The organism is Rhodococcoides kyotonense, from assembly GCF_900188125.1.
GTDB classification, from domain to species: domain Bacteria; phylum Actinomycetota; class Actinomycetes; order Mycobacteriales; family Mycobacteriaceae; genus Rhodococcoides; species Rhodococcoides kyotonense.
In genome coordinates this window covers 57,672-114,586 of record NZ_FZOW01000015.1, presented here as the reverse complement: position 1 = coordinate 114,586, position 56,915 = coordinate 57,672, and the positions used below count along the sequence as shown (strand labels likewise).

57 protein-coding genes and 1 pseudogene (2 of these 58 cut by a window edge) are annotated in these 56,915 nt (G+C 60.8%); 35 read left to right on the top strand and 23 right to left on the bottom strand.

The features are described from left to right. A protein-coding gene (locus CHB96_RS22435) for a TetR/AcrR family transcriptional regulator (protein WP_245866039.1) crosses the window boundary here: on the top strand, nt 1-150 show its 3' portion. The gene continues 462 nt to the left of window position 1, outside the view; the window shows 150 of its 612 coding nt (coding positions 463-612); the start codon falls outside the window, past its left edge; it ends in the stop codon at nt 148-150. Nucleotides 151-226: 76 nt separating this feature from the next. Here the strand turns inward: CHB96_RS22435 and CHB96_RS22430 are convergent, their stop codons facing one another. Both CHB96_RS22430 and CHB96_RS22425 read right to left on the bottom strand, forming a co-directional pair. Continuing rightward, on the bottom strand, nt 227-646 hold the full coding sequence (locus CHB96_RS22430; protein ID WP_089250435.1) for a hotdog family protein: 420 nt from the start codon (nt 644-646) through the stop codon (nt 227-229). 15 nt (nt 647-661) lie between these two features. Continuing rightward, nucleotides 662-1,177: an FAS1-like dehydratase domain-containing protein gene (locus tag CHB96_RS22425; protein ID WP_245866037.1), complete on the bottom strand. Its 516-nt coding sequence runs from the start codon at nt 1,175-1,177 to the stop codon at nt 662-664. A 163-nt stretch (nt 1,178-1,340) separates the two neighbouring features. Here CHB96_RS22425 and CHB96_RS22420 point away from each other — a divergent pair, with 163 nt between their 5' ends. Both CHB96_RS22420 and CHB96_RS22415 read left to right on the top strand, forming a co-directional pair. Beyond that, the gene (locus tag CHB96_RS22420; protein WP_089250434.1) at nt 1,341-2,255 is read left to right on the top strand and encodes an NAD(P)-dependent oxidoreductase; all 915 of its coding nucleotides are present in this window, start codon (nt 1,341-1,343) and stop codon (nt 2,253-2,255) included. After that, nucleotides 2,252-3,055 carry an NAD(P)-dependent oxidoreductase gene (locus tag CHB96_RS22415; protein WP_089250433.1) on the top strand — a complete coding sequence of 268 codons (804 nt, stop codon included), beginning with the start codon at nt 2,252-2,254 and terminating at the stop codon, nt 3,053-3,055. Before CHB96_RS22420 ends, CHB96_RS22415 begins: the two co-directional genes overlap by 4 nt. 120 nt (nt 3,056-3,175) lie before the next feature. Here CHB96_RS22415 and CHB96_RS30215 read toward each other — a convergent pair whose 3' ends face one another. Continuing rightward, a complete protein-coding gene (locus CHB96_RS30215; protein WP_245866031.1) occupies nt 3,176-3,454 on the bottom strand; it encodes a hypothetical protein in 279 nt (92 codons plus the stop codon). A 19-nt stretch (nt 3,455-3,473) separates the two neighbouring features. On the opposite strand from CHB96_RS30215, the gene CHB96_RS22410 reads away from it, so the two are divergent. Then, nucleotides 3,474-4,187: a TetR/AcrR family transcriptional regulator gene (locus CHB96_RS22410; protein WP_245866029.1), complete on the top strand. Its 714-nt coding sequence runs from the start codon at nt 3,474-3,476 to the stop codon at nt 4,185-4,187. 32 nt (nt 4,188-4,219) lie between these two features. On the opposite strand, the gene CHB96_RS22405 is transcribed toward CHB96_RS22410, so the two are convergent. Continuing rightward, nucleotides 4,220-5,125 carry a VOC family protein gene (locus CHB96_RS22405; RefSeq protein WP_089250512.1) on the bottom strand — a complete coding sequence of 302 codons (906 nt, stop codon included), beginning with the start codon at nt 5,123-5,125 and terminating at the stop codon, nt 4,220-4,222. 360 nt (nt 5,126-5,485) lie between these two features. On the opposite strand from CHB96_RS22405, the gene CHB96_RS22400 reads away from it, so the two are divergent. Both CHB96_RS22400 and CHB96_RS22395 read left to right on the top strand, forming a co-directional pair. After that, complete coding sequence (locus CHB96_RS22400; RefSeq protein ID WP_245866026.1) at nt 5,486-6,715, top strand: CaiB/BaiF CoA transferase family protein; 1,230 nt, start codon at nt 5,486-5,488, stop codon at nt 6,713-6,715. A 311-nt stretch (nt 6,716-7,026) separates the two neighbouring features. After that, a complete protein-coding gene (locus tag CHB96_RS22395) occupies nt 7,027-7,839 on the top strand; it encodes a mycofactocin-coupled SDR family oxidoreductase (RefSeq protein ID WP_089250428.1) in 813 nt (270 codons plus the stop codon). Between the two features lie 79 nt (nt 7,840-7,918). Here CHB96_RS22395 and CHB96_RS22390 read toward each other — a convergent pair whose 3' ends face one another. Beyond that, on the bottom strand, nt 7,919-8,668 hold the full coding sequence (locus CHB96_RS22390; RefSeq protein ID WP_089250426.1) for an SDR family NAD(P)-dependent oxidoreductase: 750 nt from the start codon (nt 8,666-8,668) through the stop codon (nt 7,919-7,921). Between the two features lie 315 nt (nt 8,669-8,983). Here CHB96_RS22390 and CHB96_RS22380 point away from each other — a divergent pair, with 315 nt between their 5' ends. From CHB96_RS22380 to CHB96_RS22360, 5 genes are all read left to right on the top strand, one after another. Continuing rightward, the gene (locus tag CHB96_RS22380; RefSeq protein WP_089250422.1) at nt 8,984-10,456 is read left to right on the top strand and encodes an NAD-dependent succinate-semialdehyde dehydrogenase; all 1,473 of its coding nucleotides are present in this window, start codon (nt 8,984-8,986) and stop codon (nt 10,454-10,456) included. Nucleotides 10,457-10,583: 127 nt separating this feature from the next. Next, on the top strand, nt 10,584-12,266 hold the full coding sequence (locus CHB96_RS22375) for an FAD-binding protein (RefSeq protein WP_089250420.1): 1,683 nt from the start codon (nt 10,584-10,586) through the stop codon (nt 12,264-12,266). Between the two features lie 272 nt (nt 12,267-12,538). Beyond that, nucleotides 12,539-13,102 (top strand): TetR/AcrR family transcriptional regulator, encoded by a 564-nt coding sequence (locus CHB96_RS22370; RefSeq protein ID WP_176444440.1) that lies wholly within the window; start codon nt 12,539-12,541, stop codon nt 13,100-13,102. Between the two features lie 73 nt (nt 13,103-13,175). Beyond that, nucleotides 13,176-14,135, top strand: coding sequence for an LLM class flavin-dependent oxidoreductase (locus tag CHB96_RS22365; protein WP_089250416.1), 960 nt, complete (start codon nt 13,176-13,178; stop codon nt 14,133-14,135). 11 nt (nt 14,136-14,146) lie between these two features. Continuing rightward, nucleotides 14,147-14,557, top strand: coding sequence for an organic hydroperoxide resistance protein (locus CHB96_RS22360; RefSeq protein ID WP_089250414.1), 411 nt, complete (start codon nt 14,147-14,149; stop codon nt 14,555-14,557). A gap of 22 nt (nt 14,558-14,579) precedes the next feature. Here the strand turns inward: CHB96_RS22360 and CHB96_RS22355 are convergent, their stop codons facing one another. The 8 genes from CHB96_RS22355 to CHB96_RS22320 form a co-directional block, all read right to left on the bottom strand. Beyond that, entirely contained in the window at nt 14,580-15,776 is a 1,197-nt protein-coding gene (locus tag CHB96_RS22355) for an NAD(P)/FAD-dependent oxidoreductase (protein WP_089250412.1), read from the bottom strand. Between the two features lie 30 nt (nt 15,777-15,806). Beyond that, a complete protein-coding gene (locus tag CHB96_RS22350) occupies nt 15,807-17,483 on the bottom strand; it encodes an FAD-dependent oxidoreductase (protein WP_089250410.1) in 1,677 nt (558 codons plus the stop codon). Further along, entirely contained in the window at nt 17,483-18,853 is a 1,371-nt protein-coding gene (locus CHB96_RS22345) for a cytochrome P450 (RefSeq protein ID WP_089250408.1), read from the bottom strand. Before CHB96_RS22345 ends, CHB96_RS22350 begins: the two co-directional genes overlap by 1 nt. Before the next feature lie 11 nt (nt 18,854-18,864). Beyond that, entirely contained in the window at nt 18,865-19,056 is a 192-nt protein-coding gene (locus CHB96_RS22340) for a ferredoxin (protein WP_089250406.1), read from the bottom strand. 21 nt (nt 19,057-19,077) lie between these two features. Next, nucleotides 19,078-19,944, bottom strand: coding sequence for a mycofactocin-coupled SDR family oxidoreductase (locus CHB96_RS22335; protein ID WP_089250404.1), 867 nt, complete (start codon nt 19,942-19,944; stop codon nt 19,078-19,080). A gap of 89 nt (nt 19,945-20,033) precedes the next feature. Further along, entirely contained in the window at nt 20,034-21,500 is a 1,467-nt protein-coding gene (locus CHB96_RS22330; protein WP_089250402.1) for an aldehyde dehydrogenase family protein, read from the bottom strand. Between the two features lie 702 nt (nt 21,501-22,202). Beyond that, entirely contained in the window at nt 22,203-23,606 is a 1,404-nt protein-coding gene (locus CHB96_RS22325; protein ID WP_089250400.1) for an amidohydrolase family protein, read from the bottom strand. Then, the gene (locus tag CHB96_RS22320; RefSeq protein ID WP_089250398.1) at nt 23,603-24,706 is read right to left on the bottom strand and encodes a CoA transferase; all 1,104 of its coding nucleotides are present in this window, start codon (nt 24,704-24,706) and stop codon (nt 23,603-23,605) included. The genes CHB96_RS22325 and CHB96_RS22320 overlap by 4 nt, the downstream gene beginning before the upstream one ends. A 399-nt stretch (nt 24,707-25,105) precedes the next feature. On the opposite strand from CHB96_RS22320, the gene CHB96_RS22315 reads away from it, so the two are divergent. Then, a complete protein-coding gene (locus tag CHB96_RS22315; protein ID WP_089250396.1) occupies nt 25,106-26,125 on the top strand; it encodes a zinc-dependent alcohol dehydrogenase in 1,020 nt (339 codons plus the stop codon). A 649-nt stretch (nt 26,126-26,774) separates the two neighbouring features. Here the strand turns inward: CHB96_RS22315 and CHB96_RS22310 are convergent. The 5 genes and pseudogenes from CHB96_RS22310 to CHB96_RS30420 form a co-directional block, all read right to left on the bottom strand. After that, nucleotides 26,775-27,512 (bottom strand): GntR family transcriptional regulator, encoded by a 738-nt coding sequence (locus tag CHB96_RS22310; RefSeq protein WP_141136535.1) that lies wholly within the window; start codon nt 27,510-27,512, stop codon nt 26,775-26,777. Nucleotides 27,513-27,535: 23 nt separating this feature from the next. Beyond that, entirely contained in the window at nt 27,536-28,807 is a 1,272-nt protein-coding gene (locus tag CHB96_RS22305; protein ID WP_089250392.1) for a CaiB/BaiF CoA transferase family protein, read from the bottom strand. Nucleotides 28,808-28,809: 2 nt separating this feature from the next. Further along, complete coding sequence (locus tag CHB96_RS22300) at nt 28,810-29,955, bottom strand: thiolase family protein (protein ID WP_089250390.1); 1,146 nt, start codon at nt 29,953-29,955, stop codon at nt 28,810-28,812. Next, nucleotides 29,952-30,191: a Zn-ribbon domain-containing OB-fold protein gene (locus tag CHB96_RS30210; RefSeq protein WP_245866024.1), complete on the bottom strand. Its 240-nt coding sequence runs from the start codon at nt 30,189-30,191 to the stop codon at nt 29,952-29,954. Before CHB96_RS30210 ends, CHB96_RS22300 begins: the two co-directional genes overlap by 4 nt. A gap of 6 nt (nt 30,192-30,197) precedes the next feature. Beyond that, nucleotides 30,198-30,368, bottom strand: a pseudogene (locus CHB96_RS30420) (zinc ribbon domain-containing protein); the annotation flags it as partial. A 347-nt stretch (nt 30,369-30,715) separates the two neighbouring features. Between CHB96_RS30420 and CHB96_RS22290 the strand changes: the two are divergent. From CHB96_RS22290 to CHB96_RS30415, 3 genes are read left to right on the top strand one after another with little or no spacing between them, the layout of a single operon-like run. Beyond that, the gene (locus tag CHB96_RS22290) at nt 30,716-31,255 is read left to right on the top strand and encodes a type II 3-dehydroquinate dehydratase (RefSeq protein ID WP_217899976.1); all 540 of its coding nucleotides are present in this window, start codon (nt 30,716-30,718) and stop codon (nt 31,253-31,255) included. A 25-nt stretch (nt 31,256-31,280) separates the two neighbouring features. Continuing rightward, nucleotides 31,281-32,603: an MFS transporter gene (locus tag CHB96_RS22285; protein WP_245866022.1), complete on the top strand. Its 1,323-nt coding sequence runs from the start codon at nt 31,281-31,283 to the stop codon at nt 32,601-32,603. Beyond that, nucleotides 32,600-33,436 carry an alpha/beta fold hydrolase gene (locus CHB96_RS30415; RefSeq protein WP_089250384.1) on the top strand — a complete coding sequence of 279 codons (837 nt, stop codon included), beginning with the start codon at nt 32,600-32,602 and terminating at the stop codon, nt 33,434-33,436. Before CHB96_RS22285 ends, CHB96_RS30415 begins: the two co-directional genes overlap by 4 nt. Nucleotides 33,437-33,901: 465 nt before the next feature. Here CHB96_RS30415 and CHB96_RS22275 read toward each other — a convergent pair whose 3' ends face one another. The 3 genes from CHB96_RS22275 to CHB96_RS30410 are packed head-to-tail and all read right to left on the bottom strand — an operon-like array spanning nt 33,902 to nt 34,714. Then, nucleotides 33,902-34,180, bottom strand: coding sequence for an aldehyde dehydrogenase family protein (locus CHB96_RS22275; protein ID WP_245866057.1), 279 nt, complete (start codon nt 34,178-34,180; stop codon nt 33,902-33,904). Further along, the gene (locus tag CHB96_RS30205) at nt 34,180-34,347 is read right to left on the bottom strand and encodes a hypothetical protein (RefSeq protein WP_245866059.1); all 168 of its coding nucleotides are present in this window, start codon (nt 34,345-34,347) and stop codon (nt 34,180-34,182) included. Before CHB96_RS30205 ends, CHB96_RS22275 begins: the two co-directional genes overlap by 1 nt. After that, on the bottom strand, nt 34,331-34,714 hold the full coding sequence (locus CHB96_RS30410) for an aldehyde dehydrogenase family protein (RefSeq protein WP_371829041.1): 384 nt from the start codon (nt 34,712-34,714) through the stop codon (nt 34,331-34,333). Before CHB96_RS30410 ends, CHB96_RS30205 begins: the two co-directional genes overlap by 17 nt. A gap of 273 nt (nt 34,715-34,987) precedes the next feature. Here CHB96_RS30410 and CHB96_RS22265 point away from each other — a divergent pair, with 273 nt between their 5' ends. The 3 genes from CHB96_RS22265 (at nt 34,988) to CHB96_RS22255 (ending at nt 37,693) form a co-directional block, all read left to right on the top strand. Then, nucleotides 34,988-35,509, top strand: coding sequence for a MaoC family dehydratase (locus CHB96_RS22265; protein ID WP_089250379.1), 522 nt, complete (start codon nt 34,988-34,990; stop codon nt 35,507-35,509). An 80-nt stretch (nt 35,510-35,589) separates the two neighbouring features. Beyond that, nucleotides 35,590-36,789: a CaiB/BaiF CoA transferase family protein gene (locus CHB96_RS22260; RefSeq protein WP_217899975.1), complete on the top strand. Its 1,200-nt coding sequence runs from the start codon at nt 35,590-35,592 to the stop codon at nt 36,787-36,789. A 34-nt stretch (nt 36,790-36,823) separates the two neighbouring features. Continuing rightward, nucleotides 36,824-37,693, top strand: a complete 870-nt coding sequence (locus tag CHB96_RS22255; protein WP_089250375.1) for an SDR family NAD(P)-dependent oxidoreductase — start codon at nt 36,824-36,826, stop codon at nt 37,691-37,693. Nucleotides 37,694-37,734: 41 nt separating this feature from the next. Here CHB96_RS22255 and CHB96_RS22250 read toward each other — a convergent pair whose 3' ends face one another. Continuing rightward, nucleotides 37,735-39,027 carry an acetyl-CoA hydrolase/transferase C-terminal domain-containing protein gene (locus CHB96_RS22250; protein WP_089250373.1) on the bottom strand — a complete coding sequence of 431 codons (1,293 nt, stop codon included), beginning with the start codon at nt 39,025-39,027 and terminating at the stop codon, nt 37,735-37,737. 133 nt (nt 39,028-39,160) lie between these two features. On the opposite strand from CHB96_RS22250, the gene CHB96_RS22245 reads away from it, so the two are divergent. The 6 genes from CHB96_RS22245 to CHB96_RS22220 are packed head-to-tail and all read left to right on the top strand — an operon-like array spanning nt 39,161 to nt 44,065. Further along, a complete protein-coding gene (locus CHB96_RS22245; protein ID WP_176444437.1) occupies nt 39,161-40,261 on the top strand; it encodes an amidohydrolase family protein in 1,101 nt (366 codons plus the stop codon). Between the two features lie 54 nt (nt 40,262-40,315). After that, the gene (locus tag CHB96_RS22240; protein WP_089250369.1) at nt 40,316-41,338 is read left to right on the top strand and encodes an amidohydrolase family protein; all 1,023 of its coding nucleotides are present in this window, start codon (nt 40,316-40,318) and stop codon (nt 41,336-41,338) included. Beyond that, nucleotides 41,339-41,773 (top strand): Rieske (2Fe-2S) protein, encoded by a 435-nt coding sequence (locus tag CHB96_RS22235; RefSeq protein ID WP_089250367.1) that lies wholly within the window; start codon nt 41,339-41,341, stop codon nt 41,771-41,773. Continuing rightward, nucleotides 41,770-42,006 (top strand): ferredoxin, encoded by a 237-nt coding sequence (locus CHB96_RS29795; RefSeq protein WP_176444436.1) that lies wholly within the window; start codon nt 41,770-41,772, stop codon nt 42,004-42,006. Before CHB96_RS22235 ends, CHB96_RS29795 begins: the two co-directional genes overlap by 4 nt. Nucleotides 42,007-42,008: 2 nt before the next feature. After that, entirely contained in the window at nt 42,009-42,875 is an 867-nt protein-coding gene (locus CHB96_RS22225; RefSeq protein WP_089250363.1) for an HpcH/HpaI aldolase/citrate lyase family protein, read from the top strand. 17 nt (nt 42,876-42,892) lie between these two features. Then, nucleotides 42,893-44,065 (top strand): acyl-CoA dehydrogenase family protein, encoded by a 1,173-nt coding sequence (locus CHB96_RS22220; RefSeq protein WP_089250361.1) that lies wholly within the window; start codon nt 42,893-42,895, stop codon nt 44,063-44,065. A 55-nt stretch (nt 44,066-44,120) separates the two neighbouring features. On the opposite strand, the gene CHB96_RS22215 is transcribed toward CHB96_RS22220, so the two are convergent. Further along, a complete protein-coding gene (locus CHB96_RS22215; RefSeq protein ID WP_141136534.1) occupies nt 44,121-44,882 on the bottom strand; it encodes an enoyl-CoA hydratase/isomerase family protein in 762 nt (253 codons plus the stop codon). 127 nt (nt 44,883-45,009) lie between these two features. Here CHB96_RS22215 and CHB96_RS22210 point away from each other — a divergent pair, with 127 nt between their 5' ends. From CHB96_RS22210 to CHB96_RS22160, 11 genes are all read left to right on the top strand, one after another. Further along, nucleotides 45,010-45,852, top strand: a complete 843-nt coding sequence (locus CHB96_RS22210; RefSeq protein WP_089250357.1) for an alpha/beta fold hydrolase — start codon at nt 45,010-45,012, stop codon at nt 45,850-45,852. A gap of 23 nt (nt 45,853-45,875) precedes the next feature. Then, nucleotides 45,876-46,778 (top strand): HpcH/HpaI aldolase/citrate lyase family protein, encoded by a 903-nt coding sequence (locus CHB96_RS22205; RefSeq protein ID WP_089250356.1) that lies wholly within the window; start codon nt 45,876-45,878, stop codon nt 46,776-46,778. Next, nucleotides 46,775-48,139: an MmgE/PrpD family protein gene (locus tag CHB96_RS22200; RefSeq protein WP_089250354.1), complete on the top strand. Its 1,365-nt coding sequence runs from the start codon at nt 46,775-46,777 to the stop codon at nt 48,137-48,139. Before CHB96_RS22205 ends, CHB96_RS22200 begins: the two co-directional genes overlap by 4 nt. A gap of 45 nt (nt 48,140-48,184) precedes the next feature. Beyond that, nucleotides 48,185-49,393 (top strand): NAD(P)/FAD-dependent oxidoreductase, encoded by a 1,209-nt coding sequence (locus CHB96_RS22195; protein WP_089250352.1) that lies wholly within the window; start codon nt 48,185-48,187, stop codon nt 49,391-49,393. A gap of 94 nt (nt 49,394-49,487) precedes the next feature. Continuing rightward, a complete protein-coding gene (locus tag CHB96_RS22190) occupies nt 49,488-50,279 on the top strand; it encodes a FadR/GntR family transcriptional regulator (RefSeq protein ID WP_089250350.1) in 792 nt (263 codons plus the stop codon). Nucleotides 50,280-50,615: 336 nt separating this feature from the next. Further along, a complete protein-coding gene (locus CHB96_RS22185; protein ID WP_176444435.1) occupies nt 50,616-51,920 on the top strand; it encodes an MFS transporter in 1,305 nt (434 codons plus the stop codon). A 158-nt stretch (nt 51,921-52,078) separates the two neighbouring features. Next, nucleotides 52,079-53,227 (top strand): cytochrome P450, encoded by a 1,149-nt coding sequence (locus CHB96_RS22180; protein ID WP_176444434.1) that lies wholly within the window; start codon nt 52,079-52,081, stop codon nt 53,225-53,227. Between the two features lie 22 nt (nt 53,228-53,249). Beyond that, nucleotides 53,250-53,459 carry a ferredoxin gene (locus CHB96_RS22175; RefSeq protein ID WP_089250344.1) on the top strand — a complete coding sequence of 70 codons (210 nt, stop codon included), beginning with the start codon at nt 53,250-53,252 and terminating at the stop codon, nt 53,457-53,459. A 70-nt stretch (nt 53,460-53,529) separates the two neighbouring features. Further along, nucleotides 53,530-54,264, top strand: coding sequence for an SDR family NAD(P)-dependent oxidoreductase (locus CHB96_RS22170; protein ID WP_217899974.1), 735 nt, complete (start codon nt 53,530-53,532; stop codon nt 54,262-54,264). A gap of 30 nt (nt 54,265-54,294) precedes the next feature. After that, entirely contained in the window at nt 54,295-55,470 is a 1,176-nt protein-coding gene (locus tag CHB96_RS22165; protein WP_089250340.1) for an MFS transporter, read from the top strand. An 81-nt stretch (nt 55,471-55,551) separates the two neighbouring features. Continuing rightward, on the top strand, nt 55,552-56,915 hold the 5' portion of the coding sequence (locus CHB96_RS22160) for an aldehyde dehydrogenase family protein (protein WP_245866020.1). The gene runs 115 nt beyond the window's last position; only the first 1,364 of its 1,479 coding nucleotides appear in the window; it begins with the start codon at nt 55,552-55,554; its stop codon lies off the right edge, out of view.

Sequence of the window (56,915 nt, the reverse complement as noted above, 5' to 3'; positions counted from 1 at the left end):
GTGCTGATGGCATTCGTACTAGTCACGTCGATGGGGCAACGGACCGAATCCGCCGACATGTGGTTGACCGATACCGAAAGCTTCCTGCAATTTTTGCACGATACGTTTTCTACTCGCCCCAGAGAAGAGAGCGCAATACTAACGGAGTAATGATGTCGGGAGACCGAAAGCCATGGGCAGCGAGTACATCTGCAGCCTATGGCTTCCCTCGTTCTTACTGGGCAGGTCAGTGGTTCAGAGCGACGGTGGCGTTCCCCGGAGTCAGCTTGTTTCCGTGCTGATCCTCGATCCACAGATCGAACGTGACCTCACGGTGGTCGTCCACTTCTCGGATCGAGGAGACGGATCCGCGGACAGTCAGCGTCATCCCTTTGGTGTTCGGACCGCGAAACTGGCAACTGACTGCGAGTATCCTTCCGCGGGATCCGAGCCACTGGCGTAGTGAACTGTGCATGTAGGACCACAGTAGATTGCCCATTCCGAACGCCGAGTCGTAGCCGGCGGCGCGCCCGGCGTCGTCGTCCATGTGGATGTCGATGAATTCGTTGTTGACGGCGGCGAATCGATTCCAGTTCGCAAGCCCGGTTTCGCGGATGAAGGGCGGGAGCTCGTCGTTGATCGATAGGGTGAAGACGGTGTCGGTCATGGCTGATCTCGGCTTTCAGTAGCTGATGATGGTCATTCGCTCGCGCTTGACCTCGGCGCCGTCCTGATTGGTCCACACGGCTTCGGTGGTCTTAAGGAGCATCAAGCCGAGTCTTCCGGTGCGTTCGCCGAGTTCGGCGATGGACAGCGACGCGGTGATCACATCACCGGACTTCATGGGCACTCCGTAGGTGACCGACATGCCACCGTTGACCTGAAATTTCAAGCCTGGCCCTTCGACGCCGAGAATCGTGAATTGATAGTCGGGATCGTCGGCACCCCCCGTGTCGTCCGCGCGCGCGGGCCCGTGGGAGGACATCCATGCAAAGGGATTGAATTCTGCGGGTGCAGTGAGCTCGGGGGAAGCTTCGTCGATGGTGTCGTCCCAGAAATACTGAGGAGGCGGATCGGGGTAGTACACCGCAACGGCCCACCGGCGGATATCGGATTTGGCTATGGGAAAGCTGGTCGAACTGGCAAATTCGACGCCGACGACCGACCGCATGGCGGTGGTGATGTGGGTTTCGGTCACGGACTGTCCTTCGGATAAGCGTGATGGTCTCGGCTGCGTGTGCGCACGAGCAGTTGTTCATAGTGATACCACAATTTTAGAACGCAGTTCACACAAATGAACTATCATTCATCTCGACCGTACTCATCGGCTGCGCCGCCACCGGGCCTATTTCGGGAGAATTATGAATGCACCTGTAACCGACTCTGCTGCGGAAGCATCGGGGGTGGACGCCGACGTTCGTGTCGGGTTTATCGGCCTCGGCAGCCAGGGAGGCCCCATGGCTCGTCGGATAGTCGAGAGCGGGTTCACCCTGACGCTGTGGGCGCGTAGCGCCTCCACGTTGGCGCAATACGCGGACACGTCGGCCGCTTACGCCCTCACTCCTACTGAACTGGGACGTGTCAGTGATCTGGTGTGCATCTGCGTCACCGATGATGCAGGTGTCGAAGAGGTCGTGACGGGAGAAGCGGGAGTGTTGGCAGGCATGGCTCCGGGAGGTGCGATTGCGATTCACAGCACCGTCCACCCGAAAACATGCAACCGGCTCGCTGCGGCGTGCGCGGAGGTGGGTGTCGATCTGATAGACGCGCCCGTGAGCGGCGGTGGCATTGCGGCGGCGGAGAAGCGGTTGCTGGTGATGACAGGTGGCGAGTACAAGGTTGTCGATCGTTTCAGGCCGATCTTGGAAACGTACGCGAATCCGATCGCCCATATGGGCTCTCTGGGTGCAGGCCAAGTGACGAAGTTGTTGAACAACACGGTGTTCGCGGCGCAGCTGAGCACGGCTGCAGGAATCCTCGCAATCGGAAGATCGCTTGGATTAGACCCACACCGGTTGGCCGACGTCATGGCCAACGGCACGGCAGGTAGCTTCGCCCTGAAGGTCGTGGGACCTAGCGGAGGCGATCTCGCGGGGATGTCGGAGTCGGTCGGCGTGCTTCTGCGCAAAGACGTCGGAATTCTCGCCGAGGTAGTGGCAGCGGGTGCAGATGAGTCTGCCGGCCACACAGTGTGGGCCGCGGCGGACGATGCGTTGCGGCTTCTGAAGCATCCGCGCGACGTCGCCACATCGCGGAAAGGCGTCTCGGCGTCGTGAGCATCGGTTTCGTAGGTGCGGGCAGAATGGGTATGCCAATAGTGACGCGGCTTGCAGCAGCGGGTGAGGACGTGCGCGTTCTGGTTCGGTCCGAGGCGAATGCCGAGGCGGTCCTGAATGCAGGTGCCATACCCGTGCACAGTGCCGATGCTGTCGCAACTGGTGCCTCGGCTGTGATTGTGTGTGTGCACAAGGACGAGCAGGTGCGCGAGATCTGCTTCGACAACGACCTCATGGACGCGATGAGTGCCGGATCCGTCCTCATCGTGCATACGACCGGCAGTCCGCACACGGTCCAGGAGATCGATGCGTCGCTGGCTGGACGGGATATCTCGGTGGTGGATGCACCGGTGAGCGGTGGTCCCGACGATATCGCGGCTGGAAGCATCACAGTGTTCGTCGGAGGCAGTCGACCCGCGGTCTCGGACGCCGTCCCGATCATGTCGCTGTATGCCGATCCGATCCGACACGTGGGACCGTTGGGATCGGGACAGTCGATGAAGTTGGTCAACAATGCGGTGTTCCTGGCGAACATCGAGATCATTACCGCTGCTACCACGTTCGGAATCGAATTGGGCATGAACGAATCGACGATGATCGACTGCCTTCGGGTGGGAAGCGCAGACAGTTACGCGCTCGCCGGCGTCCAAGCGAGCGGTGGCGCCGAGTCGTTCGGCCGATCGGTTGCGGAGTTTCTGAATAAGGACGTCGATGTCGTGCATGCGGTGGCCGCGGCGACCGGGGCGGACCTGGGATCGATTGCGCCGCTGTTACGAGGTGCCGGATTCGGGCCGAAGTAAGTCGGCGAGTGGTCGAGGCTTGCCTGCCGGTGCGGTGTCGTCACCGTACTTTCGTGTGTCGCTGAGGTACGCTCATTTTTTACAACGATCGTTCAATTTGCCGGAATGGCGTTGAATCGGTCAGGTGGGTGAACGATGCGAGGAGGTGGGCATGGTGGTCAGGCAGTCAACGGTGTCGGGAAAAACGAGCAGTACGACGACGCAAGATACTGGTGCGGCCGTGGTGACGAAGGCTCCCGGTAAGACGGCAACTCCGAGAAAGAGTGCGCGGAAGTCACCGGCGAAATCTGTCGCTTCCTCCACTGCTGCTGTCGAATCTGCACCCAACAAGACCGCTCCGAGAAAGGTTGCGCCGAAGAAGTCGGCCGCCAAAACGGCCCCACGCAGGGCATCGGGCACCAAGGACTCATCTGTAGGCGTGACCGCGGTGGAGCCGGACCCTGCCGCCGTCGGGGCAACCGATGCGCCGCAAAGCCCTCGGGAGGCTCGGCGGCTGCAACGAATCGAGTTGTCCAGGGAACAGATCCTCGATACCGCCGAGGAGTTGTTCGCCGAGAATGGCTACTACGAAACCGGTCTCAAGGATGTGGCAGCGCGGTGCGAGTTCTCCGTAGGTTCCATCTACTCGTTCTTCGAGAACAAGGACAGCTTGTACGAACAGGTTCTGATGCGTAGAAGCATCGGTCTCGAAGCAATTCATAAACTGGTACCGGATTCGGTACCCGCTGACGAACGACTGGTCACCCTGGCAGAAATCCAAATTCGGAATGCGCAGGAGCACCCGGCCTGGGGCGCATTGACGGCGGAGCTGTCGAGGATCGCCCGGTCTCGTGGAACCGTGGTACCCGAGCCATGGCACCACTATGGTGAGCGTGTGTTCGTATTTCTGGTAGGCGTATTCGAAAAGGGTCACGAAGAGGGGACCCTGCGGCCGGGCTCACCCCAAGCACTCGCCAGCCTGTATCACGCGGTGCTCAGCTCGTTCATACTCGTGAGTTCGCTTTCGCCTAAATCTACGGGCGAGGACTGGCCGGAAGACACGGAGGAGTTCCTGAACTTCGTGCGTGATACTTTTTCGTCGAGGACGCCGTCGTATCTGGAGGAGTCGGCAGCACGGCGTCGGCGGGCCTGACGGCCTGCCGACGCCATACCGTTCGAACGGTACTACTGATCGAAGGTTCCTCCGGGGATCAGTCGCGTGGTCCAACGGAACGGCACGCCATGTGTCGTGGCGGGGTCGCTCAGGATCGTTTCGTGGTCGCGACTCGAGGTCTTGATCCCCTTGGATGCGAGATATACTTCGGCTTTGTCCAGGTCAGCGACACGGAAGCATGCGGCGTGGTGAATCTCGCCATTCGCGGTCATGTCTCTTGATGCGATCGTGTCCTCGGTGGTGGGCGAGGACAACTGCACGACGGATTCGCCGACTGCGACGTACACGTCGTCGGTTCCCGTCAGCGCCGACGACGAGACCTCGAGTAGTTCGCCGCCGAGAATGTCTACGAAGATGTGCTTGCCTCGCTCAAGATCCTTGGTGAGAACCGTAGTGTAGGACAGGCCGTACAGGCCCAAGGGGTGATTGGTCACCCACCACATCGGGTCGTAGTCCGACCGTCTCCGTGGGTCCAGATTTGCGAAATCTCTCGGCGGCTCTATCTCCAGCTGAGCAATGGTGTCCCTGGGGTGAGTGAACAGTGTCGCGTCCGCGGACGGTGGTTCGTCCGCCGATGCGCCTGCAGTACCGAGGATTCGTATGTTGTTCTCGCGCAGAAGATGCCAGTAGGGGAGCGCGTCGTCGCAGTACCATGCGATCGAGTGCCAATGATTGCCGAACCGGTTGTAGAACCTGCCGAGCGGGTAGTCGGCCCAGTCGCTTTCTCTGAACGCTGGAGCCAGTGGTTCGATGACTACGTCGGCCAACGCGACCAGCGAGGCGTCTCTTCGCTCCCAGTCGAGGTAGTTGTTGTCCATCCATCCGCGCCGGACACTGAACACATCGTCGTACCATGCCTCGAGCGCTGGCAGATCACCGGTCATGTGAATCAGATGAAAAATCTTTCCTAGTGTCATGCGACACCCTTTCGTCGAGTCCGGCCACTGCAGTCGGACCTCGCCGAATGTCGGTTGCGAGGTCGAGAGTACGTTCGGCAAGCGAAATCCGGTTGTACGTGACCGCTGTGGTGTTTTCGGCCTGCGCCTGTCAGCAAGTGGAAGCCAGCCGTTCCGTGATCAGTAGTACCACACGCTCTTCCGGTAGGTTCAGAATCATGAACTAGTATTCGGAATACTACTCACGGTCCGGTCCGGGAAGAAATGAATCAAAATTCATACTTATGAACGTCTTGCTAGAACATTGCAGCGCTTATAGAGTCCGAGTGACGTAGACCTCAGTTTCAAGAATGCGCGATTCGATCGCGGTAGGGAGAAAACATGCCAACCAGGCCGATGAACGGTGTCCGAGTGGTCGAAGTGGCTCAATTTACCTATGTGCCGGTGTCCGGCGCAGTACTGGCTGACTGGGGCGCAGACGTCATCAAGGTCGAGCACGCTGTCAGTGGAGATGCGCAGCGAGGATTGGGAAACCTCGGTGGGATGGAGTCGTTCGGCGGATTCTCTCCGATAATGGAGCATCCGAACCGCAGCAAGCGGGGCATCGGCCTCTCGCTGGAGAAGGACGAAGCCCGCGAGGTTCTCTACGACATAGTGCGCAACAGCGACGTGTTCGTGACCAACTTCCTGCCCGCAGCGCGTCGACGCTTGAAGATCGACGTCGACGACATCCGCGCGATCAACCCGAGCATCATTTATGTGCGGGGAAGTGCTTGGGGTGCACGCGGGCCCGAGTCCGAGAACGGTGGCTACGATTCGCCCTCCTTCTGGTGTCGAGGAGGAAACGCCATGGGAGCGACGCCGCCGAGTCTCGGCAGTGTGGTGAACCAGCCGGGACCTGCATGGGGTGACACCATCGGTGGATTGAACATCGCGGGAGGGATTGCGGCAGCCTTGTTCGCCCGCGAACGGACAGGGGAGCCGTCCGTTGTCGATGTCTCGCTTCTGGCCAGTGGGGCGTGGGCGAACGCGCTTTCGATAGACATCGCGCTCAACGGTGGGCCGGTCATGCAAGGGCGCGATCCGAGCGAGGGGCCAGGCGCTCCAGGGAACCCACTCGTCGGCATCTACGAAACGTCGGACGGGCGTTTCGTCAATCTGTGCATGCTGCAACCGGGGAAGTACTGGGCAGACTTCGTCACGCACCTCGATCGCGCGGATCTGATCGAGCACACGTCGTTCGCGACAACGGCCGAACTGATGGAGAACTGGCGCGAAGCTGCGGGAATCGTGGCGAAGGAGATCGCACAAAAGCCCCTCACTCATTGGTTGCAGAAGTTCGCAACGCTCGAGGGGCAATGGAGTCCGGTGCAGAATGCGCTCGAGGCCGGTCAAGACGTGCAGTTGAGGGCGAACGGCCATGTGGCAACTGTCCTGGACGTCGATGGAGTGTCACGCGAACTCGTGACGTCTCCGGTTCAGTTCGACGAATCCCCAGCCACTCCGGACCGCGCGCCCCAGTTCGCCGAGCACACCGACGAAATACTCCGGGAGTTAGGGCTGGACGACGAGAGAATTCTGGAACTGAAGATCGCCGGAGCGATCACCTAGTCACGTGGCTTGCCACACCGAAACGCGATGGGAGTTGATCAATGTGTCGATCGGAACGAAGGCCGCCCGAGTCGGTGGAGACCAGCGGCACATGATGGACTTCGTGCTTCCGTGGTTGGACTTCGGCGGTGGCCCGTCCGAGGAGATCTTCATACGGTTCGGAGTGGGCGAGCGGGTGTTTTTCGAACGCCTTCACTCGTTTGCCTCGGACAATAGTTTTACAGGGCCAGAAAACATCCGGCTAAAGGTGCTCGACGTCTGCCGACGACGAGGGGCCGTGGTCGGATCCGATCATCGAGAGTAGGTAGACCATGGCACGGCTCGAGAACAAAGTTGCCCTCATTACCGGGATCGCTCGCGGACAGGGAAGGGCGCACGCTGTGCGGCTCGCCAGGGAAGGTGCCGACATCGCGGGGATCGACCTTGCCGGCCCGCTCCCCGGTGTTCCGTACCTGTCAGCCACCCACGAAGACCTCGCCGAAACTGTGGCTCTGATCGAGGGGGAAGGTCGTAAAGCGGTCGTGCGACAGGGCGATGTCCGAGATCTGGACACGATGAAGTCTTTCGTCGACGGCGTGGTCTCGGAGCTTGGCAGCGTGGATGTGGTCGTCGCCAATGCCGGAATCTGTATTCCGGTCACCTGGGACGAGACGACTCCTCAGGTCTTCAAAGACACGATGGACATCAACGTAACCGGGGTGTGGAACACCATCATGGCCGCTGCACCCCATCTGACGCGTCAGGGCAGCGGTTCAGTCATTGTGATCAGTTCGTCCTCGGGCAAGAAGATGCAGCCCTTCATGATTCCGTACACGACGAGCAAACACGCGTTGGTCGGCATGACTCGTGGATTTGCAGCCGAGCTCGGTCACTACGGAGTTCGGGTCAACAGCGTCCATCCCGGGGCCGTTATGTCGCCGATGGGATCGGGGAGCATGCAGGCACGGCTGGAGGAGACCAACAAGTCCAATCCTCGATTGGCAACGATGAACACGTCGATGCTTCAGAAGTACGCAGCCGAGCCTGACGAGATCGCCAATATCGTTGCGTTTCTGGCTTCGGACGAATCGGCCTTCATGACGGCCGAGCACGTTACCGTCGACGGTGGAGCGCAATACTTCTGACCTCTCGAGGAGCCGAGAACTGCGGTCGATCTGTCCGTGCAGGTCCACCGCAGTTCTCGTGCGCCACACATTGTCCGCGCTAGATCTGGCTCTGCCCGCCGTCGACGTAGATGACGGACCCAGTGGTGTAACTGCTGTCCGAACTCGCGAGATAGAGCGCAGCATCGGCGACTTCGTGGCCGGCGCCGACCCTTCCGAGCGGGGTGTGCTGGCCGATCATGTCGAACATCTCGGTGATCTGTGCGCCACCGACGCTGACCGCCGCGGCGAGTCCTGGCGTGTCGATGGCGCCAGGAGCAATGGCATTCACTCGAATTCCCTTGCTTTTCAACTCGTTCGCCCATGTGCGTGCAAACGAACGGACCGCTGCCTTCGATGCGGCATACACGCCGAGACCGTGCGACCCGCTGTCCGCAGCGACCGAACTGAGAAGCACGATCGACGCGCCGGTTTCCAAGAGCGGTAGCGCCTTCTGGATCGTGAAGAGCGTCCCGCGGACGTTGGTGTTGAATATGGAGTTGTAGTGTTCCAACGTCACTTGCTCGAGAGGTAGGTTGTCTCCGCCTCCCGCATTCGCCACTACGATGTCCACCCGCCGACCGTCGGACACGATAAGTGCGTACAGTCGGTCCAGGTCCTCGGCGACGGTCACGTCGGCCTGTACGCCGGTTGCTCGGTCTCCGATGCGGGCTTTGGCCTCGTCGAGGCGTTCGGTGCTGCGTCCGGTGAAATAGACGTGGGCACCCTCCTCGGCTAAGCGTTGTGCGATCGCCAATCCGATCCCAGCCGTTGCTCCGGTCACCACAGCGGTTTTGTCTTTCAGCTTCATTGTTGCCTTTCAGAAGATCGCGTGCGAAGCGTGTTGTCGTCGATGAGGTTCGGTTCGAGTGCATCGGCTTGTCGGTGGATGACCGTCGTGAACGAAGTCTTCGTATTCGACGCCCGAGCATTCCGCTCGGTCGTCGCTAGGTCCTCCTCGGAGAAATCATCCCATGCACCGGCGTTCGAACAGAATGTAGATTCGATACATATCACTGTGCTTCGATTGAATTTGTGTTCAATACATTGAAGCACACGGACATTGGGGGGTATGCTCTCTTCGCGGTCAGGTCGGCCGTTCCTGAAGCTACTCTTGGAGATTCCTATGTCATTGCCGTTGTTCGAGGATCCGAGTGTCACTCGGGAATCGCTGTATATCGACGGAAAATGGAGTACAGGCGCTACTGGGGCCTACTTCGATGTGACGAACCCTGCGACCGGTGACGTGCTTGCCTCGGTTGCCTCAGGTCAGGCGTCCGACGTGCAAAACGCGATCGATGCTGCCGAGCGGGCATTTCCGGGTTTCGCCACGCTCACTGCGTACCAGCGTGCCGATTTCCTGCACACCGCACATCGATTGATGTTGGAGCGTGCGGACGACCTGGCGGTATTGATGACCATGGAACAGGGTAAACCCCTCAAGGCTGCACGGACCGAAGTCAAGTACGCGGCCGACTTTCTGATCTGGTTCGCCGAAGAGGCCAAACGAGTGTACGGATCGACCATTCCGTCGGCGCGGCCCGACCAGCGGTTCCTGGCTCTGCGCCAGCCGGTCGGCGTCGTCGCTGCTGTAACCCCGTGGAACTACCCGATCTCGATGATCACGCGCAAGGTCGCACCGGCCTTCGCTGCCGGGTGCCCGGTAGTGCTCAAGCCGGCCAAGAACACCCCACTCACCGCGATCGCTGTGTTCAAGATCTTCGAGGACGCCGGGATTCCTGCGGGCGTCGCGAATCTCGTCACTACACAGAGTGCGCGATCGTTCAGCGAGACCGTCTTCGCCAGCAAAGCGGTACGCAAGATCGCGTTCACAGGGTCGACCGATGTAGGCAAGCTTCTCGCCAAAGAGGCTGCATCCACAGTCAAGCGTGTGTCGCTCGAACTCGGTGGACACGCTCCGTTCATCGTGTTCGAGGATGCCGATCCGGTGCATGCCGCCAAGGGTGCGACGTTGGTCAAGTTCCTCAACACCGGTCAGGCTTGCATCAGTCCGAACCGAATCTTCGTGCATCGCTCCATCGCCGAGAAGTTCATCGAGACTTTGGTCGCGCGAACGTCGAAGTTGCAGCCGGGAAATGGTCTCGAGCCCAGCAGCGGCGTCGGCCCCTTGATCGACGCGCCGTCGCTGGATCGGATGCAGCGCCAGGTCGACGACGCCACCAGCAAGGGCGCAACGATTGCCGTGGGCGGTCGACGCTTGACCGGAGACAAGTTCGACCAGGGCTACTTCTACGCTCCGACGATTCTCACCGGTGTCACACCGGACATGGAGATTTACCGAGAGGAAACGTTCGGACCTGTTGCGGCAGTGACGATTTTTGACGAAGAATCGGAGGTGATCGAGATGGCGAACGATACCGACTACGGACTTGCCTCTTACGTATACACCCGAGACCTCTCCCGTGCTCTTCGTGTAACGGAAAAGCTCAACTTCGGAATGGTCGGTATCAACGACATAAATCCGACGTCTGCCGCAGCGCCGTTCGGTGGCGTCAAAGAGAGCGGTCTGGGACGTGAAGGCGCGGCAGAAGGCATAAACGAGTACTTGGATACCAAGCTGGTCGGTATCAGTATCTGACATTTCGAACCACTAGGGCCACCAGGACCACTGGCTCCTCGGCGGTGTCGACACCCGCAGAGGAGCCGGTTTCACTTTCCAACTACAACGGCATCGGGCCGGCACCCGTGCACAATCAGGAGCAGAAATGACCGAGTGGGACCACAGCGTCGACTTTCTGATCGTCGGAAGCGGCGGCGGCGGACTGTCGGCCGCAATAGCAGCCAAGGAGGCCGGCCTCCAACCCCTGGTTGTGGAAAAGCAAGCACTCGTCGGTGGCTCTACGGCTATGTCCGGTGGGGTGATGTGGGTGCCGAACAACGTGTTGATGCAGGAGGAAGGCGTCGCGGACTCGATGGACGATTCGCTCCTGTACATGCAATCCACACTCGGTGATCCCGATCGGACCAATCCGTTGGCCCGGCGGCGCGCGTACGTCACCGCGGGCAACGACTTGGTCGGCCTGATGCGAAGACGTGGTGTCGAGTTCGTCCGTGCAGACGGATACAGCGACTACTACTCCGAATTGCCGGGTGGAGTCGATCGTGGACGTTCGATCGAGTCCCAGCCGTGGAACGCCGACTTACTGGGCAAGGACTGGCGCGACAGAATCATGCCGGGCATGGCGCAGCACATCGGTTTGGTCGTCAAGACGAACGAGCTCCGTTCCATTCAGTACTTCAATCGGTCGGTCGCTGCGTTTCTCGTTGCCGCACGTGTCTTTCTTCGTACAGTCGTCTCGAAGATACGAGGAAGAAAGATGTTGACCAACGGTGCCGCAATCATCGGGCAGCTATTACGCATGGCCCTTGATGATGGCATCGAGGTCTGGACCGAGTCACCGGTCGAGCAGTTGATTCTCGACGGCGGACGGGTGGTCGGCGCTCGAATTGTCCATGAAGGAAAGTCGATCTCGGTCCAGGGCCGTGAGGGTGTTCTCCTGGCAGCCGGTGGGTTTGCGCACAACGCCGACATGCGCCGTAAGTACAGCGGCGGCGTCAACGACGGCAGCTTGTCCATTGCCAATCCCGGAGACACTGGCGAGGTTCTCGAAATGGGTATTGCAGCGGGTGCAGGCATCGACCTCATGGACAACGCCTGGTGGCTTCCGTCCACCATTGCCGAACTCGGAGCCTCGACGATGGGTCAGTCGCGTCAACGGCCAGGTGGGATTCTGGTCAATCGAGAGGGGAAGCGTTTTGTCAACGAATCCTCAGCGATGGGTGATGTGGCCGTCGCAATGTACGACCACGACGCCGCGCCGTGTTGGGCAATCACCGATGATGCATACCGCCGTCGCTACGCTGCGGGGATAGGCCTCCCGGGACACATGCCGAAGGAATGGTTCACGAACGGGTGGGTGAAGAAGGCGGAAACCATCGAAGATCTGGCCAAACTCATCGACGTGGATGGGGACAATTTGGTCGACACCATTTCGACTTTCAACGCGCATGCCGAGAATGGGCTCGATCCCGAGTTCGGACGTGGTGTGTCGGCGTACAACCGAGCGCTGGGCGATCCGGCCCACAAGCCGAACCCGGCGCTGGGACCGGTGGCGAGGGGCCCGTTCTATGCGGTTCAAATCTTTCCTTCCGATGCAGGGACAGGTGGCGGCTTGGTTGCCGATGAGTTCTCACGCGTGATCGGAGAGAATGGATCGCCGATTGCCGGGTTGTACGCGACCGGAAATATCACTGCAACAGTCCTGGGGAGAACGTATTTCGGTGCAGGAGCGAGTATCTCGTACACCATGGCATTCGGGTACGTTGCGGCTCGACATGCTGCCAGTGCCATGGAAGCGGGTCGTGCGGACGAACTAAAAATAGTCTGAGGGCGACTCGCGTCCGTGCGCCCCGGCGATGTGTCGTGTTGAGGTGGACATTCAAGGTATGGCCACCTGGTGGTCGACTGTGTCCGCCCATCCGAGGCTGTTGCGATGCCTTCGCCGCTCGCGTACTCGGCAGACTTACGGCTGATCAGCGTCGAGTTTCCTGATCAGGACTGATGCAGAATGCTGGGTACGACAGCCGCTCGCCGAAATGAACGTCGATGTACGGATAGTCGGTACCGGACTCGATGGACGCAACCGGTAATGTTCCTGACATGCCGTCGGTCGATTCCAACAGGTCCAAGCGCACCGATGCTGTGCGCAATCGAGAACGACTGCTCTCCGCCGCCCGCCAAGCCTTCGCCGCGAAGGGGCCCGACGTCGCGTTGGAGGAGGTCGCGCGCATCGCCGAAGTTAGTCGGACGACGCTGTACCGCAACTTCACGACACGTGAGGAACTCGCGGCCATGGTGTTCGAGGACAACGTTGCGCGAATCGAGCAACTGGCAAGTGACCTGGCGGGACGTCCCGACGGAATCATCAAGCTCTTCGAGGACGTGCTCGACATGATCATCGACGAACGAAGTTTCGTTCATGTGCTCTCCGGCGCCGACATCGAATGGTTCACCGCGCTGTCGCGTCGGACTGCGGCAGCGTTCGAATCGTTGCTTGCCGCGGGGCGTTCGGCCGGTCTCGTCGTCGACGGGGTAGGGGCCGAGGATCTGATGATCGCGCTGCACATGGCGCGCCCATTGGCGGAAAGAGTCGAAGGTGACGCGGCCGAATCAGTTCGGATTGGACGAGCGATATTGCATCGGGCACTGTTCGTTCACGTCTGATCCCTTCGTGAATCAGAATTCAAAGGAATGAAGCCATTGTCATAGGCCGAGTTTCGAACTACTGTCGGATAGTATGAGCTTCGAAGAATCGGCTCGGTTTCCGACTTTCGGCGGCGGCTTCGGGATATTCGTACCGCAGGTAGGGCTCGACTTCCAAGCAGTGATCGACGCGGCTGTTCGTGCGGAACACTCCGGTTTTCAGTCGTTCTGGCTGATGGATCATCTGTTCGCCCCTGCAGCGAATCGGGCTGATGCGTTGGAGAGTTGGACATTGATCTCTGCCATCGCAGTGGCCACCGGAAGAATTCGGCTGGGTCATCTCGTCGGATGCAACCCATTTCGGCATCCTGCTGTCCTGGCCAAGATGGCGGCCACGGTCGATAGGATCGCGGGAGGTCGGTTCGAGCTCGGCTTGGGTTGGGGATCGATCGAATCCGAATTCGACATGTTCGGTATCGAATACGACTCTCCCCGTTGTCGTTCGGAACAACTGGCCGAGACGATCGAGATTGTCCGAGCGATGTTTTCAGGCGAACCCTTCGATTACGAGGGCAAGCACTTTCGACTGTCCGGTGCATTCGGGCTGCCAAGGCCTGTCAACGGCTCGATTCCGATTCACATCGGTGGAGCAGGCCGGCAGTTGACCATGCCGATCGTAGCCGAGTTGGCTGATTGGTGGAATTGCCCTGGAGCCGCACGTACTCGACTGGAAGATCTTGCACGGCGTGCGGGGAATGCCCGCGTGTCTGCGCAATACGCGGTGGGTATGATCACCGACGAAGCGCAGCGAGCGAAGGTCGTCGAAAGAACACATCGCCGATTGCCTGAATCCGGCTGGGGACCCGCAATGATCGGCACTCCCGCAGAACTTGTGCAGAAGTTCGCTGCGGAATTCGATCGTGGAATCGAATTGTGCATCGTCCGCCTGCATGACCTCGCGAACCTCGAAACCATCGATGTATTCGGCCGTGAGGTCGCATCGGTTCTCACTCGGGGAAATACCACGTACGGCAAACGAGCCGCCACGAACTGAAAGGTATACCGATGAAGATGATGTACACCGCAGAAGCTCTGTCCACCGGTGACGGTCGACGCGGCCACGGTCGCACGTCGGACGGTGCGTTGGATGTTGAAATGTCGATGCCAGGAAGTGGAACAGGAACCAATCCCGAGCAGCTCTTTGCCGTCGGATATGCCGCGTGCTTCCATTCTGCGCTTCGGTTGGCAGGAGGTCGCCGCAAAGTGGACATCGGCGACTCGGCGGTGGGCTGCCGTGTGTCGTTGGGGCAGCTCGACGACGGCACCTTCGGGCTTGCTGTCGAGATCGAAGTCAGTGTGCCCAATTTGAGTGCCGATGTCGCACAGCAGATTGCTGACGAGGCACATCGGTTGTGCCCGTACTCGAACGCAGTCAGAGGGAACATCGACGTCACGGTGACGGTGGCGGCCGACTGAGACCGCCGCCAACGCACCTACGTCACACGAGGTCGTGTATAGGGGTTCGAGCGATAACATGTGATCGCATCTTCATGACCGCGGCCGGTTTGCCCACGCCGACAACCGCCGTCAACTTTCCCTCTCGGCTGTAGAGTACGACGAATTTACCACCCTCGTCGGAGACTACGTGGACGTCGTCTCCGACGCCGGGATGGCCGAGCGCCTGAAGTTTGAGGTCGAACTGGTCGCTCCAGAAGTAGGACACAGCAGGCCGGTCGTCCGGTGCGATATCGAGAATTGTTGCCGCAACTGTCGTTGCTTGCGCTACGACGTTGTTCCAGTGCTCGACGCGCGCTGGCGAGCCCGCGTTGTCACGCCAGTTCGCTACATCGCCCACGGCGTAGACGTCGGGGACCGAGGCGTGACCGTTGGCATCACATGAAATCCCACCTCCTACCGCAGAATCTGCGATCTCGATACCGGACCCGGCAACCAAGTCGACCACCGGAGTCGACCCGATACCGAGGACGACGATGTCGGCGCGGATTTCGTCACCGTCGGACAGCGTCACACCGGTGACGCGTTGCTCCCCGATGATTCCGGTGATTCCGACACCGGTGCGGAGGTCCACGCCCTCGGCCGCGTGCAATCGACCGACCATTGTGCCGACCTGTATGCCGAGTGCCGCCGACAGGGGTGCTCGGGACGCTTCCACCACTGTCACGCTCAGTCCGCGGGTTCGCAAGCTGGCGGCCACTTCGCACCCTATGAACCCGGCACCCACGATGACAGCGTGGGTAGCGGATTTACTGGCGGCCCGCAGTGATCGCGCGTCGTCGATAGTACGAAGGACGTGCACACCCACGCGATCGAGTGCAAAGGGCAGCATTCGAGGCTTAAGTCCGGTTGCAAGTACCAACGACGAGTACGCCACGGCCTCAGAAGATCCACCGTAGGCGGGTTCCACTGTGACGGTCTTGGCCACCGGATCGACCGCTGTCACCCGTGTGCCGGTGCGTAACTCGATTCTGTTCTGCTCGTAGAACTCGGTGGGATTGAGGTCGACTTGATCCACAGTTCCCAGTAACAGTGCTTTGGAGAGCGGCGGTCGGTCGTACGGCGCATGCGTTTCCTCACCAATCAGTACGATGGGTCCCTCGAAGCCATTGTCCCTGAGCTCCGAGGCCACGCGAGATCCGCCCAGTCCTGCTCCTACGATCACGATGGGAGTTTGCATCGTCGGTCTCTCTCTCGATGTGGGAATGAGTCATCTCGATCGGACGACGTTCATCATGGAAGCGACGTCGACGAATTTGACTCGAGGACGATTTTCGGCCTTCCCTGCGTCGCGTTCGGCGCGGTCGATGAGAGACCAATCATCGAACCTCAATGCTTCCGGGTTGCGTTCGCGCACAAGGGCCAGAATGTCGGCAGGTCGATGCGGTGAGGCAGTCAGAACACCATCGGAGTAGTCGTTAAGTAGTGCATCCACGGTTTCGGTTGCGCACTTCTTGTTGGTGCCGATCACTCCGGTCGGTCCTCGCTTTATCCAGCCGGTGACGTAGACACCCGCCATCGGGAGGCCGCCGTCGGGGTCGATTACGCGGCCGTCGACGTTGGGGACTGTTCCCTTGCGACTGTCGAACGGTAGAGCATCGACCGGAAGCCCTCGATATCCGATCGACCTGAAGACGATTTCCGCTTCGATTCTTTCGCTGTGGTCAGTTGCCACCGCGACAACAGTTCCGTCTTCTCCGATTTCCAGTCGGTTGCGGACCAGCTTCACCGCTTCCACTCGAGAGGATCCCTCGATCGCTACCGGCGATGCCCTGTACCGCAGGACGAGTCGCTTGGATCCGCTTCCGCGCGGACGCGATGCGGCCGCTTGCGCATACCGAACCTTGGCGTGGACGCTCGAGTCCGTTTCGGGATGCTCAAGTACCGTTCGGGTGACCTCGTCCGTGGCAACTTCCTCGGACTCGACGATGACCTCGATGTCGTCCATGGACAACAACGCGAGCATCTCCGGGTTGGTGTAAGCCGCTTGTGCGACGCCTCGCCGACCGATCAACGTGACTTGACGAATGTTGCTCTTACGCAGCGATTCCAGGGCGTGGCGCGCGATGTCGGTCTTGGCGAGCCGACTGTGATCCGACAGTAGAACGCGGGCGACGTCGAGAGCGACGTTGCCGTTGCCGATCACCACTGCGTGCTTGCCGGTCAAATCGAACTGTCGATCAGCGTAGTCAGGGTGGCCGTTGTACCAAGCGACGAATTCGGTTGCAGCGTGGCTTCCTGGGAGGTCTTCGCCCTCGATGTTCAATCGACGGTCCGACGATGCGCCGACCGCATAGATCACGGCATCGTGGTGGGCGAGCAATTCGTCGTGGGATACGTGTTTGCCCACATCGACACCCAGGCTGAGTTCGAAATTGTCTCGCTTGCCGAGTGACCGAAACATGTCGATCACGGCTTTGGTTGACTGATGATCCGGTGCAACCCCGAAGCGCGCCAAACCGTACGGGGACAGCAGCCGATCGAACATGTGGATCTTTGCGGCTTTCATCCCGTACAGGTCCAAGGCCGCATAGAACGCTGCAGGACCTGATCCTACGATTGCGACGCGGAGGCCGGAGTAGTCGGACTTCCTCCAAGTTCTCGGCTCAGGACTCTTCGCGTCCACGTCATTTGCACGCTCGAAGTACTTGGCATTGAGGTCCAGATAGTCGTCCTGATCTTCGGTGAGATCGTCTTCGGCTCGGATCGCATCGACCGGGCATTCGTCGACACAGGCTCCGCAGTCGATGCACGTATCGGGGTCGATATGCAGCATTTCCGCACTCATGAACCCCGGCTCGTCCGGGGTCGGATGAATACAGTTGACAGGACAGACCGCAACACAGGAAGCGTCGTTGCAGCACGACTGCAGGATGACGTACGTCATCAGTCTCCCTCGCCTCGAGACCTGCGCTTGGTTACGGGTTCTCCGAGACGCTGTTCGTCCACAAGGATCTGCAGACGACCGATCGTCTCGTTCAGCCCCGCACCCAACCGCTTTCCCGGAGTGAACGTTGCCGGCAGATTGCGCATTCCGTTGATTACACCGATGGTTTGGTAGTGGACGCTTCCCGAGGGGTCACACACATAGTCCGGCATACGATCGAGCACCTGAGTAAGCATGCGTTTGAACAGATTTCGAGCTACATTCGATCCGATGCAGCGGTGCTGGCCGAGACCGAAACTGGCGTGCCGATTCCCGCTCCGCTCTAAATCGACCTCATGGGGGTTAGGGAAGATCTCCGCGTTCCTGTTGGCCATCGCCCAGGACAACCACAACCTGTCGCCCTCCTTGAAGTGGGCACCGCTGATCTCGACATCCTCCGCGAAGGTTCGGCCGTCACCGGGAGCAGGAGTGTAGAAGCGCAGGAATTCCTCGGTCGCCGAGTCGATCATGGTCTCGAGGTTGTCGTGCAGTCGAGTTCGCTCACTTGGGTGCTCGGACAACCATTCCAATGCATGGGAGGTGAGTGCGGTTGTCGTGTCGAAGCCTCCGCCGACCAGTAGTCCCAACGTTTCCATGATCGCTTTGTGACCGATGGGTTCGTCCACGACCCGTGCGTTCAGCAGTGCGAGTGCGAGCCCGGGTCGGGGATTCGGGTCGTCCTTCATCGCCAGAACGAGGTTCGACATATGGTCCATCGCGTCGTTGAGACGTTCGAAGACTCCAACGATTTCGGGCGAGGTGTACGGGGTGTAGACCGAGGCATGCACCGGCTCGACGTAGCGCTCGTAATCCGCGAGTGGCATTCCGAGCAGGCCCATTGTCGCCACTGCGGGAACGATGTTGGCGAGGTCGTCGATGAAATCGATCGAACCCGACTCGATCCGATCGTCGATGCACGCACGAGTGATCTCGTCGATAACGGGCACCCATCGAGCCACCGCAGCAGGAGACAGATAGGGATTGAGCGCCTTGCGATAGTCCTGCTGCTCGGGTGGATCCAGTTCGAGGAAGCCACCGCGTGACTCGCGACCCTCGGGAGCGGGGATGTTGATTCCCTTGTATCCCTTCCTCAGTCCCTCGTAGTCGTTGTCGTTGGACAGAACGTCCGATCGGCGTGCTATCTCGAACAACTCGGGCATGTCGCTGGCTACCCAGTGCCCGTCGTAGGCTTCGGTCCACGCGACCGGGCACCGGGAATGGAGGTCGTCGGTGATCGCGACGAACTCCTTTCGATATCCAGGAGCGTGTCGGTCGAAGTCGATCGGGCACTTCTTGTGATCAACGGAAGAGCTGATGTCGTCTGTGGTCATTGTGGGCCCTTTCAGAACTCGACTATGGCACGCTCAGGGCACGACTTGATGGCCTCCTGAACGTTTTTGACCTGATCGGCAGGTGTGTCACCCGCGACGGCCGACGCGTGGCCGTCCTCGTCGTCGAGTATGAACATCTCTGGTGCCACCATCGAGCAGATGGTATGGCCCTGGCAGAGTTGGGGTTCGACGTGAACCTTCATGAGTCCAGTCCTTTCGAATCTCTAGAAGTGGAACGAGTGGTTCTTGAGGTAGGAGCCGGCGTCGATCCGCATCTGCATGCCTGTCACGTAGCGCGATTCATCGGACGCGAGGTAGACAACCGCATTGCTGATGTCGACCGGATCGACCCACGGAACAGGCATTGCCTGCTGCGCCGGAAACGCGGGGATGGCATCTTCCCTCGTCGGATTCTCGAGGTCGGGCCGAAACGCGCGGTACATAGCATCGCTCTGCAGCATGTTCGTGTCGCAATTGGTGGGGTGGACGACATTGGCGCGAATCAGTCTGGGGGAAAGATTGCGTGCCAACTCGTGCATGTAGGCGGACAAGCCTTGCTTTGCGACGATGTAACCGTTGCCACCCGGATCCTTGCCGGGTTGGTCGACGATGTCGTTGGGCATATAGGCCGCTGCCGAGCCAGTTGCGATGATCGATGATCCTTCGGGCAGATGAGGAAGTGCGGCGTGCACGGTGTTCAGGACACCGATCAGGTTGACTCCCACCACATCGATCCAGCCCTGTAGTTGATCCGTTGCACCCATCGGGGCGATGCCTGCGTTCGCAACCACGATGTCCAGGTGACCCAACTCAGCGATGCCGGCACAGACGGCGTCGTTCAGCTGCGCGAACTCGCGAACGTCCGCCTCGATTGCGACGATACGACGGTCGACCTTCTCGACCAACCTTGTGGTCTCCTGCAGATCCTCCGTGCGCGAGAGTGCATACGAGTTGCTTGCGATGTCCTGACACAGGTCTACTGCGATGATGTCAGCGCCTTCCTCCGCAAGACGGACAGCATGACTACGTCCTTGTCCACGCGCTGCGCCGGTAACGAAGGCGACCTTGCCTTCGACTCTTCCCTTGCTCATGATGGAGATCCTTTCGGCCGCGGGAGCGACCAGGTCGTGTCTTGTTCGTGCCGCGGGTGGCGGCCGACTTCTGGAGTTACGGAGAAGTGCTAGCTTCGAACTTTCGGGTGTGCGATCGTCTTCACCTCGAGAAAGTCCTCCAGACCGTCGGTACCCCATTCGCGGCCGAGTCCGCTTTGCTTGTAGCCGCCGAAGGGCGAATTCGTGTCGAACCATTGAGCTCCGTTGATTCCGACCGTCCCGCTTCGCAGACGGTTTCCCACTCGGAGTGCACGGTCGAGATCGGAGCTGTACACCATCGCCGAAAGGCCGTAGATAGTGTTGTCGGCGATGGCGATTGCGTCGTCGTCGTCGTCGAAACCGATCATTGTCAACAACGGGCCGAAGACCTCCTCCTGTGGAACGGGGGACATGGGGTCGACATCGGTGAGCAGGGTGGGTTCGACCCAGTACCCTCGATCGAAACGAGACGTCGGCTTGCCGCCGAGTACTACCCGGCCGGTGTTCTGTGCGATGTCGTAGTACCGCAGGATCGACGCCTTCTGGTTCGCGTTCGCAACAGGCCCCATCATGTTGGCAGGGTCGTTCGGGTCGCCCCAGGGAATCTGGCTCATGATTGCCACTGCCATGTCGGTCGCTTCGCCCAAGCGGCTGTGTGGCACCAGGATTCGGGTGAGGGTCGTGCAACCTTGGCCCGCGTGGTAGCAGATACTGCCGGCGAGCATTGGTATTGCCTCACCCAAGTCAGCGTCGTCCAGGATGATGGCCGGTGACTTTCCGCCGAGTTCGAGTGTGAGGCGCTTGAGGGTTGGCGATGCCGAGGCCATCACGCGACGGCCCGTAGCAGTCGACCCGGTGAACGTGATTGCGTCGACTGCGGGATGTGAAGTCAAGACCGCGGCATCCTCACTGCGCAACGGTGTGACCACGTTGAAAACGCCCGGGGGGATGTCGGTGTGAGCGGCCGCGATTTCGCCGAGTACCAGTGCGCTGTAAGGAGTGTCAGGAGCGGGCTTGAGAATCACCGTGCACCCTGCGGCCAGCGCTCCTGCGATCTTTGCAATGTTGAGGTAGAGCGGAACGTTCCACGGTGTGATTGCAGCAACCACCCCTGCGGCCTCCCGGCGGACGTATCGCGTCGTCGGCGCGGGTTCGTCGATCTTGTCGGGAAGAGCTCGCTCGAACCCGTAGGTCTCGAGGAGGTCGACATAGTGTCCGATGAACCGGATGCAATCGTCGAGTTGAATCTGATGAGTGGTCATCACCGGCGCACCGGTCTCGGCAATGATCATCGGGCGAAGCGTTTCGCGATTCTTTTCCAGCCCTTGCTGTAACTGAATCAGGCATTGGCGACGGAATGCGTGATCCGTGGACCACGATGTCGTGTCGAAGGCACGTCGCGCAGCCAGAATCGCTCTCTCGATGTCCGCAGCGGACGCATCGGGTGCAGTACCGATGACATCCTCGGTCGCGGGGTTGATGTTCTCGAAAACCCGCCCCTCCGACGCTTGGACTAGTTCACCGTCGATGAGCATGAGGTGTTCTGGGATGGTCATGGAACTCCTGATGGTTGGCGCCATCGGATTCCGATGGCGACGGTGTACATCCAATCGAGACGGACGAGTACGTGTTTAGCCGAAGCAGAAATTGCGTTCAGTGAGGTGTAGATCACTAGAAATTACACAGACTCAGTCGATATGGCAAGAAGAATAATTGATTGAATTGTCGTTCAACTTGCGAAATTCCTCAGGTGCATCGACGGTGCTCGGTATACTTCCGGCCGTGCCCCGGGGCTATTGAACCTGCTGCGCAGGAATGTTTTTGGAATCGTTGTGACGATCTTCGCGTAGGGCGATCTGCTCAAGGTCCCTCCGCGACTAACGGCCAGTGCTGTCCGCGGCGTCGGCCGCGCTGGCCTGCTCACGAACGCAAGCCAGGTGCAACTAGTCGTGCCTGTCTCGGCGAGTGTATTTGCGCATTGGCTCTGGGTAGTGACGTGCGAGGGCAGCCTGTCGAGGTGAAGGCAGGCGTACTGCCTTCACCGGCCGGTTGTGGCAGTCGGCCTTTGGTGTGCGCGACGCGTCCAACTGAGGATCGGCGCAGCGCATTCGGTCTCGGTTCGTGCCTTGGACTACTCGCGTTGAGGTGTCATGCCGCTAAAGTTACATCACTGTACGGATAACTGTCTTGGAAAATCACGAAGCCAGTAAACACCGAACGAGAGCCCGATCCCATGCACTGCGTTCGCGTGCGGTACGTCAGGCCCGAATCCCGCCGACGTAAGTCTCGCGCACAGCATCCGCTCCAGGTGAGGCAAGTATTTCTTCGATGGGGGCCGACAGTACGACGAAGTCGGCGGGTCGCCCCACTGTCAGGCGACTGGGGTGCCCGCCCGGGTCGTGTGCCGGTCCGAGGTACGCATCGAGCGCAGCGGCGGCGGAAACTCGCTCGGACGGTCCGAGGATCGAGCCGGACTGGGTCCGCCGTCGCATTGCGGCAACGATCACTGCCCACGGGTCCAGAGGTCCGTAAGGTGCGTCGCTGGACAATGCGACCGGGACTGCTGCCTGTAGGAGGGAATTGCAGCGGTACAAATCGGCGTGATCGCGTCCGTCGACCTCTCGCAGGTAGCGGTCGCCCCTGTCTGCAATGAAGCCCGGCTGCGTGACGATGCGCACGCCCATCCGTCGGAGTGTCGGGACGCAGTCGACCGGAACGATCGAGGCGTGCTCTATCCGGTCGCCGGTGAGGGGGCCCGCGTGTTCGAGCGCGGCGAGCAGCAGGACGAGAGCTGCAGCCGAAACGCAGTGGACGGCAACGGGTCTGCCCGCTCGGTGAACGGTTTCGATCCTGTCGACCAGTTGGTCGTAGTCGGGGAGGTCGGAGTCGCCCAGTACGATCTTGTACGGGCCGGCCTTCACCAGGCCCTTCGCATCGCCGTCGACGAACCCGAGGGGAGCTCCGAGGATATGCACGCGCTGTGGAATTTCTCTCGAATCCACTGCCTTGCTGAGGCTTTCGACTGTTTGCATGCTTAAATCGGGGGTGGCGTCTGTGACGGAAGTGATCCCGAACAGGCTCAACGTACGTCCTACTTCACGCAGGTTGGGAGGCTGCGCGTGCGGTAGCCGCTCGCGCAGCCAACCGTCTGCCCGCCACAGACGCCCGTTCGCCGCGCCTTCGGAATCTCGCTCGACTCCGATGAGGGTCGAACCGGCGAGATCGATGTTCTCGGCGGCGAGAGTGTTCATCATCCAAAGTGCACCGCTCCGATGCTGAATTCGTACTTTGCGGTTTGGTTGCATCTTGTCGAGAGCGAATCGATCGAGCGCTCCGGCTACACTTTCTGCGTAACCAATACCGCGTATCCATCCATCTCGATCAACGGGCGCGGACGCAAGAGCTTGCGCGAGGTCGTCGAAATCGCTGACGTCTGGCGGTCCACACTGCACCGACTTTTCCGCCGCAGCCATCGCGTGTAGGTGTATGTGGTGGTCCGTCAGGCCCGGAATCACGGCGCAACCGTCCGCGTCGACGACGGGCATTCCTTTGGACGGCAGTCCGTGTCCGACCTCGGCGATCCTGCCATTGTCGATTCGAATGTCGGTGTTCGCTACGCCGTCGACCTCGGCATCGCGGACGATCCAAACCGAGGCGTTCATTGTATCCCGAAATCACTGAGGACGGATGTTGTGTCGGCCCCACTTGCCGGAGCGCAAACTGCCGAGATCCTGTGTCGAGGCGGGCGGGGCGTCGACGCCTCGGAGTGAGCCACGGGTCCCAGAGTCGAACGAACGACGTCGCTCATCGAAAGGTCGATCAACCGACCGTGGCCGGGCGCAGTGGAGAATACCGCCGCGGCAGCCGTTAGCCCCGTGAGTGGATCTGCGATGGCGTCACCCACGAACAATGGGTCGCCGTTTTGGTCTCGGGCGACGAGACCGCTCGACGCTGCGATGTCGTCGCCGAACCCGATTCGATCGATGGACCGGCCCCGTGCGGTGATCGAAACCCAGATCGCCCCTTTGTCGACGAATTCTGCTGCGTGGAGACCGAAACGCTGCAGGGCCCGAGGGCGAGACGCTTCGACAATGATGTCCGCGCGCTCTACCAATTCGAGCAGGGCTCCGCGATCAGAAGGTACGGAAGGGTCGAGTACAACCGACTCGTGTCCGGCATGAAGCAGGTCGTAGAACTGTTGATTTCCGCCACGCGCACCGTCTGGTCGCTGCGGAGTTTCGACCTTGATTACTCGTGCACCCGCCAAGCCGAGCAGATGAGCACATAGAGGTCCCGCCCACAGTGCACTGAAATCGACCAGCACCGCACCTACGACGGACCTGACCCTGGCTTCCAAGTTGGGAACGACGCTCGGCGTTGGCTCCGCATCGTGCACGACCCCTCCGGCCAGACCGAGCAACTCGACACGAGTATCCAATTCCGCAGATGTATGATCGGCTGCCCATGCCTCGACAGGTGTCCAAGGATCACGGTCACCCATATCGACGCCGATCATCGCCCCGAGAAGCGCGTGATCGTCCGGACGAGCACAGGACAGAACGGTCCACCCGTCCGACGCTCGAATCAACCGGGTGTGTCCACCTACTGAGCGTCGTCCTTGGCGAGTCCATCGAGTGAATGCAGCCCGTTCGGCTAGCAAAGCACCGCCGTCGACGTGTATTGGGTGCGCAGTTGAATCGGTGACAGCCTTGAGGTACGACGAGAGCTGGCGGGCAATCGAAGCGGCGTTACCGGGTGGCATTACGGGGAAGCCATCCTGTCGCCCGGTGAGTGTCAACACGCCGCTATCGGACCAGTCGTGTGCGGGTTCTGCTGTGTACACAGCAGAAGGGTAGTGGATCCGGTGGTTTGAATGGTCTTGGTACGACGATATTTCGGGCAGACCGACTGAGCTTGCCCCCAGGCGGCTATCGAGAAATTGCAGCGCGTCGGCAGCGGTGGATCAGCGCCCTAGCCGAGGCCGACAGGATTGCACTCGATCGGCCAGCCTAGTTGGTGCAAACTTCCTGCTTCGAACATCCGGCCGCGCCAAAACTCAACTAACTGTACAGTGACGTACGGATACGGATGTTGCGTCGGTACCGAGGCAAGATGCGATCCAGCACCCCGTTTCTCGAATCAGTCGGAATGGAGTTTTGCGTTGAAGAGTGTATTCGTCACCGGGCCGGGAAAGCTCGAAGTTCTGCAAGTATCCGAGCCTCAGGCAGGCCCAGATGATCTTTTGGTCAGGGTCATGGCTTGTGGCATCTGTGGGGCTGATCCGCATACCCTGAAGCAGGGGAGTGTTGTCGCCGGTGCCGAGCAGACGGCATTGGGCCACGAACCTGCAGGTGAGGTAATCGAGGTGGGCGCCGAAGTGACCACAGTCGAAGTAGGTGATCATGTCGTCATCGACCCGACAGGTGTGCGTGACGCAATTATTGGTGGAGGTGGTCCGCAGGGAGCGCTGAGTGAGGTAATTGTTGTCCGCGGAGCAAAAGAAGGTAAGAATTTTTCGGTAGTTCCTAAGCATGTGCCATGGCACGTCGCTGCATTGGCTGAACCGCTCGCTGTCGCTCGACGCGTCGTCGACAAGACTAATCCGCGGCCAGAGCACAAAGCGATAGTGTTCGGTGCGGGGCCTGTCGGACTAGGTGCATTGCTGGCTCTCAAGCATTACGGTGTTTCGCATGTCGTTGTCGCTGACGTTCAACCAACCAGGCTCGAGGTGGCTATGGAACTGGGAGCAGACGCAACAATCGATTCGAGTCGGCACGATGTTCGAAGTCGTCTCGTAGACCTTCACGGGACCGGCTCCGACGCTTTCGGTCGCCCTGGACTGCCTGACACGGACATCTACATCGACGCGGCTGGCGTGCCGGCTGTTGCTCAGACCGTGTTCGCGGGTCCCAAATTAGGGGCGGTTTTTGGCATCGTTGCGATCTACCACGAGTCCGTACCGGTAGATTTTCAAATGCTCATTCCATCGGAATTAACTATCGTCCATTCGATGGGGCATCCGTCCGGAGAAATGTTCACGGTTGCCCGAGACATCGCGAAAAATACCGAAAAGTATGCACGAATTGTCGGCGACGTAATCCCGTTTAAAGATGTTGCATACGCTATCGAGCTGGCTGGTAATGCAAGTAAGTCCAGCAAGGTCGTAGTATCACTGAGCTGAGCCAAGGGCTGGTGCATCGGTAGACTACAGGAGTGTACAGCAAGGCTATAGCCGATGATCTATCCTAGCGTAGTCCTTACGAAAACAATGATCCGCCCTGATCTGATATTCACGGAATGCTGAACCCAGGTACCGGTCCAGCATTCCGTGGACTACTCACTCGGGTGCGGCTCCACCTTCGAGGAAGTGTGAGCACCTAGAGACCGGCTCGGTCGTTGCATTGCGTAAGTCTTCGTCCCCGTTTACTTTTTTATTCTGGTCGGGTCACCCTAAACTTTCTCGACAAGCGAGTCTCAATCTGCGCGATCAAACACGTACGCCTTCGCGTGCCATCGTGTGACTGCACGGCGCAGTCCACCACCTCGAGGTGTAACTCGGTAACCGGTCATTTCGCAATTGCGGCGGTCATCTCGTCCAAGTCGTCGGTGCACCCTCCTGCGCTCTACCGATAAGATACTTCGACCTAGGTTGAAGTGATCACGGAAATGAATTCATCATCACGCGGCACCACACAACCCATCGTGAAAGGACCGCCTTTGATGCTTAGGATGTTGAGGCGGCCGAATGACCCGACCGCAGCCTGATTGGGGCGGTCGCAGTCTCGATAACAGTGACATGTGCGACGACCGCGGCCCGAAGTCGGCCAGTGCTATTCACGTCCGATGGTGCCTTGGAGTGTGCGCAACGAGTGCCGCACGAGTGATCGGCTCAGTGCACCAGCGAGTTCGATATCCCGCTCGCGAAACGCGCGGAGCAGTCGCGCATGATCGTCGACCGAGGGTTTCAACTGTCCGGGGACGGTTAGAGTGCGGTGTCTGAAGCGTAGGACACGAAGTCCGAGCGAGTCGACGGTCCGTTTGAGCATCGAATTGTCGGCGATCTCTCCGCATGTGTCGTGGAAGTCGACGTTCGCCCAGAAGTACGAATCGACGTCGTTCGTGCGGTACGCAACCTGCATACGCTGCATTTGAACGTCGAGAGGGCTGAGGTCTGTTCCGTCGGATTTCGATGCGACCTCCTCGGCGACCATTCCGAACAGGTTGCTGAGCAGGTGGTAGGCGGATTCGATCTGTCCCGCATCGAGTGTCGCGACCCGTGGTCTACGTCGGGCAGTCAATTCGATGAGGCCCTCTCGGTCGAGCAGATTGAGGGCTTCGCGAACTGGCGTGCGGCTGGTGGAGAAGCGTGCCGCCAAGTCGACGGAGTTGAGGTCGGCGCCGGGTAGGAGTGACCCCGTGATTATCTCCTTCGCGACCCATTCCGCGATGACGAGAACCAACGAATCGCGGCGTTCACCGTTGTCGAGAAACCGTTGAAGCAGCCCGGGTGGAAGCTCGAATCCAGGCTCGCGCGGTGGCGGGTCGGATGTTGGCGATGGAGGCTCCATGTCGAGGATGGTACCCACCTGATTCACGGGTTCCCCGCCTCGGCGAACTGTGCTTCATCGGTCGCCGCGTTCGGAGACACGACGACTCCGGCTTCGGTGAGAAGTCGTATCTCCTCAGGGGCGTATCCGAGCAGCTCTGTCAGGACCTGCTCGGAATGTTCGCCGAGCGCTGGAGGGTAGCGAAATTCTGGAGGGTCTTCGTTGCGGAACATGACGGGGCTGCCGAGCACTTCGACCGTGCGGCCATCGGCGTGGGTCATCCGTCGCACCATCCCTCGGTCGGCATCTCGGGCATCAGCCAGGGCCTCGGGCACGGTCTTGATCAGACCTGCCGGGACTCCCTTGGCGTTGAGGATCGACACCCACTCTGCTGCTGTTGTGGACAGAAACCGTGGTTCGACTATCTCCCACAGGGCTTCTCGGTTGGCCAAACGACGGGCTGGGGAGTGGAACCGTTCGTCGAGGGGAAGATCGGGCACACCTATCGCCTCGCACAATGCGTGCCACATTCGTTCGGTGTTTGCGGTGACTGCAAATTCGCGGCTGTCGGAACCGGTGAACGTTCGATAGGTAGGAATCGAATCATGCCTACTGCCCTGCGGTCCGGGTGTCATGTTTCCGACCATGCTGTATACAGCTTGGTACGACAGCATCGCGAGTTGGCCGTCGAGCATTGCTGCGTCGACCCAACGTCCGCGACCGGATTCTTTGCGCGCTATCAGCGCTGCCAGCAGTCCGATCACTGAGTAGAGGCCGGCTACGACGTCGCCGGCGGGGATTCCCAGTCGTACTGGAGGGCCACCCGGTTCGCCGGTCAGACTCATCACTCCGGATTGTGCCTGGACGATCATGTCGTATGCAGGAAGGCGCGACATCGGCCCGTCCTGACCGAACCCGCTGATCGACACCCAGATGAGAGCGGGGCGCTCGGCCTGGATTGCGTCGACGTCCAAGCCAAGGCGCTCGAGGACACCAGGCCGGAAGTTCTCGACCACCACGTCGACCTGGTCGAGTAACGATGTCAGGATCCTATGGCCTGCTTCTCGCTTGAGATCGACTGCGATGCATCGCTTGTTGCGGTTGTTGGCGAGGTAGTACGCACTGTCCGGGCCGACGCTGTACGGCGGGATGGTCCGTGTCATGTCTCCACAGAGCGGTTCGAGCTTGATCACATCCGCGCCGAGGTCGCCGAGCAGTTGCGTCGCTGACGGGCCTGACAAAAATGTCGTCAGATCGAGCACAATGATTTTGGAAAGCGGACCGGTGGGGCGTGCGTCGTGGTTCTCCTCTGACATCTCTATGCCTCGCCTTCGAAAATGTGAATACAGCATGATCCGTGGTCCAGCCACGACAGTCCGCCTCCGGTGACGTGGGTCATTGCGTGACGGGCGTTGGCGACCTGACGTTCACCTGCTTGATCGGTGAGCTGCCAGAAGACTTCCGCGACCTGCGCGACGCCAGAGGCCCCTACCGGGTGACCGCGAGAGAGCAGGCCACCCCCTGGGTTGACAGCGACCTCGCCACCGAGCGATGTGGCACCCGATCGGAGCATTTCGACGGCTTCTCCCGTTTCGCACAAACCCAGGGCTTCGTAGTAGACGAGTTCCGCGACGGTGAACGCATCGTGGAGTTCGACTACGTCGAGGTCAGTGGCGGTCAGCCCTGCGTCTGCGTACGCATCGCGCGCACTGTGCATGGTTATTTCGGGTCGCAGCATGTCCCGATAGCCGAGCGCCAGACTTCCCGAGTGGAGCACCGAGGACATGATCCGAATGGCTGCCTGGGAAAGAGTTCGACGAACATCGTCGGACACCACCAGGACTGCGGCGGCACCGTCGCAAGTTGGGCAGCACTGGAGCAACGTCAGCGGGTCTGCAATGGGTCGCGAAGTGAGAACCTCGTCAACTGTCGTCTCGGACTGGAACCGAGCGTACGGATTCAATGCTCCGTGTCGACGGGCCTTGACAGCGACCTCGGCCAGGTCCTGTTCGCTGGCGCCGCGTTCGTGCATGTACCGCCGTGCGCGCATTGCGTACACGGCAGGCATCACGAGTCCAGCCCGAGCCTCGACATCTTCGCTGGACAGCGGTATGGCACCGCCGCCGAACTGAGTCAACTTCTCTACGCCGACGACAAGAGCGATGCGGCTCTTGCCCTGGGCGACGGCAGCGTGGGCAAGGTGAAGCGCCGTTGCGCCACCGGAGCACGCGTTCTCGACATTGACGACAGGAATCCCCGCTATGCCAAGGTCTCTCGTCACGCGCTGTCCCGGTAGCAATCCGGCGAAGCTACTTGCGCAGAACACCGAATCGATCTCTTTACGGTCGATACCTGACGACTTCAATGCCGCCAGGACTGCCGGGACTGCCAGTCCCGAGTACGTCGACTCCTTGTGTCGGCCGAAGGCAATCATTCCGGCGCCGACTACATGGACGCTGTTCATCGGAAGTCTCCTGTAGCGATCGGGCTGAAGGACCAGGTGCCGTCCGCATCCGCGCGCAGCGTCACGGTCGCATCCATGGACAAGCTGTCTATTTCCCCTCCGATCTCGCCGAGTACCCGCAGGTCACCCGGAAAATCGACATAACCGATCGTGTACGGGACCTGGCGAGACGTCGAAACGTGAACGGTGGTCCAGGAGTACAGAGTGCCGAGTGGTCCCACAAGGTGAGGTTCCATCTCCTCCGAGAGGCACTCTGTGCAGACAGGTCGGGGTGGGTAGAACCGCGTACGGCACCGGACGCACTGGACACCGGCGAGTCGAGGTCCATCGGGGGAAGAAGCCGCGGGCAGCCGGCCGACCCAATGTGTATCCGAGAAGGGTTGGGACGGGGCCGCTGATCGGGTGCTTGTCACTACGAATGCTCCTACGAATGTGGGCTGAGATACCCAGGGGACGGTGATCCGATGTTAGCCCCGGAAGCCTAATTGTGTCGACACTTTGCCGCATTGTCGGATCGCCATCGACACGTGTCTCGATTGAGTGAGCCGCTAATGGAGGGCTTCACTTCGGCGAATCTATCAGGTATAACTGTCCTCATCGCAGGTAGATGTGTGACTCACCTCTCCATTTATCGCGGCAGTGATGCAGCAAGCAGCCCGCAGGTGAAGCTGTCAAGATCTACTTAGTGTCGACACTTGATCGACCTATCGGAAGCTTTTGCATAGCGGGGCATCACAGAACCCTCAAACAAAGGAACATCGTGAACAGCACAGAACCAGCAACCTCGCTTCTGCGTCCGGTGGCGGCCCGCCGCCATCGCATTGCCCTGATCGATGGGCCCAACATGTCCAACCTCGGTGCACGGAGCAAACGCATGTACGGCCCCATCGAGTCGCTCGAATCGCTGCACAAATTCGTTGCCGGTTGGGCGGAAACACTCGGCGTGGAACTCGAAATCTTCTCCTCGAACTACGAGGGGGCGATCCTCGAGTACATCCACGGATCGGCTGCACACACCGACGCTTACGTCATCAACCCCGCTGGCCTGACAATCCATGGGTCGGCGACCCGGCACGCTCTGCTGGAGACGCAGAGGCCGTACGTAGAGGTCCATTTCGCCAACGCCGAAGGCAGCGCGACGTCATCGCGGGGACCCATCTTCGGGCGCGCCGAATCAGTTTTCACGCCCACGGCTACTGGCGTGTGCATGGGGATGCGGCAGTACAGTTATGTCGGTGCGCTGGTGTCTCTCGCGCTGTCACTCGACGATGTCGATTTCCTAGCCCCGACCGAGAAGTAAAATTCTCCCTACCCGGAAGCGCGACATGAATGACACAGTCACACCCAATTCCACGAGCATGCAGCGCCGCGCGGCTCTCGCAGGCTTCGCCGCCAGCACCATCGAGCTATACGACTTCCTGCTCTACAGCACGATGGCCGCCTTGGTCTTCAACGAAGTATTTTTTCCCACATACTCGTCCGGGGCCGGATTGCTTGCGTCCTTCGCGACCCTGGCGGTCGGATTCCTGGCCAGGCCACTCGGAAGCATCCTGCTGGGTCGGCTCGGTGACCGCATAGGGCGACAGCGAACGCTCGTTTTTTCGCTGTCGCTCATGGCTGCCGCAAGCCTTGGCATCGGCGTACTCCCGACCTACGAACAGATCGGCGTCTTCGCTCCACTTCTCCTGGTGATCTTCCGGATGCTGCAGGGACTAGCGCTCGGTGGAGAGTGGGCCGGTGCAGCACTGACTCTGGTCGAACACGCCAAGCCTGGGCGCCGCTACATGATGGGCAGCATCGTGCAGATGGGTGCCTTCGGTATCGTCCTGGCGACTTTGGCCACCAGCATCAGCTCGAGTATCTCCGGTGACAACTTCCTGACGTGGGGCTGGCGACTACCTTTCCTCTTCAGCATTGTGTTGTTCGGTTTGACGTACTGGATCAGGCGGCAGATAACAGACAGCGCTGAGTTCGTCAAGGCCAAATCCGTTGCAACCACAAAGCCTTCGCTCGGATCGATCCTACGCAACCATTGGCGACCGATTGCGCTCGGCACAGGAGTTGCCGCTGCGGGCAACGTTGTCTACTACACTATCTCGACGTTCGGGCTCAGTTACGCCGTCAACGACGGTGGACTCCCGCGCACATCCGTTCTCAATGCGCTGATGATCGCTTCGGTCATCTACACAGCGTGCATCGGAGGTGCAGGGTGGTTTGCCGACAAATTCGGCCCCCGAGCGGTACTGCTGACCGGTATCACCGCGGCAGTGGTGATCTCTACTTTCTTTTTCACACTGCTCGATCAAGGTTCGGTGGTGATCGTCGGAATTGCATTCACTCTGTACCTCGCACTTGCTCACGCCCCGATACAGGCACCTCAAGCAGGCGTGTTCTCCGATCAGTTCCCGCCGCTGGCCCGCTACACCGGGGTCGCACTGACTCAAGCTCTCCCGACCACCATCATCGGCGGCACGGCCCCCTTCGTCGCGCAACTCCTGATGAACACGACTGGCTCGACCTGGGCAATAACCGGCTACATCGTCGTAGTCTCCGTCGTTGCGTTCGCCTGTACCTTTGCGCTCACTCGGGCAAGCAAATGGAAATCCGTTAAGGCGGAAGCATCGAACCCGACAACACACGCCAGATGATGGTGAGCACTACAAGCCAAGCGATGGACTTGGGCAGCGCATGCACCCTCGTCCATCGCTACGGCACCGGTGACGCTGCATCAAAGGTAATCGGGTTGCACTCACTGGGACTGGACGGCAGATCCTTTGGCCCGCTGGGATTGGGGCTAGCCGAAACAGGCGAGTTCGAGACATTTGCACCGGACCTCCGAGGGCACGGGGCATCCGATGCGCCGGTACACACTATCGACCTCGGCCGGATGGCCGCCGACGTCGTCGAACTCGCCCGACAGCTTCGAGGAGAACGCGTACACCTTGTCGGGACGTCGATGGGATCAGTAGTCGCGCGCATCGCCACAGCCACCCACCCGGAGATGTGGTCGAGTGTCACCCTCATCGCCGGTCCACCAACCGCAGTGCCTGGTATCGGAGTTCGAGGGAATTCCGCGAGACGGTCCGGTATGGCGGCAGTAGTCGATGAAACCTTGGCCAGGTGGTTTTCGGGACATGCACTCGCTGGTCCCAGCGCCTCAGTGGAGTACGCCGCTCAGGTTCTACGCGAGATGAACCCCGAGAGTTGGGCCGCTAGCTGGGCCGCGATGGAATCGTTCGCGACACCGGGGCCCATTCCAACGGCAATCGACACCCTGTGTATCGCAGGAGAAGACGATGTCTCGACACCTCCCGCTGTGGTCGCTGAACTCGCTCGGGTTTCCGGCTCGAAGCGCCCGCCGGTTGTCATCGCCGGCGGTACCCATCAATTGCTGCTTGATCACGCAGACGAAATTGCTGCGCTGCTTCAAAACCGTTGGCGCGAGCCTGATAATTCAAGGCAGATTGGAATGGAAAGCTAATGACAGATTTGTCCAGCGCGCATCGAACGTACTCCCTGCAAGGTTCCGGGCTGCTGCTCGCCTCGATGGATGTCGCTCCGGAGTGCGAAGAGGAGTTCAACAAGTGGTACTGGGAAGAACACTTTCCGGAGCGTATGGCATGCCCTGGATTTCAATGGGGCGCACGATTTCAGGCCGTTGAGGGAAGTCCGCGATACCTTGCGCTTTATGTCCTGGACGATCCTCAGGTCCTTGAAACTCCGGAATACCGAAAGATTGCCAGCCCGAGCCCGTGGACTCGTCGGATTCTCCCGGAAACCAGCAACCTCACACGAGCGGTTTACAGGACGATCTCTCCTTCGAACAAGCAGCAGAATCCATAGCTGGGAGCGGTCGTCAACGGAACTTGAGGCACTTCTGGTTTCAGGCGTTTTGGATCGGCACTCCCCACGCTTCCTGCATCGCGCGCATCTGTCAGTCGCATGATCACCCGAGGTCTCGACCGAAAATCCCTGCAGCCAAGCCGAACCCGGAGTCGTTCGCCAAGGCCGCGATGTCGTCGTCGGTGTATCGATGATCGACGAGGACCGGTCCGAAGACTTCCTGCGTCGAGATCTCCGATGTGCGTGATGCGTCGACTACGACCGTGGGAGGATAGAAGAAAGTCTCCGAGGCAACACTTTTGGAAGCTGAATGCACCAGTGCGCCATCGGCAATGGCCCGCTGAACGAGTCCATCGACCTTGTCGCGGTGTGCTGCGCTGATCAGTGGCCCATATCGATTCCCGATGCAAAGCCGGTGTCGACCTCGAGCGCGTCGATGCGTCCGACGATCCTTGCGAGCACCTGATTGCAGAGGTCCGCGTGCACGAATTGCTCGGGACTCCGTAGTCCACACCTCGCCAGCCCATATTGGTTAAGGGTGCGTGGCACACTCCCTGGTTAGCGACGTCGGCGTCGGCCAGCACGAAAGTCGGCGATTTCCTCCGAGTTCCAGGCTCACGCGTTTCATCGTGTCGACGGCGGCATGGCCGATGAAGTGGCCGGTCTCGACCGCGCCGATCAGCGCGATCTTGTCGGCACGGTGTGCCGTGCCCGAGCGGCTTCCGCGCTGTGATCGAAGCCCGGGACGATGTTGACTACACCGGGATGGGCCGCACTCGTCGCTCAATCGCGCGAGCATCAGAGCGGCTAGCGGTTTGAGCTCCGAAGCCTCGAGCAAAACAGCAGCTTGATGTCGATTATCGACGAACTCGGTGACTTGGTTGATCGGTCGGCAGGGAGCTGTAACCGCCCGCACCGGGGGTGCGCATTTCGAAGGGCTTTGTCCGCGAGCTCACATACTCCCATCACCGCAACGAGAAGGGGAAGGGGCGAGTTTTCTTCGATCCGACGGTGAGTGTTCTCGAGTAGTCCGAGCGTAGGGGATGCGCAGGTGCACGGGCATGACTGAGTGCCCCATCGGCCACCGGACCGGACTTATAGGTGTCGCTCGGATGCCGTTCCTGTGTGACTCATCGGTGTGTTGACCGAAGCCAACAGGGTTTAACTATATCTATGGTACCTATACACAATGACTATGCATAAGGCAGGGCTCGGACGCTACTTCGAAGACTTCGCGGTCGGGGACGTATATCAGCACCCGTTGGGTCGTACGATCAACGAAGCTGACTGCACCTGGTTCACGCTCCTCACCTGTAATTTGAATCAGAACCACTTCAATGCGGACTATGCGTCGCGAAATCCGGTGTCTCAGGGCAAGATTCTCGTGAATTCAGGGCTGACCATTGCCTTGGTTCTCGGTCTCTCGGTGCTCGACATGAGCCAGAACGCGGTAGCCAACCTCGGATTGACCGACCTGGCGCTCACACGCCCTGTGTATGTCGGAGACACCATCTACGCAGAGAGTGTCTGCACGGGTTCGCGCCCCAGTGCATCACGGCCGGGTTACGGGATCGTCGAGATGCGCACTCGCGGACTGAATCAAGGCGGAGAGACCGTCATGAGTTGGCAGCGATCGGCCCTCATCCCGGGCAGGGAGTCCGGGATCGGCCAGGATTACTTCCCGGCTGCGAAGGACGGGCCATTGGCGTAGGGGGCCAGGGGGTTGACCAAAGACCTTATTTATAGCCATACTTAACTGAGATGTGGTTCACTCGTTCTTCGGAGGTATTCGTGGTTTTACAAAAAGGCGCCCTCGCCGGACTCAAAGTGGTCGAGTTCGCACACGTGATCGCGGGCCCACTCGCTGGCACCCTGCTTGCTGATCTCGGTGCCGAGGTCGTACACGTGGAAGATCCCGGCATCGGCGATCCTCAGCGTGCGGCCGGCCCCCATCGTGACGGCACGCACCTGTGGTGGAAGGTGTCCGCGCGTAACAAGAAGTCGGTCACGCTCAACCTACGAACCGAGGCAGGCCGCGACATGGCACGCGAGCTGACGGAGTGGGCCGACGTGGTCATCACCAACTTCCGGGTATCGACACTCAAGAAGTGGGGCCTGGACTATGCGTCGCTGCAGGCAGTGAACAATAAGATCGTCGTGCTGCAGGTGACTGGCTACGGTGCGACATCGACTCGTCGCGATCAGCCGGGGTTCGGCAAGGTCGGCGAAGCAATGAGCGGCGTCGTGAACATCACTGGTTTCCCCGACGGCCCGCCGGTGCACACAGGTTTCTCACACGGAGACTCTGTTACGGGACTGATGGGTGCATTTGCCATCCAGGCTGCACTGTACCGCCGAGATCACGATGCCGACTTCAACGGAGAGTGGATCGATCTCGCACTGTACGACGGGCTGTTCCGCCTCATCGAGTGGCAGGTCATCTTCTACGATCAGCTCGGTGAGGTTCCCGAACGCGTCGGCAACAGGCTCGCCGCCGCACCTGCCGCGGTCATCAACACGTTCAAGACCGGCGATGGCCAGTGGCTGACCGTTACTTCGGGTACGCCTCGATCGGTGCAGAATGTCGCGCAACTGGTCGGCGAGCCAATCGAGGACTATGCGACGTCCGCGATGCAAGCCGAACGACGCGAGCGCTTGGATGGTCTTGTTGCAGAGTGGATCTCGAAGCGTCCCCTCGCCGAGTGCACCAAGACGATGATCGACCTCGGCGTTGTTGCCTCGCCCATCTACTCGGTCAAGGACATCCTGGACGATCCGACGTTCCGTGAACGCGGGAACGTCGTCGAGGTCGAGGACGCCGACCTGGGCACCGTCAAGATGCAGGGAGTCATTCCGCGGATGACCAACCATCCGGGCGCGGTGCGTCACACTGCCCCTGCTCTCGGAGCCGACAACAAGACCGTTTTCGGAGACTACTTGGGCCGCAACTCCGACGACATCGAGAAGCTTGCGGCCGGCGGGGTGATCTGACGGTGAAGCATCGGGTGCGAGGACGGCGGTTCGAATGAGCGATGCTGTGGGACTGACGGTTCCGGAGCTTCCCAGAAACAATCGCCTGAGAGGCCGTACCGCGATCGTTACTGGAGCTGGCTCGCACGGCGAGCTGGCGGGGACCGGGGCGGCCATGGCGATCCTGTTCGCGCTCGAAGGAGCCAAGGTCGTCATCGTCGATGTCGACGGCGACCGCGCCAATCACACTCTGCGAGCTGTTCAAGCTCTGGGCGGGGTAGCGGAGGTGTCGATCACCGACATCACCGACATCCAGGGGGCACAGCGTGTAGCGGAACTCGCGATGGACAAGTTCGGGAGTGTCGACGTGTTGATCAACAACGCAGCGATCGCACCCGACGAGTCGAAGAGATCCGACGAGCTGTGGAGGCGGGTGATCGACATCAACCTGCGCGGCGCTCAGCTGATGTGCGATGCGGTCATTCCGCATATGACGCGCGGTGGTCGCGGGTCGATTGTCATGATCGGATCCATCGCCGGGCTACGCGGTGGCGCAGGAGTGGCGTATTCCGCGGCCAAGGCCGGAATGATCGGAATGGCCAAGTCCCTCGCATTCACGCACGGGCGCAGTGGAATCCGGGTAAATACCGTGGCACCCGGCCATGTGGCGATCCCGATGGGTCTCGGCTACAGCGGAGGGGGCTGGGACAATGCAGTCAACGCTCGCCATACGCGCGCTCAGGCCGGTCTTTCCGGAACTGAGGGGACGGCCTGGGATGTCGCCTACACGGCGCTGTTCTTTGCGACAGACGAATCAAAGTACGTCACTGCCTCCACAGTGGCCGTCGACGCCGGCACCACAGAAGTCATGCCGATCGTGATGCTCCCGTACTTGTCTTCAACCCCCGATTCGACTGCAGGGTAAGGCTCACCTACCCTGCAGCCGAGGGCCGCATCCCCCCAACCTCAGGGGATGCGGCCCTTTCCATGTGCAAGGTTCGGTCGATCCCTTGGATGAGCAACCGAAATCAGAGCAGAACGCCGTTCGTCTGCACTGCGATCCCGCAACTGCGCCACTCCGAATTCAGTCACGACGAAGTCGACATCGTTTCCCGATAGCGTCACCCGAACATGAGGCTCGGTGAATTGACGAATGCGCGATTCACCGTGTTTGGTCCTGGATGTGATGGCGAGAATTGCACCGCCACCTTCGCTGACGTGCGCAGCCCGCATGAAGTCGGTCTGTCCGCCCCCGGAGGCAATCCGGAACGCGCCGGCATATTCGGCGTTGACCTGGCCCGTGAGGTCGATCTCGAACGCCGAGTTCACGGCCCACAGACGATCGTGCCCCAGAAGCGTTGTCGGTGAGTGTGTCTCGGATACCGGAGCCAGCCGCAAGGATGCACCCCAGCGCGATGCAGGTAGATTTGCAGCCAGCACTCCGGTCGCGACGTGGATGCCACGATCGCGGGACTTTTCGGCGCCGGAGATTACTCCCGAGTCCATCAACTCCAGCAGGGGCGCAGCCATGATTCCCGAGTGCACCCCGAGGTCACGCTTGTCGTGCAACGCTCCAATCACAGCAGTGGGTACTGCCCCCAGACCGAACTGGATCGTGGCACCATCGGGGATCAAGGTTGCGACCTGGTTGCCGATCCGTCTGTGTTCGGGGGAAGGCGCTCGCTTGGCGGTCTCCGATTCCGTCGTCGGATTCTCTGCTCGCACCAGTGCTGTGGCTCGATCGATCGGGATGTCGAATGGCGCATGCGCACCGCGCGGCCCGCTCTCGACCACTTCGAACCCGACAGAGGCGGATGTGCTCAAGGCAGAGGGCATGTATCCGATCATCGAGCCCAGAGAAACATCTTCGTTCGTCGATCCTGCGGCGACGCGAGCGAGGACGATGTCGATCGCAAAGGCGCCCGATGCAATCGACCTGTCGACGTCCCACAGTGAGGTGGGCACGTGGTCCACATAGTCGCTGAGCAAGCGCGGAATGGCACCGGCTATCGAGGTGATTCGTAATTCCCCTTTGATCACCGCTTCGACTCCGCTCGCGTCGAGGAAGCCGAACGCACCGGTGAGATCGGCAACGATCAGTTCCAGTTCGATTTCAGATTCGGCGGCGACTGCGATCACTGCGCCTACCAGAGCGTCCGGTTGCTGAGGAGACATGGCGACCAGTACTCGCGCCCGGCTGCGGTCCCGTAGCAGCGTGCGGGCGGCTCTCTCGTGGTCGGGACTGATCCGAACCGACATAGTTCACACCGACTTTCCCTGTTTATGCGACAAGACTGAATACTACGGCTATTATAGCTATAAATAGGGACGTAGCACCGCCGCCACGGTGGCCTCTCACCGCACAGCGAAATGGCAGGAAAGGATTCATCTCGTGACGATCCACCAGGACAGGCCACCGCTCGTCGATTGCGACGTTCACCCGTTGGTCAAGGGAGTCGAGTCCATCTTCCCGTATGTCTCGGCATCGTGGCGGCGGCACTTCGAGACGCGCGGTGCACGGATGTACGCACGCGCTCGTGACCGCTACAACCATCCCAACCGCACCTACCGGATGGACGCGGTCCCGGAGTCGGGGGGGCCGGCCGGATCCGACCGTGACTTCACGCTCGAAAACCACATGAGCCCGTTCAACATCGCGTCGGCGTTGCTGCTCCCGCAGGAGCCCTACGGCGTCACCACGTGGAGCGACGCTTCGGCTGCAGGTGCGTTTTGTGCTGGGGTCAACGATTACTTCCTCGAGACCTGGGTGGACTACGACACCCGATTCAATCTCGCTATCAGCGTGTCGCCGCATGATCCGATCATGGCTGCTGCCGAGATCCGCCGCCGCGGACACGATGTCGGAGTGATCGGAATTCAGCTACTGCTCAACGAGCAGATGATGGGCTCGCAATGGTTCGACCCGATCTACGAAGCGGCAAGTGAAGTGGGGTTGCCCATCGTGCTGCACCAGACCGGCAACGAAGGGTGTTACACCACTTCGCAAGGGCCTGCCGGCGGCGTCCCCCGCTCGTATGGTGAACGGCACGTAATTCTGACTCAGGTCGGAGCAGCGAACGTCGTCGACATGGTCACTAACGGTGCGTTCGAACGATTCCCGGACCTCCAGGTGGTCATGGTCGAATGGGGATTCAGCTGGCTGTCGAGCCTGCTGCCCCGGATGGACTACCTGTGGGAGCAGGATCCCGACGCTGCGCCGTTGATCAAGAAGGCCCCCAGCGCGTATGTCGCGGAGCATTTCACTTTCACCACGCAGCCACTCGACGAGCCGGACACCCGCGCGGAACTCGAGTCACTGTTCCGTATCAAGGACATCGACCGGATGCTGTTGTTCAGCTCCGACTACCCCCACTACGACACCGACGATCCGGACTTCGTGATCCGGCGAATCCCCAAATCGATGCGTACCGGGGTGTCCTACGAAAATGCGGTTCGCGTCTTCGGTGATCGCGTACTGCGGTCCACTCACTGACTTTTCGACAACACGTCCTCTGCCGGCAGGGCAGAGGGAACGGAGCATCTCATCATGATCATCGATACCGATCGGCACGTGTCGATCGATTCGTACCGCGACCTGTTTCCCTACATGTCGCTGTCGTGGAGCAAGCACTTCGAACGCGACGAGTGGGTCGAATCGGTTGCCCTCGCCGGCGACCACGTGCGAGTGTCCGATCGGTTTCAGCACGATGCTGCCGATTCGGGAAAGGAAGGGACGCCAACTCCTTCCGGTTCCTTGAGTCTGCTGCTGCCACACCACGGTCTGACCGTCAACGGGTGGGCGGATCAGCAAGCAGCGAGAGTCTTCCTCGAGGCCGTCAACTCGTACGGAGCCCAGCACTGGAAGAGCGAAACTGCGCTGCCCCTGGCGGTGGTGACCGCGTATGACGTGGAGTGGTCGGCCGCCGAGATTCGACGGCGTGCCGCCGCCGGCTCCATCGGCGGGGTGGCAGTTCCTCTGACTACCACCCTGCTCGGTTCGCCGGCGTGGGACCCGATCTACGCGGCCTGCGTCGAGACCGGACTGCCTCTGGTCATTCACTTCTCTGGGGTGGAAGGGCGTTACGCCGGCGCCCCGGCGCTCGCCGGCGGGGTACATGCGAACGCGTTGTCACGGCTGACGATAATGCCGCACCTGGCCGAATCGAACATCACCAGTCTCGCCTACGAGGGCGCGCTCGTCCGCTTTCCCGATTTGCGCATCCTGTTCACGGGATTCGGGTTCTCGTGGCTACCGTCGTTCCTGTGGCGCCTCGATCGTGAATGGCGCACGTTCCGCCACGACATCCCCTGGGTGACAGAACCGCCCAGTCAGCAGGTTCTCACGAGCATGTGGTTCAGTACCTGGCCCGTCGGAGAAATTGCAAACATCGAGAATTGGGAGAACGACTTCACTGACGACCTCCTGGGCCGCATCGTGTACGGATCCCACAGTCCGCACCACGGTGATCAGATCGCCGACGTCGAAGCGGAATTGGGTGCCGGGTGGTCTGCACGGCTCGAACGCAACGGCGCTGCTGCCCTTGCCTTACCGCTCACGTCGGAGGTCTGAATGAAGATCGACCAGAAGACTTCGGAAGCTACCGCACCAGCGGGGAATCGTAAGCCCGCGCACCCGGTCGGAAGCTTGGACGGGTTCCCGCTGAACCAGATACGTACCGTGCAGTTGGAGGGTCGCGAGGTCGGCATCATCCGTACGGAGCATTCGGTGTACGCCATCGGCAACAAATGCCCGCACCAGGGCGGACCGATGTGTCAGGGCAAACTCGCAGGCACGATGGTTCCGTCGGAGCCCAACCAGTACGTGTACGACCACGACGGACTCGTCGTTCAATGCCCCTGGCATGCATACGAGTTCCATGTCGACACCGGGGAGAGCGTCGCAGGTGCAGTCAAGGGGCGGGTGCCTGTCTTCGAGGTCTTCGTCGAGGACGGAGAAGTGTACTGCGCTCTCAATCGACCGACACCGAGAGAGGTAGTTCGATGAAAATTTTCGTCGACCAGATCGAATGCACCGGGTCCGGTCAATGCGAGTTGATCGCACCTGAGCTGTTCACCATCCTCGACTCGGGACTCGCCACCGTGATCGACAGCACCGGTGCGGCGTTGGACGACGGCGGCGAGGGGGTCGGGGCCGACGTGCCCGACGCGGCCGTAGACGCGGTGCGCGACGCCATGGACATCTGTCCGGGTGCGTGCATTCACGAACTGGGCGAGTGACGGTGACCGAGACATCGCTCCAAGGCGTACGGTCATTGCTCTTCGCTCCTGGCGACGATGCACGCAAGTTGCGAAGTGCATTGGCGAGCGCTGCCGACGGTGTCATCGCCGACCTCGAGGACGCGGTTGCACCGGATCGAAAAGACGCAGCCCGCGGCATCGTCCGAACGGAGTTCGCCGCTGCCGGAACGCACATGCGGCGGATGGTTCGCATCAATGGTCTCGACACCGACTGGGGGCGGGAGGATTTGGCGCTGACACGAACCCTTGACCTGGATGCGATCGTAGTGCCGAAGGCGACGGCGGACAGTATCAGTGCAGTGGGGGCCGACGGTGTGCCAGTCATCGCCCTGGTGGAAACTGCGGTCGGGTTACGCCAGGCCTACGAGATCGGTCTGCATCCACGGGTGAGCGCGTTGATGCTCGGTGGAGCCGACCTCGGTGCCGAATTGCGTTGGAAGCCAAGGTCGGACGGGTTAGAACTTCTTTTCGCGCGGTCGAGCTTGGTGGTCGATTCGGCTGCCGCGGGCATTCTTCCACCGTTCGATGTCGTTCATCTTGCCCCGCGTGCCATCGACGAGTTGATCGACGAGTCCACATTCGCTCGATCCATCGGGTTCGGCGGAAAGGCGTGCATTCACCCATGTCAGGCGGAGCCGGTCAACACCGCGTTCAGTCCGTCGCAGTCAGAAATCGACTGGGCACGTGCTGTTGTGGCCGCTTTCGATGATGCCTCCGCGCGGGGTTCGGGAACGGCAGTGGTCGACGGCCGGCTGGTCGACGCTCCCGTCGTCCGGCATGCGCGCTCGATGCTGTCCCACCCCGGGTCGACGAACCAGTTACCTCGCCGTTCACCTGCGGCGCACTAAGTAAGAAGGGCTTTTCGATGGAATTGACGACCGAGCAACAGGACATGGTGAAGGTGGTTCGCGAGTTCGTGGATCGCGAAGTTCTTCCCTATGCCTCCGATTTCGATCACCGGGACGAGTTCCCCGAGGCGATGGTCGGCACGCTCCGCGACTTGGGCCTGTTCGGAATCACTATTCCTGAGCAGTACGGCGGCCTGGGACTTGATCTTGTGACCTACGCGCTGGTGATCAAAGAACTCTCGCGCGGTTGGATATCGCTTGCCGGAGTGGTGAACACGCACTTCATGGCGGCATGGATGATCGAGAACTACGGCACCGAGGAGCAACGCGAGCGCTACCTGCCTCGTATGGCCACTGGTGAACTGCGTTCTGCCTACTCGATGACCGAACCACACGCGGGATCCGATGTGCAGGCGATCCGCACCAAGGCAACCGAGATAGAGGCCGGCTTCCGAATCGATGGTCAGAAGATGTGGGCTACCAACGGGTTGCGTGCCGGTATGGTCGTCCTGCTTGCGGTGACCGATCCGGAGGCAGAACCCCGGCATCGCGGCATGTCGGCCTTCATCGTGGAGAAGGAAGCCGATGTTCACGATCAGCCGGGCTTGATCGTTCCTCCGCAGTTGAAGAAGCTCGGATACAAGGGGGTCGAGTCCACCGAGCTGGTGTTCGACGGGTTTGTCGTCGACCGTTCGGCCGTCCTCGGCGGTGATGCGGGCTTGAACCGTGGGTTCAAGTATTTCATGGCGGCAGTCGAGTTGGGCCGTGTCAATGTGGCCGCGCGGGCGGTCGGGCTTGCCACGTGCGCTTTCGAAGCAGCGATTCGATACGCGCAGCAGCGTGAAACCTTCGGTAAGAGCATCAGCGAGCATCAGGCGATTCAGCTCAAGCTCGCGCAGATGGGCACCAAGATCAAAGCCAGCGAACTGATGGTTCTCGACGCCGCGGAACGTAAAGCACGCGGCGAGCGCGCCGACCTGGAGGCCGGAATGGCCAAGCTGTTCGCAACCGAGACCGCGCACGAATGCACCGTCGAGGCCATGCGCATCCACGGGGGATATGGGTACTCGCAGGAGTACATCGTAGAGCGCCTCTACCGCGACGCGCCTCTGCTGATCCTGGGCGAGGGCACCAATGAGATTCAACAGGTACTGATTGCACGCAGACTGTTGGAAAAGCACGCTCTGTAAGAGCTTCTGCGCCGGCCCGGGAGTGAATTGCTCCCGGGCCGGCGTGCTTTCGCGCCTACGATTCGGATGAGTACTTCTCTGCACGCACGCCACCGCGCGACCAGTGCCCGGATCCTTGCACCCCGAGTCCGTGACTGATGTTCTCGGCAAGTCCACGCCGAAAACCGATGGTGATGGCAGCTTTGGTGTAACGCAGGACCGGCAGGCTTCGCTCCGCGAGCTGCTGGCTCAGCTCCCACGCGCGGTCCTGCACTCTGTCCACGGGCAGCACTTCGTTGACCACGCCCAGACGCTTGGCCTCTGCGGCATCGATCGCTTCCCCGGTCAGCAGAAAGTACTTCGCCCTGGTCGGGCCGAGCAGCTCGCCCCAGATCAGATTGACCCCGTCTCCTGGGACGGTGTTGCGAACCGCGAAGTGGGCACGGTCAGCGAAAACAGCGTGATCCGCCGCGAGGACGATGTCGCCCATCACGGCGATCTCCGAGTGGATCGTGGCGGGTCCATTGACCACCGATACGACCGGAACATCGATGTCGTCGAGGCCGGTCAACATGCGGCGCCCCTCCCACCACACATCGTCCCAGCTCATGTCCGCGAATCCGTGGACGTCGATCTCGGAGCAGAAGGTGTCTCCCGTGCCGGTCATCAGAACCACCTTCGTCGCGCGGTGAGTACCGACCCACCGAAAGGCATCGGTCAGATCGCGGTGGGCCTGCGCGCTCCACACCATCGGGCCACCTTTGGTGTGAAATCTCAACTGTGTCACTCCATCTCGGTGCGACACCGCGACACTCTGCCATTGCTGCATTTCCGTCATCGATCGCGCCTTCCTTTTGCTCAGTATGCCTCCGAACACCTGCGCTTCGGAGGTGTCGGGGGTTGACAAGGACCTCCTAGAGGGTAGCTAATATAGCTATAAATAGGTTGCATAGAAGGGGCTTGGCGTGACAGATCGGACGTACGAAGACGGTTGGCTCGACGTGGACGGCTTGCGAGTCCACTACACCGAATGGGGCTCGCCGAACGCCGAACCGGTACTCCTCTTGCACGGGTTGAACGTCCAGTGTCACACCTGGGACCCCATCGCTGCCGAACTCGCGGATCGCTACCACGTCATCGCCATGGACATGCGCGGTCACGGTGACACCGACTGGTCGAAGGCCGGATACCGGGTGCGCTCGATGGCCGGGGACGTCCACAGAGTGATCTCTGCTCTCGGCTTGGGTCCGGTGAATCTGGTCGGGCACTCCGCGGGGGTACGGGTGGCGATCGCAGTGGCAGGCGAACGGCCGGAAACTGTCCTGCGGCTCGCGCTCTCGGACGCAGGCCCAGCCAACTCACCGTCCGGTGCGGTCGCGATGCGAGAGTTCATCCAGGCTACGACGAATCTGCGCGGATTCCGCAGCGAAGCCGAGGCGCGCGAATTCTATGTGGGCTTCCACCCGGAATGGCGCGAGGATTTCATCGACCTGCACGTCGCGCATCAGCTTCGACGAAATTGGGCGGGCAAGCTGGTCCCCAAGGCTGACCCGGACGTTCAGTGGATCACCGGGTCGGCGAGCCTACCGGACGTGGACTACCTGTGGAAGATGTCCGAGTTTCTCACGATGCCCACTCTGCTGATGGTGGGCAAGCGAAGCAACGTGCTCGACGAGAAGGTTGTCGAGAAGATGCTTCAGGCAATGCCCAACTCGAGTGTTCGTTGGTTCGACACCGGCCACTACGTCCCCCGCGAGGCGCCGGACGAGTTCAACGAAGTTCTCAGCACTTTCCTCGCAGACAGCTGATCGCCGAATAGTTGGGAGACATCATGACCACCGCGCGACACCGCTACGCCAGCATGCGCAGCCTCCTCGAAGTACCGATCCTGAACGAGAAGTTCTGGGCAAAGGTACCCACTGCCGAATCCGACGCAATCATGCTGGATTTGGAAGACTCGACGACACCCGTCAACAAGCCTGTAGCTCGTACTCGTATCATCGAGGCCCTCGGTGATCCTGCGTACTTCGGTGGGAGACACGTCATTGTGCGCGTCAACAATCTGTCGACTCAGTGGGGTCGTGACGACCTGGCGGCGCTGGCAGCAGCCGATGGAGACTTCCTGATCAGTTACCCCAAGACCGAGACGGGCGAAGAGATCGACGAAGTCCGTTCCGTCATGGAACAGGCGGGTGTCGTGCGGGGAATGCACGTAATGATCGAGACCGCGAAATCGGTGCTGCGACTCGACGATATCGCTAGCAAGGAGGGCGTGGTCGGTCTGCACTTCGGTTACGTCGATTACGCCGCCGATGTGGGATCCCGACCGTTCAATGACGCCGGCGACGACCTGTACGCCCCCGCCACTCAATATGCTCGTTCCAAAATTGCCATCGCAGCCGCCGCTCACGGACTGTTCTGCACCGGGGGCACGTTGATTCCCGAGTATCGAGATCTGGAGAAGGTGCGCTCGTTCGTGCGGTCGTGGTCCGACATCGGCTACACAGCGTGTATCGCGGTATCGCCGAAGCATCTTCCCATCATCAACGACGCGCTTACTCCCACGGACGACGAGATAACCCGTGCGCTTGCCGTGTGTGAGGCCTACGAGGCTGCAGTGAGCAACGGCGACCCTGCAGCAGTTCTGGACGGACGAGTGATCACCCTGCCCGATCACCGGGTCGCAAGCCTGGTGCTTGCTCGAGCAGGGCGCACGGCCCCGGTCAGCGCATGACCGCCGTCGTGGATACGGGTACAGGGCTGACCGCTTCGTTAGCCAGGACATTGCACGCCACGGCCGGCGAACTGAACTCCGACGCCGTCCTCGGCGCCGAATCGCTCCTGCTGCATGCCTTCCGCATTTCCATCACCGGCAGGGACCTTCCCGGCGCCTCGCTTGCCTGGAAAACGGTGGCGCCAAACTCTGGTGCTTGCACCGTGATCGGCCGGGCGACAGGAGTCTCCGGTCCCGATGCGGCATTTGCAAACGCGGTCGTGGGGCACAGCAGCCTCAAAGAAGATTGCGGACCCGGCGGACTGCGCGAAGGTAGTCACCCCGGGACCTACGTGATACCGGCGGCTCTCGCCGCCGCCGAGATCGCCGATGCAGGCGGACGGTCGTTGCTCCGCGGCATCATCATGGGATACGACACTGTGAGCAGGGTGGGAGCGGCCAGTCCAGACGGAATCGGCCGCCGCCGATTCCGTCCCGTGGGGGTCTTGGCGCCCTTCGGTGCCGCCGGCGCAGCTGCCGGGGTCTGGAACCTCGGTCCGGCAGCAATCTCGAGTGCGCTCGCTATATCAGCGAACATGGCGGCAGGAATCAACCAGGGCATCTTCGAGGGCACCATGGAGCCGTATTTTCACTCCGGTATCGGCGCACGAAACGGGTTGCTCGCGGCGCAGCTGGCCAAGTCCGGCGCAGTCACTGCCGCGCACAGCCTCGAAGGAGAATTCGGATTCTTCGAAACCTACGGCGGCGAACCTGGTTCGGCAGAAGCCTTGACCGAGGAACGAAATTACTCCGCGGTCACCAAAGTGGGCACCAAACGGTTCGCAGCGTGCCTGCAGAATCAGGAGACGGTCGCGTTGATCGTCGACACTGCCCCATCCACGTTGAAGGCCAGCGACATCGTTCGGGTGACCGTGCGACGACCCAGCGCAGGAAGCAATGGCCTGCTCAGTCCTGGAGTAAGCCGCGAGGCCCCCTTCTCAACGATGCTGCAGGCGCAGATGTCCGCGCGTTTCACTGCCGCTGCGGCCTTGTGCGGTGCACCCGTCGAGAGTGCAGCGTTCTTCCGTGACCACTTCGACGACCCGAGCATCACCGCTGTTGCTGCCAAGATCGACCTCGTTCCGTCGACGGACGGATCGGTGTCCGTCGAGATCGAAGCGACGGGTGGGCAGACGACTCTCGATGCCGACGTCTCCGGCACGGTGTTTCCGGACGCTGCCGAGATTCGCTCTCGGTTCCTGTCGGACGTCGGACCACAGACAGGCGTGGAGGCGGCCGAAGCGGTGCTGAATTTGGTCCAGCGTCTCAAGGACGACATTCCTGTCGCCCAGTTGAGCAGGGCACTTGCCCTCCGGGCGTAGACACTGACTCACTTTGCTCGTTCCATTCACACCAACGGAGAAATCATGAAGAACATCGTCATTGCCGGAGCGTCCATCGCAGGGCTCAGTGCCGCCCGTCAATTGCGTAAATCTGGCTTCACCGGCACTGTCACTCTGGTGGATCGCGATGTTCGTGACCCTTACCGACGTCCCGAGGTGTCGAAGGGATTGTTGAACGGCAAGGCCGATGGCACCAGTATTGCGGTGAAGTGGCCCGACGACCTTCCTTTGGACCGAGTCACCGGTGTCAGGCTCACCGGCCTCGATACCTCTGCCCGGCACGTGGCGGTCGACGGGCCGGACGGCCGCCGCGAGCTGTCCTACGACGGACTGGTCATCGCTACCGGTGTCGACGCCCGGCGCAGTCCGTTCACTCCGCAGCTGGATGGGGTGCACACCCTGCGCAACTTCGATGATGCCCACCGCATGGCCGAGGCGTTGCGCGGTGCATCCTCGGTGGCCATCGTCGGCGGCGGGTTCATCGGGCTCGAGGTCGCAGCAGTGGTTCGCGAGATGGGTAAGACGGTGACCGTGCTGGAAGCCTCGCCTCGTCCACTCGGCCGGGTGCTGGGAGATGTGTTCAGCGACCACATGGCCACGATGCATCGCAGCCGAGACATAGAGATTCTGTGCGAGGCGACGGTGGCCGAACTCGCGGCGGGGTTGGATGGGGCTGTGTGCGGAGTCCGCCTCGACGACGGCCGGTTCGTAGACGCGGACATCGTCCTGGTCGCCATCGGATCCGCGCCTGCGGTGGACTGGTTGGCAGGGGCGGGTCTCGATCTCACCGACGGTGTGCGCTGCGACTCCACCTGCGCGGTGGAGGGTGCAACGGACATCGTTGCCGCCGGGGACGTGGCAAGCTGGTGGAATCCGTTGTACGACAGGCGAATGCGGGTCGAGCACTGGACCAACGCAATCGAACAGGGCACGTACGCGGCGCGTAGGCTGCTCGGCGATCACGAGCTGGACGGCTTCTCGTCGGCGCCGTACTTCTGGTCCGATCAATATGGAATGCGGCTTCAGAGCATCGGCACCACGATCGGTCACGATCGAGTGGACGTTCTCGAGCGCGACGGCGACCGCCTGGTGGTGGCCTATTCGATCGGCGGCCGCGTCACGTGCGTTGCGGGAATCAACGCAGGGACCGCGGTGATGTCGTTCCGCAAGCAGATCTTGGACGGCGCATCGGCGGACAGTTTGAGTATGCCGGTAGCCAAGGTCCGTGCGTAGCAAGCGTGATCGGCGTTCGGCCATGTAGGAGCCCGTTCGCGTCGAGGGTGTGTCTCTATAGGCATCCAACGGCGTGAGACGGTAACGTCAATGTATGGCTACCAATCGCACAGTCTCCGATGTCGACGAGCCCCTCTCGCGTCTTGCGCCGTCGGCGACGCCGCTTTCGCGTGCGACCAAGGTGTCGGAGCGAATCGCAAGCGCGCTTGTCGAGGACATCATTCGCGACCGCATGGCCCCGGGGGACCGCCTTCCGAACGAGCAGGCCATGGCGGAGCGCTTCCAGGTCGGCCGGAACTCGGTGCGTGAGGCGTTACGCATGCTGGAGATACACGGCATGATCAAGCTCAAGCTCGGTCCTCGCGGTGGCCCCCAGATCGCCGCCGTCGATCCTCGCGAGGTCGGTCGCACGCTTTCGCTGTACCTGGGCCTTCGTGGTGCGAAGATCGAAGAGTTGGTGCAGACCCGTTTGTTCCTCGAGCCGAAAGTGGCACGGATGGCTGCGGAGAATATGTCGGATGAAGACGAGCTCCGGCTACGCGAAGCGCTGCGCGCAGAAGAAGCATCCAAGGCCGACGACTCTGCGTACATCGATGCTGCGAACGAGTTCCACTACGTGCTTGCCACCATGACGGGTAATCGAGTGCTCGATCTCGTCGCAACGGCGCTCAAGGATCTGTACACCAGCCGCATCGTCAATGACGGAATCGCCAGAGAAGCCGCGGGTCCCGGAATCTGCAACGAGCACAAGGTGATCGGCGAAGCCATTCTCGCCGGCCAGCCGGACAGGGCCGAAGCGTTGATGCGCTCGCACATGGACTTCTATGTCGAGCGAGTGCGCAGTGTTGCCCCCGGCTTCCTCGATTCACGTATCGCCTGGGGCTGACGACCGGCCAATTCCATAGAGTCGAACGAGAGCCGCTGCGGTAAGCAGCGGCTCTCGTTGTTCGACGGCCAGTCGTTCCGCCTGCGCTTGCGTGCAAGAAATTTTTTTCAAAATTTCCATAGCATTTATAGTGATACTAAGGCAGTATGGTCGATGTCACACTGACATGCCCCGATCGAGACGTTCACACGTTGGGTATCGGCCGCCCCGAGCGCACTACAACGCATATGGGCAGTTGTCGGTTATTGCACACCAGGCACGAGAGGCCATTCGAACATGACGAACACAGACAACTCTCCGGTTGCGCCAAGTGGTGTAGGAGGTGAACAAGTACCGGTGGCCGCCAGCGAGCGAACGCTGACCCGCGTGGTCGCGGCGGCGGCCGTCGGAACATTCGTTGAGTATTACGACCTGGCGGTCTACGGGTTCCTGGCGTCCACGATCGCCTCGGTGTTCTTCGCAACGACCGACAGTTCGACGGCGCTGCTCTCGACGTTCGCCGTCTTCTCTGTTGCGTTCTTCGCGCGTCCGGTTGGTGGACTCCTCTGGGGCGCAGTCGGAGACCGAATCGGACGTAAGCGGACCTTGGTCATCATCCTCAACACCATGACCGTGTCGACGGTGCTGGTCGGATTGCTGCCCAGCTTCGACACTGTCGGGATCGCTGCGCCCATCCTCCTGATCCTCCTGCGCCTGGTCCAGGGATTGTCGGCCGGCGGAGAAGTCACCGGAGCCGCAGCCTTCATCGCCGAGTACGCACCGCATGGCCGACGCGGTTTTCTCGTGAGCTGGCTGCAGGTTGCCACGACGGCGGCGCTGATGACCGGTCTGCTGACAGCAGCTCTTCTCAATGCGGCCCTGACCCCGGAACAGATGCAAAGTTGGGGGTGGCGCATTGCATTCTTGGTTGCACTGCCACTGGGCATCGTGGGTATCTACATTCGCACCAAACTCGAAGAAACCCCGATGTTCGTGGCGGTCCAAGAGGCAGCGGAACGCACCGCGGCCTTGCCCGGTAACGTCGAACCCGAGAAGAACTCGGTGGCAGTTGTCAAGCGCTACCGTCAGATCGCGCTCGCTGCCGGAATCGGTGTGGTGCACACCCTCGCCTTCTACATCATTCTCAGCTACCTCCCGACATACCTCACCTCCGACGGAGTAGGACTGACCAAGGGAGAGTCCTACGTCGTACTCGGCGTGGCCACGCTGACCTATATCGTTTTGATCCCGGCGACCGGATTGTTCTCCGATCGCTTCGGCCGCCGCCCCAGTTTCTTCATCGCCACGCTCGGTCTGATCGCCATGGCCATGCCCGCGTTCTGGCTGATGACGCAGGGCTCCCTCGGTCTCGCGCTCGTGGGCCAGATAATGCTGGTGATCCCCGGTTCGTTCGCAGCTTCGACCATGCTCATCGCTCAGGCCGAGATGTTCCCGACCAAGGTGCGCTATACCGGCCAAGGAATTGCAGTCGGCGTCGTTGCCGCACTGTTCGGGGGGAGCGCACCTTTCATCGCCCAGTTCCTGCGCGGCCTCACTGACAGCTTGTATGTTCCTGCCTACATGATCATGTTCGCCGCCGCGATCTCGCTCATTGCCTGCATTCGAATGCGGGAAACCGCGCGAGAAGCGTTGCCCGCCTGACAATCCGCAGGTCTATCGAACCAACTGGCAACTACCAAATTAGTATCGCTATAGTACCGATGTATGGTGTACTTCACGGCACGTAGGAAGTGTAAGACATGACTCACGAGACAGTCGAAAGCCCACAGCATCAATGGCCGTTCGCGCGGACCTGCCCTATGCAGCCTCCCCCCAAGCTGGCCGAGATCCGCGACGAGACGCCGCTGACCAAAGTCGGTCTCTGGGACGGGTCGTCAGTCTGGTTGGCGACGAAATACGACCAGATCCGCGAACTCCTCGGCAACACGACACTGAGTTCCGACACCTCCGCCGAGGGATTCCCTCAGTCAAGCAAGACAGCCGTGGCGCAGCGCTCCGGACAGAAGAACTTCGCGCGCCTCGATCCGCCGGAACACGACCGTCAACGGCTCATGCTGACGGCGGATTTCATGGTCAAGCACGTGCGCGGCCTCCGGCCGTACCTGGACGCACTGCTCGACGACTGCTTCGACGATATGGAGAAAGCCGACGGTCCTGTCGACCTGCTCCGTGTTCTCGCGCAACCCGTTCCGGCGAACATCATCGTCCAGATGCTGGATCTGCCACCCGAGCGAAGCGACTTCTTCCTCGACCGCGTGAACCGGTGGATGAGCCTCGACAGCTCACCCGAAGAATCCGATGCGGCTGCGGCCGAAGTATTGGATTACTTCGCGGCCCTGATCGAAGAGCGGCGCGATGGAACGGGCGATGATCTCGTCAGTCGCCTGATTCGCGACCACCTCGACAACGGCGACCTCACCGCATTCGAGTTGCAACACATGCTGCACCTGCTGCTGGTCGGGGGTTTCGATACCACCGCAAACATGATCGCGCTGGGAACATTGGTGTTTCTGCAGAACCCGGACCAATGGAACAAGATCCGCGAGGACCCGAGTCTTGTCCCCGGCGCCGTCGAGGAACTGCTGCGGTACCTCAGCGTGGCACATCATGTCGGCTTCCGGCTGGCGAAAGACGATGTCGAGATCGGTGATGCGTGCATCCATGCCGGTGACGGCGTGATCGCACCGATCATCGCTGCCAACCACGACCCCGCGGTATTCGAGAACCCGGGCACCTTCGACGTCACCCGCGATGCCCGTCGACACCTGGCGTTCGGCTATGGGGTGCACCAATGCCTCGGCCAGGCACTGGCGCGCGTGGAACTCCAAGCTGTCTTCACCAAATTGCCACAGCGGTTCCCGAATCTGGCACTGGCCTGTGATTTCGACGACCTACGTTTCAAGAACGCGCTCATCTATGGAATCGAAGAGCTCCCGGTCACGGTGTGACCTACCACTGAAAGGATTAGCTATGTCGGACACAGGTTTCAAGATTGATGTTTTCCACGAGCGGTGCATGGGCGCAGGTAATTGCGTCGATGCGGCACCCGACTACTTCGACCAGAGCGACATAGACGGAACCGTTGTCGTCCTGAAGGATGTCGGCGAGCCGGGGGACGAGGCGAAGGTGGCAGAGGCTGCAGCCGTCTGTCCGGTGGCAGCTTTGGGAATTCACCGTTGATCGTCGTTCCACGCGGACGTCGAATGCAGCCTGGACCGCGTGAATGAGCGGCATAACCGGAAAAACGGCTGTGGTTACCGGTGCTGGCGGCGGACTGGGTGTGGCCATTGCGTCGACGCTGGTCGGGCTGGGCGCGAATGTGGCCTTGATCGACCGTGACGAGGAGGCGCTAACGAACGCAGCGGCGTCCATGACCGGGGGAGAAGGTCGCATCGAGACGTTTTGCATCGATCTCGCGGACGCTGAGCAGACCGCGTCGCTTCCCGCGTTGGTCGAGGAGCGAATGGGGCTGATCTCCATACTGGTCAACAATGCCGGCATCCGCTCGATTAGCCCTTTGATCGAGCATTCGCTCGACTCTTGGCGCGCAACCTTGGACGTGAACCTGACGGCCCCTTTTCTGCTGATCAAGAACACCGCTCCTCAAATGCTGGCGTCGGGTGGAGGGGCCATCGTGAACGTGACCTCCGTCGCCGCCGAGTTGGGGTTCAAGAATCGGTCGTCTTACAACGCCTCCAAAGGTGGACTCGAGATGCTCACCAAGTCAGCAGCTCTCGAACTCGGCGGCAGCGGGATCCGGTGCAACGCAGTAGCACCCGGCATCATCGAGACGCCTCTGAACTCGAGCTACTTCCAGGACGAGGCATTCGCGGCAAGGATCGTGGACAATACTCCAGCCAGGGCCTGGGGCAGGCCCAGTGACATTGCAGAAGCCGTCGCATTCCTGTGCGGCGACGGTTCCCGATTCATCAATGGGGCAACGCTTCTGGTCGACGGTGGGTGGAGTGCCGGCAAAGGGTATTGAGTACTCACCTTCGCTCTCGTCCGGGCGAGCGTGAGTACTGCAGCAGCACGCGGCGCCGTCTGCGGTGTCGCGTTGCTTGCTCTGTGTACCGCTGTGGCACAGGGGATGTCGCGATTCTCTTTCGGTCCGCTGGCCCCGGCCATGCTGGGTCGCGAACCAGGGGTGGCGACCGTGGTCGGCGTGCTGGCCATGTGCCATATGCTGGGATACGTCATCGGGTCCATCGCCACACCAGCTCTGGTGCGGCGATGGACGTCGTCAGGTACCGTTCGCGCCGGAGTGTGGACCGTCACCGCCGGACTGGCCTTGCTGACATGGTCTCCGGCGGTATCGGTGATGGCCGCAGGGCTGTTCGCCACCGGCTTCGGTGCCGCCCTGACCTGGATCGTCGCACCCAACCTCGCCGCGAATCTCATCCCCTCACAGCGTGGACTCGCAATCGGACTGATCTCCGGCAGTATGGGGATCGGACTGATAACCGCCAGCCTGCTGGCCGGCTCCGTTCCCGAACATCACTGGCGCGCAGTCTGGCTGGCCGAATGCATGATCTCCGCCGGAATTTCGTGCGCCATCACCAGGTGGCCCCCGCGGCCGAATGAACCGCTGACGACGACCACAGGACATACGCGCATACGCGCGCCGTGGCGTGTTGATTCGCAGTGGCCCTGGTACACAAGCGCCTTTGCAATGTTCAGTTTCGGCGTGGCAATGTGCCAGACGTTCCTGGTTGCAGGCTTGGAACGCAACAACGGCGCCGGAGGACTGTTCTCGCACCTCGCCTACGGGTGCATTGGTGTCGGAATGCTGTTCGGCGGCTTCGCTTTCGAACGACTTTCCAGACACTGGGGACGGGCGCCCACGTCGTGTATTCAATACGCGTTGTTCGCGACGGCTTTGGCAACGGTGCTCGTGATGCCGCACCGTCTCGCGATTCTCCTGACGATCGTCCTGATCGGTGCCACAATGACCGGCACAGCCGCTACCATCATCGCCGACCTCACGGACAGGCACCGGACGATCGTGGCGACTCTCCTGTTCGGAACAGTCTTCCCGTTCGTCGGTGTAGGGCAGGTCCTCGGACCTTTCGTCGGTGGATGGGCGGTGGAATCGTTCGGCTACCACTCCGGATTCCTGCTGTGCGCAGCAGTGTCGGCCCTCGGAGCGGTGCCACTGGCGATAAATACCTGCTTAGCCCGACGGTACTGAACCCGTCCCGATCGTGTGTTGTGGTGCGCATCACTGTATAGGTATAGTCGCTTTTATAGTTATACATAGAAAGGGACTGCAGTGGAGGCAACTTTGCACGAGCTCGACATCGACATTCCCGGTCCGGATGCGGTCTTCATCGGAGGTGAGTGGCATTCGTCGACGTCTACCGAGTGCATCGACGTGATCTCACCCTCGACCGAGGATCTCCTCATACGGGTTGCCAAACCAGAAATCGAAGATGCGGACGCTGCGGTCGCTGCGGCGCGGACCGCGTACGACTCCGGCCCGTGGCCGCGCATGTCGGTATCCGAGCGGACGGAGACCGTCCGAAGATTCTGCACCGCAATGGAGTCGATCTTCCCAGAACTGACACGGGCATGGGCATTCGAGTCCGGCGCCCCGCTCAAGCACGGGACGATGATGAACGAAGGTGCGTCCGCCATGGCATGGCAGGCCTCCCTCGATATCGCACCCACGCTTCCGTGGGAAGAGGACCGCGGTGATGCCATCATCCGCCGCGAACCCACAGGCACTGTCCTGGCGATCCTGACCAACAACGGCCCCGTCCCACTGATGGCGATGAAAGTCGTCCCGGCGTTGCTGGCGGGGTGCCCGGTCGTGGTCAAACACGCACCGGAATCGCAACTCACCGCGCACCTGATCGCCGAGGCTGCTCGCACCGTCGGGTTCCCTCCCGGTGTGTTGAGTTTCCTTCCCGCAGGCACCGAAGTCACGCAGCATCTGGTCTCCCATCCAGGAATCGACCTCGTCACGGTGACCGGCAGCCAAGTCATCGCCCGCGACATTCTTCAGCGAACAGCGCCGCGTCTCGCGCGGACGGCGCTCGAACTGGGTGGAAAATCGCCCGCGATCCTCACCGAAGATGTCGATCTCGGCGAGGTGATGCAAACGCTCGGCGATGGATCGAGCGCTTTCATGGGGCAAATCTGTGTGCTGTTGTCCCGCATTATCGTTCCGCGGTCGCGGTACTCGGAAGTCGAAGCCGCATTGGTCGACTACTACACCTCCCTGGTCATCGGTGACCCGTTCGATGCCGCCACCGACCGCGGCCCCCTCTCCGTCGAACGCGCACGCACCAGAACCGAAGCGTTCGTCGACGGCGCGGTTGCCGAGGGTGCGCGAATCGCATGCGGAGGCAAACGGCCCGAAGGTTTCCCGAAGGGCTGGTACTACGAACCCACGCTCCTGGCCGATGTCGAGAACAAGATGACGGTGGCGCAGGAGGAGGTGTTCGGCCCAGTGGTGTGCCTCATCGGATACGACGACATCGAACACGCGGTCCAAATCGCAAATGACACACCCTATGGCCTCGCCGCAGCCGTCTACTCGAAGGATGCGCCTGCTGCACTCGACATCGCCCGGAAACTGCGCGCCGGATCGGTGGGAGTGAACGTCGCCGGGATGTCGCTGTCCCAGCCGTT

What these genes read in the sequence shown, in the direction of transcription:
- CHB96_RS22190 (WP_089250350.1), top strand. Translation starts at nt 49,488, where the DNA reads ATGGCTACCAATCGCACAGTCTCCGATGTCGACGAGCCCCTCTCGCGT.
- CHB96_RS22355 (WP_089250412.1), bottom strand. Translation starts at nt 15,776, where the DNA reads ATGCAAACTCCCATCGTGATCGTAGGAGCAGGACTGGGCGGATCTCGC.
- CHB96_RS22265 (WP_089250379.1), top strand. Translation starts at nt 34,988, where the DNA reads ATGACTATGCATAAGGCAGGGCTCGGACGCTACTTCGAAGACTTCGCG.
- CHB96_RS22285 (WP_245866022.1), top strand. Translation starts at nt 31,281, where the DNA reads ATGAATGACACAGTCACACCCAATTCCACGAGCATGCAGCGCCGCGCG.
- CHB96_RS22335 (WP_089250404.1), bottom strand. Translation starts at nt 19,944, where the DNA reads ATGAGCAAGGGAAGAGTCGAAGGCAAGGTCGCCTTCGTTACCGGCGCA.
- CHB96_RS22405 (WP_089250512.1), bottom strand. Translation starts at nt 5,125, where the DNA reads ATGACACTAGGAAAGATTTTTCATCTGATTCACATGACCGGTGATCTG.
- CHB96_RS22300 (WP_089250390.1), bottom strand. Translation starts at nt 29,955, where the DNA reads ATGAACAGCGTCCATGTAGTCGGCGCCGGAATGATTGCCTTCGGCCGA.
- CHB96_RS29795 (WP_176444436.1), top strand. Translation starts at nt 41,770, where the DNA reads ATGAAAATTTTCGTCGACCAGATCGAATGCACCGGGTCCGGTCAATGC.
- CHB96_RS22345 (WP_089250408.1), bottom strand. Translation starts at nt 18,853, where the DNA reads ATGACCACAGACGACATCAGCTCTTCCGTTGATCACAAGAAGTGCCCG.
- CHB96_RS22205 (WP_089250356.1), top strand. Translation starts at nt 45,876, where the DNA reads ATGACCACCGCGCGACACCGCTACGCCAGCATGCGCAGCCTCCTCGAA.
- CHB96_RS22235 (WP_089250367.1), top strand. Translation starts at nt 41,339, where the DNA reads ATGAAGATCGACCAGAAGACTTCGGAAGCTACCGCACCAGCGGGGAAT.
- CHB96_RS30415 (WP_089250384.1), top strand. Translation starts at nt 32,600, where the DNA reads ATGATGGTGAGCACTACAAGCCAAGCGATGGACTTGGGCAGCGCATGC.
- CHB96_RS22195 (WP_089250352.1), top strand. Translation starts at nt 48,185, where the DNA reads ATGAAGAACATCGTCATTGCCGGAGCGTCCATCGCAGGGCTCAGTGCC.
- CHB96_RS22215 (WP_141136534.1), bottom strand. Translation starts at nt 44,882, where the DNA reads ATGACGGAAATGCAGCAATGGCAGAGTGTCGCGGTGTCGCACCGAGAT.
- CHB96_RS22350 (WP_089250410.1), bottom strand. Translation starts at nt 17,483, where the DNA reads ATGACGTACGTCATCCTGCAGTCGTGCTGCAACGACGCTTCCTGTGTT.
- CHB96_RS22340 (WP_089250406.1), bottom strand. Translation starts at nt 19,056, where the DNA reads ATGAAGGTTCACGTCGAACCCCAACTCTGCCAGGGCCATACCATCTGC.
- CHB96_RS22370 (WP_176444440.1), top strand. Translation starts at nt 12,539, where the DNA reads ATGCCGTCGGTCGATTCCAACAGGTCCAAGCGCACCGATGCTGTGCGC.
- CHB96_RS22180 (WP_176444434.1), top strand. Translation starts at nt 52,079, where the DNA reads ATGCAGCCTCCCCCCAAGCTGGCCGAGATCCGCGACGAGACGCCGCTG.
- CHB96_RS22255 (WP_089250375.1), top strand. Translation starts at nt 36,824, where the DNA reads ATGAGCGATGCTGTGGGACTGACGGTTCCGGAGCTTCCCAGAAACAAT.
- CHB96_RS30210 (WP_245866024.1), bottom strand. Translation starts at nt 30,191, where the DNA reads ATGGAACCTCACCTTGTGGGACCACTCGGCACTCTGTACTCCTGGACC.
- CHB96_RS22395 (WP_089250428.1), top strand. Translation starts at nt 7,027, where the DNA reads ATGGCACGGCTCGAGAACAAAGTTGCCCTCATTACCGGGATCGCTCGC.
- CHB96_RS22430 (WP_089250435.1), bottom strand. Translation starts at nt 646, where the DNA reads ATGACCGACACCGTCTTCACCCTATCGATCAACGACGAGCTCCCGCCC.
- CHB96_RS22420 (WP_089250434.1), top strand. Translation starts at nt 1,341, where the DNA reads ATGAATGCACCTGTAACCGACTCTGCTGCGGAAGCATCGGGGGTGGAC.
- CHB96_RS22320 (WP_089250398.1), bottom strand. Translation starts at nt 24,706, where the DNA reads ATGCCACCCGGTAACGCCGCTTCGATTGCCCGCCAGCTCTCGTCGTAC.
- CHB96_RS22175 (WP_089250344.1), top strand. Translation starts at nt 53,250, where the DNA reads ATGTCGGACACAGGTTTCAAGATTGATGTTTTCCACGAGCGGTGCATG.
- CHB96_RS22310 (WP_141136535.1), bottom strand. Translation starts at nt 27,512, where the DNA reads ATGGAGCCTCCATCGCCAACATCCGACCCGCCACCGCGCGAGCCTGGA.
- CHB96_RS22375 (WP_089250420.1), top strand. Translation starts at nt 10,584, where the DNA reads ATGACCGAGTGGGACCACAGCGTCGACTTTCTGATCGTCGGAAGCGGC.
- CHB96_RS22390 (WP_089250426.1), bottom strand. Translation starts at nt 8,668, where the DNA reads ATGAAGCTGAAAGACAAAACCGCTGTGGTGACCGGAGCAACGGCTGGG.
- CHB96_RS22220 (WP_089250361.1), top strand. Translation starts at nt 42,893, where the DNA reads ATGGAATTGACGACCGAGCAACAGGACATGGTGAAGGTGGTTCGCGAG.
- CHB96_RS22250 (WP_089250373.1), bottom strand. Translation starts at nt 39,027, where the DNA reads ATGTCGGTTCGGATCAGTCCCGACCACGAGAGAGCCGCCCGCACGCTG.
- CHB96_RS22325 (WP_089250400.1), bottom strand. Translation starts at nt 23,606, where the DNA reads ATGAACGCCTCGGTTTGGATCGTCCGCGATGCCGAGGTCGACGGCGTA.
- CHB96_RS22380 (WP_089250422.1), top strand. Translation starts at nt 8,984, where the DNA reads ATGTCATTGCCGTTGTTCGAGGATCCGAGTGTCACTCGGGAATCGCTG.
- CHB96_RS22200 (WP_089250354.1), top strand. Translation starts at nt 46,775, where the DNA reads ATGACCGCCGTCGTGGATACGGGTACAGGGCTGACCGCTTCGTTAGCC.
- CHB96_RS22240 (WP_089250369.1), top strand. Translation starts at nt 40,316, where the DNA reads ATGATCATCGATACCGATCGGCACGTGTCGATCGATTCGTACCGCGAC.
- CHB96_RS22330 (WP_089250402.1), bottom strand. Translation starts at nt 21,500, where the DNA reads ATGACCATCCCAGAACACCTCATGCTCATCGACGGTGAACTAGTCCAA.
- CHB96_RS22360 (WP_089250414.1), top strand. Translation starts at nt 14,147, where the DNA reads ATGAAGATGATGTACACCGCAGAAGCTCTGTCCACCGGTGACGGTCGA.
- CHB96_RS22305 (WP_089250392.1), bottom strand. Translation starts at nt 28,807, where the DNA reads ATGTCAGAGGAGAACCACGACGCACGCCCCACCGGTCCGCTTTCCAAA.
- CHB96_RS22400 (WP_245866026.1), top strand. Translation starts at nt 5,486, where the DNA reads ATGCCAACCAGGCCGATGAACGGTGTCCGAGTGGTCGAAGTGGCTCAA.
- CHB96_RS22365 (WP_089250416.1), top strand. Translation starts at nt 13,176, where the DNA reads ATGAGCTTCGAAGAATCGGCTCGGTTTCCGACTTTCGGCGGCGGCTTC.